Below are 54,607 nucleotides of genomic sequence, written 5' to 3'. Positions count from 1 at the left end.
CGAGATGCGGATAGAGCGTGTAGTCGACCGCCGACACCGCGCCGCCATTCACATAGTCGCCGGCGATCTGCGGTTCCCAGAACGCCACCTCGGTCTTCACGGCATTGACGGCGTCGGCGAGCTTCGCCGCATCGGCTTTCTCCGGAGGTGCGAAGACCGCGCCGAAGAGTTCGCCCACCTTGCTGCCCACATCGTCGTCGGCCTCGCGGATCATGCGGCGCTGCGTGGCGCGCTCGCGCAGGTCTTTCGAGAATAACGGCGCCTGCGGCCAGCGCTCCTCGACATATTCCATGATGGCGGCCGATTCGCGGACCGTAAAGCCATCATCCACCAGGGTTGGCACGCGCTGGCGCGGATTGAGCGCGGTGTAGTCCGGAGTCTTCAGGTCGCCTTCGCTGAAGGACAGCACCTTCAGGTCATACGGCACGCCCTTGTGTTCCAGCGCGAGCCAGACGCGCCAGGCATAGGCCGAGCCGGAGCCGTAATAGAGCGTGACGGACATGATGGTGTTTCCCCCCCTGCGTTTCGAAGGTTGAAAAAGGGCGGCCGGGGCCTGCGGTCAAGCCGGCCGGTGAAAATTTACACGATATTTCACACGATCATTACAACCCCTGCCGTCTACACCTCCTGCCGGCCGGGCAGTCGCCGGCCGAATCAAGAGCAGGAGCCAGACCATCATGAATATCTCCATCGTCCAGACCGAGCGTTATGCCCGCTGCATCGAGAATTCCAGGAAAGTGAACTGGGATATCGACAAGGATGTGCTCCAGGGACGCAGTTTCGATTATTCCCGCAAGTTTCTGCCCGACGGCCTCTCGCTGATTGCGGAATTCGGCTTCCTGTCGGATGACGAGAAGCGCCTGCTCAGCCAGGTGCAGGGCCGCACCTACGCCTATTTGTTCGGCATGATCGAGCGCTGCATCAACGCCAAGATTCTCGACATCAGCCGCGGCTACGCCTTGGGCGACCAGGTGGCGCTGGAAGCGCTGGTGCGCTTCAGCGCGGAAGAACTGAAACACCAGGAACTGTTCCGCCGCATCGAGCAGATGATCGCGAAAGATATGCCCGAAGGCTATATCCGCACCGCGGACGGCAATGCGGTGGCAGAGGTGGTGCTGTCGAAATCGAACTGGGCCGTGCTGGCGTTGACCTGCCATATCGAGCTTTTCACCCTGGTGCATTATCGCGAGAGCATCGAACCGGACACCGGCCTGTCGCCGCTGTTCAAGGACATTTTCCTGCATCACTGGCGCGAGGAATCGCAGCATGCGGTGCTGGACGAGCTGGAATGGATTCGCGAGGACGCCCGCATTCCGGCTGCCGAGAAGGATGTCGCGGTCGACGACCTCATCGCCCTGGTCGGTGCCGTCGACGGCATCCTGCAGGGGCAGGCGAAGGCCGATGCCGCCTATTTCCGCAACATCAACAAGCGGACACTCGGTGAGGCCGATGCAGTCACGCTGCAGGCGGGACTGCTGAAGGCCTATCGCTGGACCTACATCCTGTCCGGCGTGCAGGTGCCGCGGTTCCAGGAATTGCTCGGCAGCATGATCACCGAGGCGCAGTTCCAGCGCATCCAGGCCGCGCTCGCACCGATCATGTAGTCGCGCACTGCCCGCCGGCAGCCGCGCCAGCGGGCAGCCCGCCTTTGAGGACCAGGACGATGACTGACAATGTGATGCCGGCGGGCTTCCCGATCGGCTGCGGCGATACCGGTGACGGCCGGCCGCTCGTGCTGCTGCATTGCTCCGGCGCTGACCGGCAGGTCTGGACCAGAGTGATGGATGCCTGGTCGGGCATGGACAATATGCCGCCGCGGCGGATCCTGCGGCCGGAATTTTTCGGTTGCGGCAGGACAGCGCGCTGGCCGTATTCATCGGGCTTCATGCTCGACGATGTCGTCGACCTGGTATGCCAGGCCGTCGGCGCCCTTGATGAACCCTTCGATCTGGTCGGCCATTCCTTCGGCGGCGCCGCAGCGCTGCACCTTGCGCTTCGGATGCCGGAGCGGTTGCGCAGCCTGACCGTGATCGAACCGACCTGCTTCTACCTGCTCAAGAATGCCGGCACGACCGAGGCGCGGCTGCTCGGTGAGATCACCGAAGTGGCGCAGACGATCCTGTCGGGCGCCGCCATCGGCACCGCCGAGTCGCGCCGGCTCGGCATGGCGGCTTTTGTCGATTACTGGAATGGCGCCGGCAAATGGCGCGGCCTGCCGCCGGAGATGCAGCAGACGATGGCGCAGCAGGTCGACGTCATCGCCAATGACTTCTCGGCGCTGTATGCCGAACCGACGCGTCTGTCCGACGTCAGGAATCTGCAGATTCCGACCCTGATCGTGAACGGCCTGCAGTCGCCGGCGCCGGTGCAGCATATCGCCACCCTGCTGGAACGCAGCCTGCCCCGGGCCGAGCGCTGCAGCCTGCCCGATGCGGGGCATATGATTCCGCTCAGCCATGCGAAACAGCTGGCCGGCCTGATCGCCAGCTGGCAGTGCCACCATGATGCGGCGAACACCCCGGTCGCGGTGGCCCCCCGCCGCGTCACTGCGGGAGACTGATGTCATGACCGCAGCTGCCGCCGGTACTGTCCGCCCGTCGACCGTCGTCCACGCCTGCATCGTTGCGGCGTCGCTGGTCGCGTTCCTGTCCTTCGGCACGCGTACCAGTCTGGGGATTTTCCTCGAACCGGTGCTGCAGGCGCGCGGCTGGGACCGCGAAACCTTCGGCCTGGCGCTGGCGATCCAGAATCTGGTCTGGGGCCTGTCGCAGCCCTTCTTCAGCGCCTGGGCCGACAGCAAGGGCAATGTGCGCGTGCTGTGCAGCGGCGCGCTGTTTTACGTGATCGGCCTGACCGGCATGGCCTGGGCCGATACGCCGCTTGCTTTTTACGTTTTCGGCGGCGTTTTCAACGGGCTCGGCGTGGCCGGCGCATCCTGGACGATCTGCGTCGGCGCCGTCACGCGCATCGTACCGCCGGCGATGCAGAGCTGGATCGCCGGACTGGCGATCACGGCATCGTCGCTGGGCCAGATCGTGCTGGCGACGCTGAGCCAGGCCTTCATCATGGCGTTCGACTGGCAGACGGCCTTGCTGATCCTGGCCGGCGGCACCGTCCTCATCGTGCCCGCGGCCATGGTGCTGCTGACGGTGCGCAAGGAGGCCATCGCGGCACCGCGCAGCAGCGTGTCGGAAACGCTGACGCTGGCCGCACACAGCCGCAGCTTCTGGCTGATCGTGTTCGGCTTCACCATCTGCGGCCTGCATGCCGGCTTCGGCTTCACGCATATTCCCGGCTATATCGTCAGTATCGGCCTGCCGGCGGAAGTGGGCGCCATGGCGATGGGCGCGCTCGGCATCACCAACCTGTTTGCCTCCTATACGGCCGGCGCGCTCGGCCAGACCCGCAGCAAGCGCAAGCTGCTGATCTGGATCTACGGTCTGCGCGCCGCCACCATGCTGGCCTTCGTGCTGCTGACACTCGACCAGCCGCTGGTGCTGGCACTGATGGCGGTCCTCGGCATTTTCTGGATGTCGTCGATTCCGCCGACGGCCGGTCTGCTGGGCCAGATTTTCGGGCCGTATTATATCGGCACGCTGCTCGGCGTGGTGTCCTGCGGCCACCAGTTCGGCTCTTTCGTCGGTGCCTGGCTCGGCGGCTTCATCTACGACCGCACCGGCTCCTATGACCTGATGTGGTGGCTTTGCGCCGCGCTTGGCTTTGTCGCGATGCTGGTCAATCTTCCGGTGAAGGAGCGGCCGCAAGAGCAGCTGGCGAAGCCGGCGGCGACCTAGTCGGCGAGGAAAGCCTCGATTTCGGCCCTGAGGATGGCCCAGGCCGGTTCGGATTCCAGGATGATATGATTGCGGCTGGGCAGGGAGACGAATTGCGCATTCGGAATACCGGCGGCGAGCTGCCGACCGAGTTCCATCGAGACCATGGCATCGTCGCGGCTGTGCAACACCAGTGTCGGACACCGGACCTCGGCGAGGTAGTCGGTGACGTCGTAGAGGCCGAACTCGTCCATGATCCTCGCCGCGTTCTCCGGCGATGCCGAAACCCGCTGCAGATCGTTGAACCAGACGCACTGCTCCGGCGTCGCATCGGGAAACATCATCGAGGTGAAGACCTGCCGGAAGGCCGGATTGTCGACGCCCCAGCCCTGCCGGGTCAGCGCGACCAGCGCCTCGCGCGTTTCGCGTTCCGGCTTCGTGCGGCGATGAAAACCCAGCGTCGATCCACCCATCAGGATCATGCGCCGCACCCGGTCGGGGTGGCGCGCCGCCAGTGCGACGGCGATGGCGCAGCCGCCGGAAAGTCCGAACAGGTCATAGGGCCGGTCGTCCAGCGCACCGATCACCGCCTCGGCGTCGAGAATGGCCTCCCCGAAGCCGAAACGTTCGCAGGACCAGTCGGACAGGCCGCCGCCGCGCCGGTCGTAGCGCACCAGCTGCCGTCCATGCGCCAGCGTATCGATCAGATGCTGCCAGACCGGGCTTTGCTGGTCGTGCTCCAGATGGCTCAGCCAGTTCGCGGTTTTCAGCAGGCGCGGGCCGCTGCCGGCGACGGCGTAGGCGATGCGCACGCCGTCGCCGGTGATGCAGAACTGCACCTTCTGCCCTGCGGCCGCCGACGTGCCGGACGCGGCCGGCGGGCGCGGCGCCGTCCGGCGATCGGCCCAGCGGCGGATCAGCCTGTGCGGCGGGGCCAGGCCCGCAGCCTCGAACTGGCGGCGGGCGGTTTCGACATGCGCCTCGGCTTCCGGCTGGCGCCCGAGCGCCAGCAGCAGGTCGAGCAGGGCGAGATGGGCGGTCTCCTCGTCCGGCTCCAGAACCACGCGGCGGCGCGCATAGGCCAGCGCCTGGTCGCCGACGCCGAGCCGGTCGCAAAGCGTGGCGAGGATCGCCGCCTGGATGCGGCGCAGGTTTTCGCGTTCGGCCATGCACCAGAGCCGGAATTCGTAGCAGTCCGGCAGGTTGAGGCCGGCAAGGAAATCGCCCTGCGCCAGATCGGCGGCGGCCAGAAGATCGGTCGTCGAAGTGGCCGTCGGAGTGACGGTGCCGATTTTCTGCAGGGCCCAGATATCGCAGTCCGCCCGGTCGGGTATCAATGCGACGGTATCCCGGTCGGCGGAGAGGCGACTCACCCCGTCCGGTTCCAATACCTTGCGCAGCCGGCTCAGGCACCAGCGCAGTCCCTCGCGGCCGTCCTCGGTTTCGTTCCACAGCAGGCCGACCAGATGCTCGCGCCGCTGCGGCCTGCGCGTGACCGCCAGATAGGCCAGCAGGGCGCGCGCCTTCTTCGATGGCGGCAGTTCGAGCGCGCTGCCGTCAAGCCGTGCCGACAGCAAGCCGGCCAACGTCAGCGTCAGTTTGCTGTTCGGCTGGGGCTGCACAGCTTTCGGTTTCGGCATTGTCAGGTCTTCGATGGCGCGGTCAGGGCCCAGCGGGGCGCTTCAGCACCATCTGGGTACCATAGAAGCTCATCACCGTCTCGCCCTTCTGGTTCTCGATCCAGTATTTCATTCTCACGATGCCGCGATCCGGCTTCGACGCGCTCTCGCGCTTGTCCTCGATGCTGGCGCGACCGTAGAGCGTGTCGCCCGGCCGCACCGGCAGGAACCAGCGGATTTCGTCGAGTCCCGGCGATCCCATGCTGCCCTTGCCGAGCAGGCCGGCATCCAGCAGCATGCGGAAGCCCAGCAGCGCGGTCTGCCAGCCCGAGGCGATCAGGCCTTTATACGGCGACTGCTCGGCGGCCAGTTTGTCGATGTGAAACGGCTGCGGATCGTAGGTGAAGGCAAAGGCGAGGATCTCGGGCTCCGAGATCGTGCGGCCATCGGCCTTGATGATCTCGCCGAGGGTGTAATCCTCAAACCAGCGCTCGCTTTTGCTCATCGTCATACTGCCATGTTGCGGAAGAAATCCTGCACATCGGCGACGAAAGCCTCCGGCTGTTCCATCGCCACGAAATGTCCGCCGCGTTCGAGGTCAACGCGATGCGTCACGTTGTAGCCGCGCTCGAGCCAGCCTTTCGGCGGCGGCGGCACCAGGTCCCAGGGCGGCAGCAGGAAGCCGGTGGGGCTGCGCACGAATTCGCCGGGCTTGAGCGCCATGTCGCCGGCTCTGACCGCGGCATAATACATCCAGGTCGAGGTCGCGGCGGTATCGGTGAGCCAGTAGAGCGCCACATTGGCGATCAGGTGGTCGAGATCGAAGGGCGGCGCCTGTTCGGCCGGGGCGCGCGGGAAGCCGTGGAATTTCTCGACGAACCAGGCGGCGAGGCCGGCCGGGCTGTCACTCAGGGCGAATCCCAGTGTGGAAGGCTTCGTGCTCTGGATGGCGAAGTAGCCGGCCTCGCTGGCCTGGAGCTTCCTGGTGCGGGCGATCCATTCCTTTTCCGCCGCGGTGACCGGGGCTGAGTCTTTGTCCAGCGGCGGACGCAGCGGCACCATGTTGAGATGCAGCGCCGTGGCCTGCTCCGGGTAATCGGCGCCGAGCCAGCTCGACACGATCGAGCCCCAGTCGCCGGCCTGCACCAGGAAGCGGCTGAAGCCCAGCACCTCCACCATCAGGTCGCGCCACAGCTTGGCGATGGCGCGCGGCGCGATGGGTTTCTCCAGCGGCATCGAGAAGCCATAGCCCGGCAGGGTGGGGCAGATCACGGTGAAGGCGTCTTCCACCTTGCCGCCGAAGCGTTCGGGATGCGCCAGCTTCTCGATCACATCGATGAATTCCAGCACCGAGCCGGGCCAGCCATGGGTCAGCAGCAGCGGGCGCGGTGCGTCTCCTGAACCCGGCTCGATCAGGAAATGAATGGTCTGCAGCCTGCCGGTATCGGGCCGCTTGAGCTGCACGCGATACTGCAGGAAGGCATTCAGCCGCGCTTCCCACTGGCGCCAGTCGAACTGCGTCTGCCAGTGCCTGATGAAGCGGCGCATATACGCGCCGTTGCTGCCGTATTGCCAGGCGGCATCGGCGGGCTCGGCGGGGAACCGCGTGCGTGCCAGCCGCTGTTTGAGGTCGGCCAGCGCCGCCTCGGGGATCGCGATGGTGAATTTTTCCGCCGCTGGCGCGAGGCGCAGCATGGTCAGCTGCGCTTCAGGGTGGCGGTCAGCATGCCGGCGCCGATCAGCATGGCGCCACCCGCGCGGTTCATGGTCTTCAGCACGCGCGGACTGGCCATGCGGTTGCGTGCCTGGCCCATCATGGCGATCCAGCAGCCCTGGATGCTGGCCGCCAGCACATTCATGGTCAGGGTCAGCACCGCCACCTGCGGCCAGAGTGGCCGGGTCGGGTCGATGAACTGCGGCAGGAAGGCGGCGAAGAACAGGATGCCCTTCGGATTCAGCAGCGTGACGATGAAGGTCTGCAGGATGGCATCGCGGGCGGTGGACGCGCCGGCGCTGACGGGTGTCAAGCCCATCGGTGGCGCACGCCACAGCTTGATGCCGAGCCAGAGCAGATAGGCGGCGCCGATCCACTTCATGGCGGTGAAGGCTTCGGCCGAGGTGGCGAGCAGGGCGCTGAAGCCCAGCATGGACAGCGTGATGGCGCAGATATCGCCGAGCGTGACGCCGATCAGGCTGAGCGCGCCGCGGCGTGGCCCGCCGGCCATGGTGTGGCCCAGCACCATCAGCGTGGTGGGCCCGGGGATCAGGATCATCACGGTCGCGGCGGCGGCGAAGGCGAGCCAGAGTTCGGGGCTGACGGGCATGCGGTTTCCTCCTGCTTCTGGGATCAGCCAGCCATAACGGCGCCGGGATTGGCAAGGCTTCCCGTGGGTTAGCCGGAATGGGAATTAAGAGGAACGTTTTTGTTGCAATTATAGGAATAATAACATATTATATATTCATATTTTGTTCTTTCTGATATTCCGATGGAGATTTCCCGATGGCCGCGCCGCTCGACGAGATGGATTTCAGCACCCTGTTCGGCCCCAATCCGGCGCCGGAGCCGGACTCCGATCCCTTCGGCCGCATCGGCGCCGGCGATCCGGCCTGGGAAGCGGCGCGCGGTGCCTGGATGAACGGTGCCCCGCTGAACAGCCTGTTCGGCGAACGGCTGTTCGATCTCAACGGCACGGTCGGTACCGGGCAGGCGAACCAGCGCGGCGACGTTTTCAAGACCCAGGCGCTGCTGCATCGCGAGGGTGTGCTCGATGCCGAGGCCACCGGCGGCCCGACCGGCTACTGGGGCAACCGCGACGACGCGGCCCTGCGCCGCCTGCAGACGGACAATGGCCTCACCGTCGATGGCTGGGCCGGTCCGGGCGGCGAGACATTCAGCTGGCTGCAGAATCTCTATCGCCCGCCGCAGGGTGTTCATGTGTCGGATGGTGAAATGAAAAGCCGTGCAACCACGGCGACGGTCACACGCGATCTGGCTGCACAGCTCGGCCTCGATCCGGATGGGATCGATATGGAAAATCCGGCCGTGCTGCCGGCCCTCGGCGCGGTGAATTTCATCCGCTATACGACGGGGCGCGACCGCGCGGCATCGCTGCAGAAAATACAGGATCTGCGCGAGAGCGATCCGAAGCTGGCCGGTCGCCTGCACGCGCTGGCCGCCGAAATCGCAACCCAGCCGCAATGGCATTACGACAAGATGACGCCCGAGGAGTTGCAGCAGGCGCGCAGGGCGCTGGAAGACGGCAATGACGATCTGACGGATGGGCGGCGGGCGTTACGGCGCGTCCTGCCCAAGATGATGCGCCAGATTTCCCGCCGCTATGTGGGGCCGGCACAGAAGATCATCGAATGGGACGAGACGCGACGTATCGACAATGAACTGGAGCGGCGGCGCGATCCGCGCGATCGCTAGGGCGCTGGATCGGAGGTTTTCCGGCGGCGCAGACGATTGGTGATGGCGCCCCAGGCCAGGACCAGCAGACTGAGCAGCTGGCCACCATCCACCATGCCGACATCAATCATGCGGCTCAGCAGACCGCCGAGGCGTTCGCGTGAATTCAGGCGACGGTAAAAAATGCCATAGCGCTTCAGCCGCCGCAGCTTGCCGCCGACATTTTCCTGCCGGGCAATGTCGGCGTTCTCCACCGTGTCATAGGCAATATCGCGCAGGTCTGTCGGCATGGTGCGTAACAAATGGCTCCGCTGTGGGTGTCGTGCCGATATTAGCATGACGTTGGCAGACCACGACGGAATTACGAGTGATGACGGCTGTATGCAGGATATCTGTATGCAGCGCGCCACAAAAACCGGCCGACATGGCAATACCGTTTACGGTCCGCTGCTAAGCAAGTTAGATTTTCCCAAGGTCGAAGGGAATGGGTGGATCGAAAGATACGGGGGAGCCGATGAGAGCCGTTTTGATTGCTGTTGCTGTTCTGTTGTCAGCCGCCGGCGCGGCCCAGGCACAAATGCAGTGGACCGATTTTCCGCCATCGCAGAGCCGGCTGAACTTCGACCCGCCTGGCCTGTCGGCCCAGCCGAGCCGGGCTTTCGAAGGCGTCAATACCGCCAGCACCAAGCGCAATGTCCGGCACTTCGGCTACATGTTCAACAAGATCGGCGGCGATGCCGCCTTTGCGCATATCTATGTTTTTTCCATCGCCGCAGAGGCGACCTATTTTACCGATGCGCCGAATTTCGACGGGTTGCTGCCGGCTTTCTATGTCGAGTTCAAGGGTCAGACGGTCACCTGGACCGACCCGCAAAGACTGAAGGCGCCGTCGCCGGTCGGGCTGACGGAGTACCGGCGCTTCTCGGCGCTGGGCAAATCCTGCTTCGCCTTCGGCGGACTGTATGGCAGCGCGTCGTCCCTGCCATTCAACTCCGCCGCAGCCAGTACCAGCGGCACTGATCAGATCATGGGCTATTACTGCGCGGCCAAGGGCTACACCCTGTCGGACGCCGATGCGCGGCTGGCGCTGTCACGGCTTTCCTTTGATGGACTTGGCAAGGCGCAGGGACCGGGCGTGCACCGCTTCGGTTCCTGAGCGGCGGCGTCAGGGTCAGGCTGCCAATCCTTCGATGCTGAGCGCTGCATAGGTTGCCAGCCAGTGCTCGCCGCCATACTCCCCGCTTTCGAGGAAAGGCAGGCTGGCGGCTTCATGCGCGGCCGCCGATTGCAGCAGCCCGGACTGGTCGCCCGGCAGGCCGTCGGCGATGCCGCGCAGGCACCAGGCGCGCGAAAGATTGAGGCCATCGAGATGCACGCCCTTGGCATCGGAGCGGTCGGCGACGATGGCGGGTTTGAAAACGGTTGTGGCATTGGGCAGGAAGCGGTTCCACCAGGCGGCAAAGTCGGTTTGCGGCATCAGCTCGGCGATCAGCAGCGCCTCGACCAGGCCGCCGGAGAGGAAATCGTCGCCATTGGGTTCGTAATGCGCCGGATAATCGACATCGGCGCGGAACACCCGTTCGGCATAGGCGGCAATCGCCGGGGTCAGCGTCGGTTCGTCGGTGATGCGCGCATAGTGCAGCGCCAGCAGCAGGCCAAACGCGGTATTGAAATGGGTGCCGACGCGGATCGGGTAGGTGAGCTTGTCCATATAGGCGGGAAAGCGCGCGACGATGCGCTGCTCCAGCGGTTGCAGCGCGGCGCGCCACTGCCGGGCCTGCGGGTGATCCCACAGCGCGAGTTCGGCGCTGAGCGCCAGCAGCCAGCCCCAGCCGTAAGGCCGCTGCCAGGTGCCGCGGCCCGGCGCATCGAGATAGGCGGCCTCGCCTGCGCCGGCCGCGGCTGTGAAGAAACGCGCATAGAGCGCGAGTGCCTGCGGCGCGGCGGCGAGATCGGGATGCCGGCGCAGGCAGCGCGTCAGCAGCCACCAGCCATGCACGCAGGAATGCCAGTCGTAACTGCCCCAGAAAATCGGATGCAGCCGGTGCGGCGGTTGCATGTCGTCCGGACCATGGACGAAATGCGCCAGGCTGTTGGGATATTCGATGGCGAGATTGCGCAGCGGCAGGGCGGCGAAGCGGTTGGCCTGGGCGAGGGTGAGTGTGGTCATGCCGCGATGATGACACAGGCGGAACGATCAATACAGGTCGTCACCCTCGGGCTTGTCCCGAGGGTCCATCCCAACCCTCCGCGTATCGGAACACGCAGATGGATCCTCGGGACAAGCCCGAGGATGACGGTTGAGGGCATTCAATACTGGTTGCCTTCGCACATTCGCTGTTCGTAATCCCAGCGTCCACCAGCATCAAGGCAGCGATCAACGCGGAAGAAGTCGCCGAACAATCCGAATGCAAGTTCACATACGGCGAGTATAGCTACAAGCGACACCCAGAATGCCGCTTTTCGTGCCATTCACTTGCCGTGGCAGTATTTGTATTTCTTGCCCGAACCGCAGGGGCAGGGCGCATTGCGCGGGGTTGCCTTCCAGGTCGACTCGTCGCTGGGGTCGACCGTGGCGCCGCGGGCCTGCGCCACCGGGCGGGCCGGCAGGCCGGCCTCGTCGGCATCGCCGCCTTCCAGCGCTTCGCCGCGGCTTTCATGCCAGGCTTGGCTTTGGGGTGCCGAGGGGCGCGAGAACAGCTCGGCCGGCGGTTCCTCGGCACGCACCTCGACGCGCGACAGGATGGATGTCACCTGCTCGCGCACGCGGTTCAGCATCTGCTCGAACAGCGAGAAGGCCTCGCGCTTGTATTCGTTGAGCGGATCCTTCTGCGCATAGGCGCGCAGCCCGATGGCCTGGCGCAGGTAGTCCAGGTGATGCAGGTGTTCCTTCCAGGTCTGGTCGAGCACCTGCAGCAGCAGGCTGCGCTCCACCATGCGCATCACGTCGGGGCCGAAATTGGCGGCCTTCTCGGCCATGCGGCGCTCGATGGCATCCAGCAGGCGTTCGCGGATCTGCTGGTCGGCGATGCCTTCTTCCCTGGCCCAGTCGGCGATCGGCAGATCGAGGCCGAACACACGCATCACTTCGGCCTGCAGGCCTTCCGAATCCCACTGTTCGGCATAGGCGCGTTCGGGGATATGGCGGGTGACCAGATCGTTGGCGATTTCCTCGCGCATGTCGCGCACGGTATCGGCGACATGATCCGCGCCCATGATCTCGATGCGCTGCTCGTAAATGACCTTGCGCTGGTCATTCATCACGTCGTCGTATTTCAGCAGGTTCTTGCGGATTTCGTAATTCCGCGCCTCGACTTTCTGCTGCGCTTTTTCCAGCGCCTTGTTGATCCAGGGGTGGATGATCGCCTCGCCTTCTTTCAGGCCGAGCCGCTGCAGCATGCTGTCCATGCGCTCGGAGCCGAAGATGCGCAGCAGGTCGTCTTCCAGCGAGAGGAAGAATTTCGACGCGCCGGGATCGCCCTGGCGGCCGGATCGGCCGCGCAGCTGGTTGTCGATACGGCGGCTTTCATGGCGCTCGGTGCCGATCACGTACAGACCGCCGGCGGCGCGCACCTTGTCCTTCTCGACCGCCACTTCGGCGCGGATCTGCGCCTCCATCTTGGCCTTCAGCTCGCCTTCCATACCCTGGGTTTCCTGCAGGATGCGCATGTCGGCATTGCCGCCGAGCTGAATATCCGTGCCGCGGCCAGCCATGTTGGTGGCAATCGTCACCGCGCCGAGACGGCCGGCCTGGGCGACGATGAAGGCTTCCTGGTCATGGTGGCGCGCATTCAGCACATGATGCGGGATGTTCTTCTGCTTCAGGAAGTCGGACAGCAGTTCCGACTTCTCGATCGACACGGTGCCGACCAGCAGCGGCTGGCCCTTTTCGCGGCATTCGCCGATCAGGGTGACGATGGCTTCGTATTTCTCGCGCGCCGAACGATACACCTCGTCGTCGCCATCGAGGCGGGCTACGGCTACGTTGGTCGGGATTTCGACCACTTCCAGGCGATAGATGTCGGCGAATTCTGCGGCTTCCGTCGAGGCCGTGCCGGTCATGCCGGCCAGCTTGGGATACATGCGGAAGTAATTCTGGAAGGTGATCGAGGCCAGAGTCTGGTTCTCGGTCTGGACGGCGACACCTTCCTTGGCTTCCAGCGCCTGGTGCAGGCCGTCGGAATAGCGGCGGCCTTCCATCATGCGGCCGGTGAACTCGTCGATGATGATGACCTTGTCGTCCTTCACGATGTAATCGACATCGCGGGTGAACAGCACATGGGCGCGCAGCGCCTGGTTGGCATGGTGCACGGCGGCGATGTTCTCGACATCGTACAGCGATTCGGATTTCAGCAGGCCGGCATCGCGCAGAATCTCTTCGATATGCCCGGTGCCGTTTTCGGTGAAGTTGACGGTGCGCTGCTTCTCGTCCTTCTCGAAATCCTCGGGCACCAGCTGCGGGATCAGCGCATTGACCTTCACATAGAGGTCGGTGGTGTCTTCCGAGGGGCCGGAAATGATCAGCGGCGTGCGCGCTTCGTCGATCAGGATGCTGTCGACCTCGTCGACGATGGCGAAGCTGAACGGACGCTGCACCATGTCCTCGCGACGGAACTTCATGTTGTCGCGCAGGTAGTCGAAACCGTATTCGTTGTTGGTGCCGTAGGTGACGTCGCAGGCATAGGCGGCGCGGCGCTCACTGTCGTCCAGGCCATGCACGATGACGCCGACGCTTAAGCCCAGGAAGCGATAGACCCGGCCCATCCATTCGGCGTCGCGGCTGGCGAGGTAGTCGTTGACGGTGACGACATGCACGCCCTTGCCGGGCAGGGCATTGAGATAGACGGCGAGCGTGGCGACCAGCGTCTTGCCTTCGCCGGTCTTCATCTCGGCGATGCGGCCGTCATGCAGCACCATGCCGCCGATCAGCTGCACGTCGTAATGGCGCTGGCCCAGCACGCGCTTGGCGGCCTCGCGCACCACGGCAAAGGCTTCGGGCAGCAGGTCGTCCAGATCGGTGCCCGGTTTGCCATCCTGGCCGGCCAGGCGCTGACGGAATTCGGCGGTCTTGGCCCGCAATTCGTCGTCGCTCAGAGGGGCCATCGTGGCTTCCAGGTCGTTAATCGCCTGGACGGACTTGAGGTAGCTTTTGACGGCGCGGTCGTTGGCCGAACCGAACAGCTTCTTGGCGATCGCGCCGAACATCTATGCCGTACCCCTGGGAAATGCGCTAAATCCACGTCGCGCAACGAGAACCGGCGCAACGGAAACCGGGGCATTAGATATGCATTGCCCCCCTCCATGTCAACGAAGGGGCCCTGCGTCATAACCCCACCAGGGACGGAGCCAATCCGCCGATTGGCCCGCATTGACCCGCGCCAATTCAAGGGGTTACATCGCGCTTTCACAGAAAGGCCCGTCCGTGTCCGCTGCCCCTCTGCCACCCCAGTCCCTTCCCGATCCCGTGACCCTGGCCCAGGACCTGATCCGTTGTCCGAGCGTGACCCCGGCCGACCAGGGGGCGCTGGGCGTATTGGAGGCGGCGCTGGTCCCGCTGGGCTTTCGCTGCGAGCGGCTCAAATTCTCAGCAAGCGGCACCCCGGATGTGGAAAACCTCTATGCCCGCTGGGGCGAGGGTGAGGTTAACTTCTGCTTCGCCGGCCATACCGATGTGGTGCCCGTGGGCGACCATGCTGCCTGGACCGCCGACCCCTTCGGCGCCGAAATCCGCGACGGCCAGCTCTATGGCCGTGGCGCTACCGACATGAAATCGGCGATTGCCGCCTTTGCCGCCGCCGCCGGCCGTTTCATCGCCGCGCGCCAGGGCCAGATTCCCGGTGGCATCAGCCTGCTGATCACCGGCGACGAGGAAGGTCCGGCGATCAATGGCACCACGCGGGTGCTCGACTGGCTTAAGGAGAAGGGCGAAACGCTCAGCGTCTGCGTCGTCGGCGAGCCGACCAACCCGCTGCAGCTCGGCGAGATGATGAAGATCGGCCGGCGCGGCTCGCTGACCGCGCGGCTCACCGTGCATGGCGTGCAGGGCCATGTCGGCTATCCGCATCTGGCCGATAATCCGATTCCCAAGCTGCTTGATATCCTTTCGGCGCTGAAGAGCCGTCGGCTCGATACCGGCAACGCGCATTTCGAGCCCTCCAATCTGGAGATCACCAGCATCGATGTTGGCAATCCGGCCAACAACGTGATTCCGGCCAATGCGAAGGCGGTGCTGAACATCCGCTACAACACCGAGCAGAGCTCGGAGGGCCTGAAAAGCTGGATCACCCGCACCTGCGAGGCCATCTGCGGCGGCCAGGGCGAGAACCGCGCGCTGCTCGGCACGCGTTTCGACCTGGTGCTGGAAGACGGCGCCAAGCCTTTCCTCACCGCGCCGGGGCCGTTTGTCGCGGCGATGGCGGAGGCGGTGAAAGCGGGCACCGGGCGGATGCCTGAATTGAGCACGACCGGTGGCACCTCGGATGCGCGTTTCATCCAGGCCTATTGCCCGGTGGTGGAATTCGGCCTGGTCGGCCAGACCATGCACAAGGTCGACGAACGCGCCGGTGTCGAGGATATCCGCGCGCTCTCCAAAGTCTATGAAGGCATGCTGCAGCGGTTCTTCGATGGCCTTGCCGCATAAGGCCGAAATCCTCTCTGCCCTGAAGGGCCTCGGCCTGCTGCTGCGCGGCGATGACCGCGCATTGCTCTGCTACGACCTGTCGCTGGACGGCTTCTGGCGCAGCTTCTGGCTGCCGCTCGCCACGCTGTTTGCCTATGCCGTGCTGATGCAGCCCGATGCCGCCGACCTGGCCTATTGGGGCGAGGACCGGCTCGGCTATGCGCTGGTGCAGGGGGTGAAATTCCTCGCCGCCTGGGCGGTCTATTTCGCCCTTGTCGCCGGGTTAAGCCGCCTGTTCCATCTCGGCGCGCGGTTCGGCATTTTCGTCATCCTCTACAACTGGGCCCAGGGCATCACCACGGCGGCGACGCTGCCGATCCTCGCCGGGGCCAGCGGGGACCTGCTGCCGGGCAGCGTGCTGGCCGGCTGGAGCACGGCCCTGCTGCTGGCCTGGCTTTACATCGTCATGCGCATCGCCCGCCTCGGTCTCGGCGCTACCCTGTCGCTGGCGCTGGCCATCGCGGCGCTCGACCTGATCGTCAGCATGGCGGTGCACCGGCTGGTTGATCTGCTGCTTTAGGCGAACACCTTTCCCTGACGATATTTACCATGTTTCGAATCGGCGGTTTTCGGGCGAATCCGCCATCGCGGCTGGACTTGGGCGATGCAGCACGGCAGGGTATGCAGCAGCGAATCATATCGCCCGCGGCCTGGTTTCCACGCAGCGGCAGATAGGGATCAAGGGATGGACCAGAGTTTGCGTCAGAGGCTGATCGGCATGGTGGAGGACTCACGGCGCCTGCGCGCGGTGCTGGCCGCCGACGGCTCGCTGTTCCAGGGGTATAACGAGCAGCTGCGCAACCTGCATAACAGTCACGCCAAGGCGCTCGCCGATATCGTCGATGCGCAGGGCTGGCCCGGCAAGTCGAAGGCCGGCGAAGACGGCGCCGCGGCGGCCTGGATGATCGTGCAGCAGGCGATCGGCCTGCCGCGTTTCATGCGTGCCTGCCTCGAGGTGCTGGAGGCGGCGGCGGCGAAGGGCGATGTGCCGCGCTGGCAGGTGGCGCTGCTGACCGACCGCATCTGCTGGCTCGAAGGCCGGCCGCAGGTCTATGGCACGCAGTTCGACTGGGACGACAAGGGCGAGCTGAGCCCGGTGCCGATTGCCGACGAAGCCACGGTGGAAGCGCGCCGCGCGCTCTGCGACCTGATCCCGCTCGCCGAAGGCATCCGGCAGCGCCGCGCCGAAGCGCAGCAGAATGGCGAAACGCCGCCGCCGCCCGCCGAAGCCGCCTCGCGGCGCAGGGATTTCGACGACTGGGCGAAAGCCATTGGCTGGCGCAGCTGACGCTCCGCGGGGCGATCGGCTGGCGCAGCTGACGCTGCTTCAGTAATCCACCTGCATCAGGCACAGGCCTTCGGGCGGCGCGGTCGGTCCCGCCGCGCGGCGGTCGGCCTTTGCCAGCGCCGCACTCACATCATCCGCCGTCCAGCGGCCTTCGCCGACCAGTTTCAGCGTGCCGGTCAGGATGCGCACCTGGTTGTGCAGGAAGCTGCGCGAACTGGTCGTGACATGAATCTCGTCATCGGCGCGCATGACGCGCAGGGCGTCCAGCGTGCGCAGCGACGACTTGGCCTGGCATTCGGTGGAGCGGAAGCTGTTGAAGTCGTGATGGCCGAGCAGGCGCTGCGCCGCCGCATGCATGGCCTCGGCGTCCAGCGGCACCGGCACGTGCCAGACGCTGCCGGCCTCGATGGCCGGCGGCGGCCGGCGGTTGAGGATGCGATAGAGATAGTGCCGCCGCGTCGCCGACAGCCGGGCGCTGAAATCGGCGTCGACAATGGCGGCGTCCAGCACGGCGATGCGGTTTTCGCGCAGGTAGAAATTCAGCCCGTCGCGGATGCGGTCGGGCGTGAAGTCGCGGTCGAGATCGAAATGCACCACCTGGCCGCGCGCATGCACGCCGGCATCGGTGCGGCCGGCGACGATGGTATCCACCGTCAGGCCGCCGCTGATTGCCTGCACAGCCTCCTCGAAGGTCTGCTGCACCGAGCGCACGTCCTTCTGGCGCTGCCAGCCGGCGAAGCCGCTGCCGTCATATTCCAGTGTCAGGCGATAGCGCGGCATGACCTAAGCGTCATCCTCGGGCTTGTCCCGAGGATCCATCCCAACCGTCCGCGTATCGGCCGATAGATATTCCTGGACAGATGGACCCTCGGAATAAATCCGAGGGTGACGGTCTTTGTTGAATAACCTAACCAAGCCGTGTCCCCAGGAGAGATGTACCTTGGGGCAGCGGCAGGCCGCGCAGGAAATCGGCGATGGCGACCGGCGATTTGCTCGGCCGCTGCAGCTTCAGCAGGCGCAATGCGCCTGTGCCGCAGGCGACCGTGCCGGCATCGTCGATCATCGTGCCGGGCATACCGGTGGCACTTACAGGCTCGCAGGCCAGCAGCTTGATGCGCTCGCCGTTCAGCTCGAACACCGTGCCGACGCCGGGATTGAGTGCGCGTACCAGGCGGTCGATCTCGACGGCGGATTTCGTCCAGTCGATGCGGCCGTCATCCCTGCTCAGCTTGGCGGCATAGGTGACGCCTTCAGTCGCCTGCGGCTGCGGCGCGATCTTTCCGTCGGCGAAATCGTGCACGGCCCGCAGCATCAGCGGCGCGCCGATGCGGGCCAGCTCATCGTGCAATTCGCTCACCGTCATGCGCGGGCCGATCTTCACCGTCTCGCGCAGCAGTACCGGGCCGGTATCGAGGCCGATATCCATCTGCATGGCGCAGACACCGGTCTCGGCATCGCCGGCCATGAGCGCGCGCTGGATCGGCGCGGCGCCGCGCCAGCGCGGCAGCAGCGAGGCATGCAGATTGAAGCAGCCGAATTTCGGTGCATCGAGAATGGGTTTCGGCAGCAGCAGGCCATAGGCCACCACGATGACGGCATCGGCTTTCAATGCGGCGAAGTCAGCCTGGGCCTCCGGGGTTTTCAGGCTGACCGGATGGCGCACCGGCAGGCCGTGGCCTTCGGCGAAAGCCTGGACCGGCGAGGGGGTGAGCTTCTGGCCGCGGCCGGCCGGGCGCGGCGGCTGGCTGTAGACGGCGACGATCTCGTCGCCGGCCTGCAGAAAGGCATCCAGCACCGGCACGGCGAAATCCGGCGTGCCCATGAAGATCAGACGCAGCTTGGTCATGGCGAAGTCCGGCCGGCTCAGCCGGCGGTGGCGAGGCGCTTCTGCTTCAGCAGCTTGCGCAGGATCATGTTGCGCTTCAGCGCGGAGATATGATCGACGAACAGGATGCCGTCGAGATGATCCATCTCATGCTGCAGGCAGACTGCGAGCAGGCCTTCGGCATGCAGCTCCTGCTGCCGGCCATCGCGGTCGAGATAGCTGACCTTCACTTCGGCCGGACGCTCGACTTCGGCATACTGCTCCGGCAGCGACAGGCAGCCCTCTTCATAGAGCTGGTCGTCGTCCGAGACCCAGGTGATTTCCGGGTTGATGATGAAGAGCGGGTTTTTCTCCTCGCCCTCGCGTGAAATGTCGATCACCAGCATGCGCTGGGCGATGCCGACCTGGATGGCGGCCAGGCCGATGCCGGGCGCGGCATACATGGTCTCCAGCATGTCGTCGAGCTGCTGGCGCACTTCGTCCGTCACCTGCTCGACCGGGGTCGAGACAGCTTCCAGCCGGGGGTCCGGAGCAACAATGATCGGCAACTGGGCCATAACCGCGTTTTCCGCCAATTCCAAAGGATAATCCGGGCGTCACATAGGCTGCGGGCTGGCGATCCGTCAAGCCCGCTGTTATTTAACGTCCATGCCCATGGATATAATGCCGATTCTTGGAATCGCCAGTATCGCCGGCCTGGCCATCGTGCTGATTCTGCTGGTTTTACTGCTGCGGAAGGCCGGCGGAGGGGCCGGCGAGGCCGCCCTGCTGGCCGAATTGCGCGACCAGCTGGATGCCGCCCGCGACGAGGCAGCCTCCGCCCAGGCCGCCCGGCTGGAGGCCGAACGCCAGGCGGCGGGCCTGCGCAGCGAGCTGGCGGTGAAAAGCCAGGCCTTCGAGAAACTGGCCGAAACCGCCACGATGGCCGCCCGCGCCGCGGCGCTGGAATCGGCGTCCCAGCTGTCCAACAAGCTGCTGGCCGACCACAAGCGCGAGGCCGAGGCGCATAAGGAAGAGTCGCAGAAAAAGGTGCAGCAGGTCACCGAAGGCCTGACCAAGCAGATGACCGAGGTGGCGCAGATCGTCGCCGGCACGGTGGCACAGCAGCAGCAGGACAACCGCCGCGTCGATGCCATCCACCGCATGCTGTCGCATCCCGGCGGCGCCGGCCGGCTGGCCGAGATCGGGCTGGAAAACACATTCAAGGCCTTCGGCCTGCAGCCGGGCATCGATTACATCCTGCAGTATCATGCCGCCGGCGACGGCGAGCGCGGCAGCCTGCGCCCCGATGCCATCGTTTTCCTGCCCGGCGATGCCGTGCTGGTGATCGATTCGAAAGCCTCGAAAGTGCTGCTCGATCACGCCGAGGCCGAAGGCGAAGGTGCCGAGGCCGCGGCACTGGCCCAGCTCGCCCAGCGCATGGGCCAGCACCTGCGCGCGCTGACCGCCAAGGATTACGGCAATGCGGTGCTGGCGACCTGGAACGACAACAGGCGCAGCGGCAACCTGAAGCGCAGCATCATCGCCATGACGCTGCCCAATGACGCGGCGGTCGAGAAGCTGCGCCAGGCGGCGCCGGATTTCGAGCAGCGCGCGATCGCCGCCAATGTGATGGTGACCGGTCCCTCGGCGCTGTTTGCGCTGATCGCCTTCTCACGCATGCAGATCGACAGCGGCAAGCAGGCCGAGAATCTCGACAAGATCATCGATGCGGTGAATGCGCTGGTCGATTCCACCGCCACCGCGCTCAGCCTGGCCGAAAAGGTCGGCCGCGGCCTGCAACAGGCGACGGAACAGTTCGAAAGCTTCAGCCGTTCGGTCAACGCCCGGCTGCTGCCGCGCATGCGCAAGCTGGCGCAGCTCGGCATCCGGCCCTCGAAGACGGCGCCGGCGGCATTGCCCAGTTTCGAGGTCAATGTGCATCGCACCGATGACGTGATCGAGGCCGATGTGGAGGAAGTCGCCGCGCCGCGCCTGCCGGGACTGACCGAGACATGAACGAGACGCCCGGCAGCAATGGCAACGGCCAGAACGGCAACGGTCAGAAGGTCAGCGAGATCGTCGCCGGGCTCTGCGACGGCTGGGCAGACGACCGGATCAGCCTGGACGAACTGCTGCGCGCTTTCGGGCTGCGCAGCTTCGGTTTCCTGGTGCTGGTTTTCGCGCTGCCCAACGGCATCCCGGCGCCGATCGCGCCCGGCCTGTCGGCCATTCTCGGCCTGCCGCTGCTGCTGCTGTCGGCGCAGATGCTGCTCGGCTTCAGCACGCCGTGGTTTCCGGCCGGCTGGCGGGCACGCAGTTTCAGCCGCGGCGACGTGGCCAAGCTGCTGCGACCGACCCTGCGCTACATCATCTGGATGGAGCGCTTCATCAAGCCGCGCCTGACGCATCTTTCCGGCCGCGCGGCCAGCCGGCTGATCGGCGCGCTGATCCTGTGGAATGCGCTGCTGCTGTCGCTGCCGATCCCGTTCGGCAACCTGATCCCGGCCTGGGCGATCATCCTGGCCGCGCTCGGCCAGGTCGAGCGCGACGGCGCGCTGATCATCGCCGCCATCGCCACCAGCGTGGTGGCCACCGGCTGGGTCTGGTTCCTGCTCGATGTCGGGCTGGCGATCCTCGACCGGATTTTTTCATGACCGCAGAGGACGTGATCGCGCTGCTCGGCCTGCAGCCGCATCCCGAAGGCGGACATTACGTTGAGACCTTCCGCGATGCCGCCACGGATGCGCAGGGCCGCAGCCGCTCGACGGCGATCTATTTCCTGCTGATGCAAGGGGAGAAATCCCATTGGCATAAAGTGGATGCCGTGGAGATCTGGCACTGGCATGCCGGCGCGCCGCTGCGGCTCCGCATCGCCGAAACAGCAGGCGCCGCCGTGCAGCAGATCATGCTTGGCAGCGATCTGGCGAACGGCGAACGGCCGCAGGGCATCGTGCCGACCGGCTGGTGGCAGGCGGCGGAGAGTCTTGGTGCGTGGACTCTGGTTGGATGTACAGTCGCGCCGGGTTTCGACTTCGCCGGCTTCGAACTGGCGCCAAAGGGCTGGGCGCCTTAGTCACTCCAACATCGTCACTCTCGGATTTATTCCGAGGGTCCATCTGCCCAAGGCCAATATACACATGGCCGATGCGCGGAGGGTTGGGATGGATCCTCGGCCAAGAAGAGCTTCTGGGCCCGAGGATGACGTTCATTTTGAGAAGTATCTGCCCGGCGTCGTCCTCAGTGAGCGCCTGAACATCGCCGTGAAGGCCGCGGGCGAGGCATAGCCGAGATCGCGCGCCACCACTGCCACCGGCTTGCCGCTGCTCAACTGCGCCAGCGCCTCGGCCAGCCGCGCCTGCTGGCGCCAGGCCTGGAAGCCCAGGCCGGTTTCACGCTGGAACAGCCGCGCCAGGCTGCGGCTCGACATCCCCGCGTCGTGCGCCAGCGTCTCGATATCCAGTTCGGCGCGCAGGTTCTCCTGCATGCGTCGGCAGATGGTTTGCAGCCGCGCATCCTGTGGTAGCGGCAGATGCAGCGGGACCACGGCCACGCCGCGCAGCTCGTGCAGCAGCAGCTGCGCAATCGCTTCGCCGCGGCTGCCGGCGGCGTAATCCACCGGCTCCTCCATGGCGGCGAGGATCAGCGCACGCAGCAGGTCGGAAACCTCGATCACCCGGCAGGCCGGCGGCAGGCTGGCTGCGGTGTCGGCCGCGATATACAGCGTGCGCATCGCCACCGCGCCGCTCATGCGGATTTCGTGTGCGACGCCGGGCGGAATCCACAGCGCGCGCTGCGGCGGCACCACCCATGTTCCCTGAGTCGTACTCACCCGCATCACGCCGGTGGTGGCATAGATCACCTGGCCACGCTCATGGCTGTGCGGCGCGATATGATGGCCATGCGGGAAGTCCTTCGGCATCGCCGCCACCGGCCGGGCGACGCGCTGGTAATCCTCGGCATTGGTGCTGCGCTTGACGGCCATTATGTCTGATTCTCGATAGAAACAGGCAGGACGATGCTTATCAGACAGGGTTATTCTTCCCGGATCAAGGGGAGTTTCCGTCCATGCCGCTGGCCCGCCGGGTGATCAGTTACGTCAATATCGCCCATCTGTTCGACCATATGTTCATGCTGATCTTCCCCACCGCCGTGCTGGCGATGGAGGCGGATTTCGGCCGCAGTTACGGCGAGCTGCTGGCGCTGTCCATCGGCGGCTTCATCGCCTTCGGTGCCGGCTCGATCCCGTCCGGCTGGCTCGGCGACACATGGAGCCGGCGCAGCATGCTCGGCGTATTTTTCATCGGCATCGGCGCGGCGGCAATTTTCGCCGGCAGCACCACATCGCTGTGGATGCTGGCGGTGGCACTGACGCTGATCGGCCTGTTCGCCTCGATCTATCATCCGGTCGGCACCGCGATGCTCACAGCCCATGCGGAATCGCTCAGTGCGGAAAAGCTCGGCCGCGAACTCGGCACCAATGGCGTCTGGGGCAATGTCGGCGTCGCCTGCGCCGCGCTGATCACCGGCGCGATTGCGCAGTTCCTCGGCTGGCGTTTCGCCTTCATCATTCCGGGTCTGGTCTCCATTGGCTGCGGCATCGCCTATCTGCTCATGGTGCCTGACCATGCCAGCCCGCCGCGCAAGGGCAAGCCGCAGGTGAAGGTGCCGCGTGCCATTGCCATCCGCGCTTTCGCCGTGCTGGCCGTGGTGGGTGTCAGCGGCGGCGTGGTGTTCAATGCGGCGACGATTGCGCTGCCCAAGCTGTTCAGCGAACGCATGCACGACCTGATCGGCACGCCGGTCGGCATCAGCCTGCTGGTCTTCGTGGTCTATCTTGCCGGTGCGATGGCGCAGCTGATCATCGGCCGGCTGGTCGACCGCTACACGCTGAAGCAGATCTTCGTGGCCGTGTCCTTCCTGCAGGCGCCCTGCCTGCTGCTCGCCGGCTTCACCGACAGCTGGTGGCTGATCCTGCCCTGCCTCGGCGTCATGTTCGCCGTCTTCGGCCAGGTGACGATCAACGACACCATGGTGGCGCGCTATACCTCGGATGAATGGCGGGCGCGGGCGTTTTCGCTGCGCTACCTGCTGTCGTTCGGCGCCAGTGCCATGGCGGTGCCGCTGATCGCGCTGGTCTACGACCGCGGCGGCGGTTTCGACACGCTGTTCGGCGTGCTGGCCGTGCTGGGCCTCAGCATCTTCCTCTCGGCGCTGGTCTTCCCGGGCGGTTCGCCCACCGAAGCGGCGCGCGAGGCGGATGTATCAGCGACGTCCGCCATGAGATCTGAGGTCGGCCGTGCCTAGCACGGCACCGCCGACGATCAGCGCGCAGGCGGCGATCACCGGCAGGGTCAGCGCGCCCTGGCCGAACAGGATCAGCAGCAGTGTCGAGAGCAGCGGCGCCGCATAGGCCATGGTGCCGAGCGCGCGCACGTCGCCGCGCTTCATGCCGTGATCCCAGCAGAAGAAGGCCAGGCCGACCGGGCCCAGCCCCAGCGCGATGACGGCGGCCCATTCCGGCAGATCCGCCGGCCAGGCCGTGGTCTCGAACATGAAATGCCCGATCCAGGACAATACGGCCGTGGCGGCGCAGAAGGCGCCGACCGCATCGGTCGGCACGGTGGCGAAGCGACGGCTCAGCACCGAATAGCCCGACCAGGTGAAGGCACAGGCGAAGGCGGCGGCATAGCCGGCGGCAAAGCGCCAGTCGAAACCCAGTTCGCCCTTGCCGGCGATCAGGATCACCGTGCCGACCAGGCCGCAGGCGGCACCGGCGAGATGGAACCAGCGCAGCCGCTCGCCCGGCAGCAAAGCCGAGAACAGCACGATCAGCAAAGGCCAGAGATAGTTGATCAGGCTGGCCTCCAGCGGTGGCGCCAGTTTCAGCGCCAGGAAATACAGCGCGTGATAGCCGAACAGGCCGCAGACGCCGAGCGCCCAGGCCGCCGGTGCCAGGCGGAAATGCTTCAGCACACCGTCGCCGCGCAGAAGCCACATCGCGATCGCGGCCAGCGCCGAGAGCGAAAAGGTCATGGCGGTGAGCTGCAGCGCCGGCACGCTCGGCGTCAGCGTGGTGAACAGGGCGAGCGACGCCCAGAGCAGGATGGCGATGGTGCCGATCAGGGTGGCGCGCAGTTTGCTTTGCGCGGCGGTGGAGACGGTCATGGGTAAAATCCGAACGGAAAGAAAGAGACGCGGCAATGCCCCATGCAGCCATGGGGGCATCGCGCAGGTGCGAATCGTATGGAAGCCGCCGCCGGGACGGCGATTGTGAGCGAAAAGCCCCGATCAGATCAAGGGCGGTCAGATCAAGCCGCTGTCGCCGCGTCGAGCCGGTAATAGAGCGGCGAGGCCTCGTCTTCCAACAGGCGCAGCGTGCCGCGGATCGCCAGCGGCCGCTCGTCATAGGCCACCGGCCGGGCCGCCTTCACGGCAACGATGCGGCGCAGATCGCCCAGCATGCAGGTGGCGCAATGGAACTGCATGGCGCCCAGCATGAACTCCTGATGCGTCTTGGCTTCGCGGAACGGCATCATGAAACCGGCCAGCACCACCTGCTGGCCATCGAGCCGGCGCAGGGCGGTAGGGAAGCGGCTGATCGTGCCGTCGCGGAACAGACTCTCGCCGGCCGCGGCCAGCCGGTCCCAGTCCAGCGCGCCCTTCACTGCCGGGGCCGGCACGCGCAGATGGTCGGCCACTGTGGCCGGCGCGGTTTCCAGCGACAGGGCGAGCGCAGGGCTGGTGCAGGCAAAACCCGCAGCGGCAGACAGGCTGGCGGCGGTGAGGAACTGGCGGCGGCGCATGGCGAGCCTCATGGCTGGGATAATCTTTGTTATAATGTATCGCTTTTGCGCGCGATTTCAAGAATCCATCCTGACGAATCGGCTCGGGTTTTGCATATTACAGGGAGAGGGTTTCGACCCTGCCAGCGGAGGCGACCATTTGCGGTAGGCCGGCTGGTGGCCCCATCCCCCATCCTGGCGCTGATTCCCGAGAGAATCGGCCGGGAGTCCGGGGCCCGAGCGACAGGACACCGTGTCCCATGCTGACGACCAAGCAGAAGACCCTGCGTAAATTCTGGTACGCCACCGTCAAACTTGCCGATTTAAACAGCGGCCCGAAATCCTTCCGCCTGATGGGCGAGGACCTGGTGCTGTTCCTTGATGCCGAGGGACAGCCGGCCGCCCTGGCCGACCGCTGCTGCCACCGCACGGCGAAGCTGTCGAAAGGCTGGTGCGAGAACGGCAACATCGTCTGCGGCTATCACGGCTGGACCTACGACCGCAGCGGCCAGTGCATCAAGATTCCGCAATACCCCGATAACGCCGCCGTGTCGGGCACGCTGAAGACGCCCAGCTACCGCTGCCAGCCGCGTTATGGCTATGCCTGGGTGGCGCTCGATGAGCCGCTGGCCGAGATTTTCGACATCCCGGAAGACAGCGATCCGGGTTTCCGCCGCATCGACCAGTTTTACGAGCAGTGGAATTGCGCGCCGCTGCGCATGCTGGAGAATTCTTTCGACAACGCGCATTTCTCCTTCGTGCATAAATCCACCTTCGGCCAGCTCGACCAGCCGAAACCGGAGAAGTACGAGATGCGAGAGACCGATTACGGCTTTTATGCCGAATCGATCGTGCCGATTGCCAATCCGCCGATTGCCCATCGCGTCACCGGCACCACGGCGCCCACCACCACGCGGCATATGCGCAATCACTGGTACATGCCATTCTGCCGCCGGCTCGATATGGAATATCCCGGCGGGTTGCGGCACATCATCTTCAACTGCGCCACGCCGATGGAAGACGGCAAGATCCAGCTGGTGCAGTGGCTTTACCGCAACGACACGGAAGAACAGTGCAGCACGCAGGAGCTGATCGACTGGGATGCGGTGATCACGGCGGAGGACAAAGAGATCCTGGAGGCCACCGATGCCGATGCCTGCATCGACATCAGCCGCCGCATCGAGGCGCATATGCCGTCCGACAAGGGCGGGTTGATCATGCGCAGGCGCCTGCTTGAACTGTTCCGCCAGCATGGCGAGGGCGAGGTTTACGCGGGTATGCCGGTGCCCCTGCAAAGCGCGGCGGAGTAGGGCACCTCTTCATTCATGTCACCCTGGGGCTTGTCCCCAGGGTCCATCTGCACCATCCGCGCCTCGGGACGCGCCAATGGACCCTCGGAATGAATCCGAGGGTGACGGATTGATTTTGGCCAATGTTGGCTGAGGTCTACATTCTTTCGCTGTGTCTATGAAAAACGCCTGCCGCCTGCGGCACTGGCAGGCTATAACGCTGGCAATGAGTCGCGTCGCTGAGAACATAAAACGCTGGCGCCAGGATGGTTGGCCGCTGGTCGCCGCCCTGTCTTTCGCCCAACTGGTGTCCTGGGGCACCATCTTCTACGGCTTCCCGCTCTTCGTCGTGTCGATGGAGACGGAGCTGGGCTGGAGCCGTGGCCTGCTGAACGGCGCGCTCTCGCTCGGCCTGCTGACGGCCGGTTTCGCCGCCTATCCGGTCGGCCGCATCATCGATCGCCATGGCGGCCGGATGGTGATGAGTCTCGGCTCCGCGCTGGCGGTGCTGCTGTTCACCGCCTGGGCTTATGTCGGTCATCCCGTGGCCTTCTACGCGATCTGGTTTGGCCTTGGCCTGGCTCAGGCCGGCACGCTGTACACGCCGGTCTTTGCCGTGCTGACGCGGATGTTCCCCGACAGTTTCAAAATCCGCATCACCATGCTGACGCTGACCGGTGGTTTCGCCAGCACGGTGTTCACGCCGCTGATCGCCTGGGCCATCGCAGCGCTCGGCTGGCGCGACGCGCTGCTGCTGATGGCTGCGTGCAATCTGGTGTTCTGCCTGCCGGTGCATGTCCTGCTGCTGCGCGACCGTGAGAATCCGATGCTGCCGCAGGGGAAAGCGGCCGATACCGGCAATGCCATACCCGGCCGCCCCATGCACAAGGCGTTGCGCAATCCGGTATTCTGGGGCCTGGCGGTCTGCTTCACCTTTTATCTGCTGGCGCATGCCATGCTGATTTTCCATTTCCTGCCGATGCTGAATGAATTCGGCATTACGCTTGCCGTTGCCGTTGCCGTCATCACGGTGATCGGCCCGGCCCAGGTGGGCGGGCGAATCCTGCTGCTGTTCGGCCGCAAGATCGAAACCGTCACCACCGGCTATATCGTCATGGCGCTGTTCGTGACCGCCATGCTGCTGCTGGCCGCATTCCCGACCGTGGTACCGGTGCTGTTTGTCATGGCCGCCGTCTATGGCGGCGCCAACGGCATGATGACTATCCTGCGCGGCACATCGGTGCCCGATCTGCTCGGCCATGAAGGTTTTGGTGCCATCAGCGGCGCACTGGTGCTGCCGGCCAGCATCGCCGCCGCCATCGCGCCATCGCTGGCCGCGCTGATCTGGGAACTGACCGGCGGTTACGCCGCGGTTATATGGACCATGCTGGCGGCTATGCTGGTATCCGCCGCCGGCTTTGTTTTTGCCGTGAAAGTGCGAAAATAATCACTCCGGCACTGCATTGCGGCTATGCGATTTCTGCAGCTTGACGGAATCCGGTTTCCGGCAGAGCATCCGCGCCGCATTCGCGCATGAATGCCTGCGACAGGCAACCGCCTCTCCCTCTCCCCCGTTGTGACATCATGACCATGCACTGGCTGAGCCTGGACAGGCTCAAGCGCCTGTTTCTGGGCGCACCGCTCGATCCGCTCTCTCCCAAGGTGCGCCAGCATATCGCACTGGCGGCTTTCCTGGCCTGGGTCGGCCTCGGTGCCGACGGGCTGTCCTCGGCCAACTACGGACCGGAAGAAGCCTTCCTGGCGCTCGGCGAGCATACGCATCTGGCGCTCTATCTCGCCGTTGCCACCGCGCTGACCGTTTTCATCATCGCTTTCGCCTACAATCAGGTGATCGAACTTTTTCCCAATGGCGGCGGTGGTTACAAGGTCGCCACCGAACTGATCGGCAGCCATGCCGGCCTGCTGTCGGGGTCGGCGCTGATCATCGATTATGTGCTCACCATTGCCATCTCGGTGGCGAGCGGCGTCGATGCGCTGTTCAGCCTGGTGCCGCCGCACTGGCAGATGTGGAAGCTGCCGGTCGAATTCTTTGTCGTGGCCCTGCTCACCGGCCTGAACCTGCGCGGCATGAAGGAACCGATCGCGCTGCTGGTGCCGCTGTTCCTCGGCTTCCTGCTCACCCATGTGGTGCTGATCGCGGTCGGCATTGGCCTGCATGCCGGCAGCCTGCCGGCCCTGATTCCCGATACCATCGCCGATACGCGCAGCTTCTCGGCCGAGATCGGCATGATCGGCGTGATCGCCCTGCTGCTGAAGGCCTTCGCCATGGGCGGCGGCACCTATACCGGCATCGAAGCGGTATCGAACAATGTCGGCATGCTGCGCGAGCCGCGCGTGCGTACCGGCCGCTGGACCATGCTGTATATGGCGCTGTCGCTGGCGATTACGGCTGCCGGTCTGATCGTGCTCTATCTGCTCTGGGGCGTGACCAAGCAGGACGGCCGTACGCTGAATGCCACGGTGTTCGAATCCGTTCTGGCCGAGCTGTTCGGCAGCGGCCATCTGGTGCCGGTGCTGCTCGCCGTCACGCTGGCCTTTGCCGCGGCCCTGCTGTTCGTCGCCGCCAATACCGGCTTCCTCGGCGGCCCGGCGGTGCTGGCCAATATGGCGGTCGACCGCTGGATGCCGCATCAGTTCAGCCAGCTGTCGGATCGCCTGGTGACGCAGGACGGCATCGTGGTGATGGGCCTGGCGGCGGTTGGCGCACTGTGGATCACCGGTGGCGAGGTGCATCTCCTCGTGGTGCTCTATTCGATCAACGTGTTTTTGACTTTCTCGCTCTGCCTCGCCGGCCTGTGCCGCTACTGGCTCACGCACCGCGAGGGCAAGCGCTGGTTGTTCGGCCTGGCGCAGTCGCTGCTCGGCTTCATCGTCACCTTCGGCATCCTGCTGGTGACGCTGGTGGAGAAGTTCGCCGACGGCGCCTGGTTCACCGTGCTGGCCACCGGTTTCGTCTTCCTGGTCGGCCTGGCGATCAAGCGTCATTACGACGGTATCAACCGGCAGCTGGCCGAGGCCGATGTCCTGTTCGGCAACGGCCAGAGTGCGGCACCGCGGCAGGATCTGGTGCCCGATCCCAAGGCGCGTACCGCGGCGCTGTTCTTAGGGAGTCGCGACGGCGTGGCGATGCATACCCTGCTGGCGGCGCTCACGCTGTTTCCAAACCAGTTCAGGAACGTGATTTTCATCACCGTGGGCGAGATCGATATCGAACAGTTCCATGGCCAGGAAAAGCTCGCGCGCATGCGGGCCGAGATCGAGGCGCGGCTGGAGCGTTTTGCCAGCTGGTGCGCGCGGCGCGGCATCGCCAGCGATGCCTATGTTGCCTATGGCACGGAAACCGTCGACCAGCTCGACAGGCTGGCCGGCGAGGTGCTGAAGAAATATCCCAACACGGTGTTCTTCGCTTCGAAACTGCTGTTCCACCACGACAACGTCTTCATCCGCCTGCTGCACAACACCACGGCATTGTCGCTGCAGCGCCTGCTGCATCTGCGCGGCGTGCCGATGGTGATCCTGCCGATGAAGGTTTGAGTGGCGCGACGTGAACAGCAAAACGCCCGCCGGACGTGCCGGCGGGCGGTGATAAGTCGGTACTCGCTTCTGCTTCTACTGAACTTCAGCGCTTCGCCTTCTTCTTCGGCGCAGTCTTCTTTTTCGGGGCCGGCGGCTTCGCAGCTTTCTTCGGCGCGGTTTTCGTCTTTGCCGTCGCTTTCTTTGCTGCGGCTTTCTTCGGCATGGGCAGCAGGCGGGCGACGAAATTGGGCAGGGCAAACGCGCCGAAATGGATTTCCGGGTTGTAGTAGTTCAGCGCCGGCAGGCGCGCCTTGTCGAAACGGGCGAAGACCTTGCGCGGATCGACATCGGTGATGTCGCGGTCAGACGCCCAGGTCATCGACATGAAGCCGCAGACATAGGTCGGCACCACGGCCAGATAGGTGCCGGACTGCACCCAGATCTTCTGGAACAGTTTCACGGCTTCGGTCAGTTCCGGGCCCTGCATATGCGGCACGCCGTTCTGCGCGACGAGAATGCCATTCGGCTTCATGACGCGGCGGCAGTTGCGGTAGAAGCCTTCGCTGAACAGCACGGTGGCCGGGCCGACCGGATCCGGGCGATCCACGATCACCAGGTCGTAACGCTCTTTCGTCTCGGCCACATAGGCGGCGCCGTCGCCGACGATCAGGTTGGTGCGCTTGTCCGAGAATGCCTTGCCGCAGATTTTCGGCAGATACTTCTTGGCGACCTCGATCACGTCGCCGTCGATCTCGACCATGGTGACGCGCCTGATCGCCGTGTGCTTCAGCACTTCTTCCAGGATGCCGCCGTCGCCGCCGCCGATGATCAGTACCGACTGCACAGCGCCATGGGCCAGGATCGGCAGATGGGTCAGCATCTCGTGGTAGACGAATTCATCGCCCTCGGTGCACTGCACCACGCCATCCAGCGCGAGCACGCGGCCGAAGCGGCCGCTCTCGAACACGCCGATCTGCTGGTATTTCGATTTGCCCTCGAAGAGGACCTTCCTGACTTCGTGACTCTGGCGGAAGCCCTTGTAGAGGGTTTCGTTGAACCAGGTGGTCACAGGACCAGGCCCCGTTTCAGTTCGGTGCACTGGATGTTGTCGGGCAGGAAGGCGCGGCGCAGCACCGGGATTGCCTTCTGCGGCTGGCAGTCGCCGCAGACGAAGACGTCGAGCGCTGCATAGCCCTTTTCTGGCCAGGTGTGGATCGACATATGGCTCTCGGCCAGCACGGCCACGCCGGAGATGCCACCATTGGGCTCGAAATGATGCAGGTCGATATTGAGCAGAGTCGCGCCGATCTCGGACACGGCCTCGGTCAGCGTCTGCTTCACCAGCGCCAGGTTATCCAGGTGCTTGCCGCCCCACAGATCGATGATCAGATGCATGCCGGCATAGCGCATGCCATCCTTGCAGATGAAATGCTCTTCGGCCGCGGCCTCGTCGGTCGGCACGGCATGCAGGGCGGGCTTCAGGTTGTTCTTGCTCATACTGTCTCTCCACCACGGGGATTGCTGTCCGCAATCCTGAGAAAAATGTGCACCCCCGGTAACAGTAAGGGGGTATCCGATTGGCAGAGAGACTGTTGGGAAAGCCCCGTGGTTCCGGTTGGCTCCGGTAAGGGGCCAACGGCCAGTTCGCAACTTTCCAAACAGTCTCTGGGAGGGGGGTATGGGGCCATTTCCCCCCCGATGCAAGCGGAATCGACCCCCGGATCGGTTTATCGGGGGATTTTTTTAAGTGGCCGTGCCGCTGTCACAATTCCGCGTTTGTAGCGACCCTACATATAGCTGCCGGTGAGGGTGAAAACGGACCCGTTGAGGCCCAGTTTGAACCGGGCCACGCCGGCGCCGCGCTGGGTGTCGACGCCGCCGAGATCGAAATCGGTGACGCCCTGCGCGCGGAGCGTCAGCACCGCCTGCCACAGCAGCCGGTAATGCGCCTTCACCAGCCGGCCGGCCTCGTTGCTCCAGCCCATCGCATAGGTGGCGGCATTGCCATGCCGCAGCACCAGGATGCCGGCAATCGGCCGCACGCGGCCCAGATGGGTGCCGGCATGGGCCCAGACCAGCAGCGCATCCTCGCCGGCCAGTCCGTTTTTGGGTGCTGTTTTCACCGCGTCGGTGAAGGCGGCATAGAAGCGCGCATCGGGGCCGAGGAAGCCGGCCTCCAGCCGGTGGCGCGCATGCTCGCCCAGCAGCGCGGCGAAGGCCTCCGCATTCCAGCTGCCGGCGGCGACGCTGGCGGTTTCCATCAGCAGGGCGGATTTTTCGGCGGTCTTGAGCGTGTTGCGCCATTTGCCGTCGAGCTGGCTGCGCAGGCGCTCGGGCGCCGGCCGCAGGTCGTAACGGATCGAGGAATAACCGGTCATCATCGGTCGCATGCCGAGCTCGGCCATCGCTGCTTCGGACTCCACGCCGCCATTCAGTTCCGGCAGCCACCACAGCAGGCAGCGCCGGCGCCACGGATAAGCGGCGCGGATCAGCGCCAGTGCCGCATCGCGCTCCGCGCGCGCCAGTCCGGGCACGAAAAGCGGTCCGCGCACCAGCCGCACGAAGCGGCCGAATGGAGGAATGCGGCGCACGAAGACCTGCGCCAGTCCGGCCAGACTGTCATCCGCGCGGCGGATCAGCCAGCGTTCCGGCAGCACCTTGCCCTGCGTGACCGCAGCCGTGGCCGCGCCATAGCACCAGCTCTGTTCCAGCGCGCTGAGCCGCAGGGCGGTCTGCGCCGCGGCCCAGTCGGCCGGCTGTGTGCAGGCTTCGAGATGCAGGGATGCCGTGGTCATGCTGCCGTCTGGTATGCCGGGGCGGCAGCACCGAGGCAAGCGCCGATGCCGCTATCCACCGGTCTTCAGCAATCGATCTTCAGCCGCCCTGGGGCGCGTCGGCGAAAATCTGGCAGGCCATCACCATGTCGATGCTGTCGCCGTCGCTCGCCATCGGCAGCCAGATGGTTTCGTAGTCGTACCAGCGGTCATCCATCAGCTGGCGATTGCGCACCAGCAGGGGCTCGGGCCGCGCCAGCAGGGCCTGCAGGCGGTCGATCAGCAGCTGCCGGTATTCCGGTGCCGGCAGCTCGTCGAGCCACATGCCGGTCGGGTCGAAGCCGAGCCGCTGCGCCTGATAGGTGCCGGCCAGGCGAATGCGGAAACGCTGCGGGTCATGCTGCACCTCGATCAGCGCGATATTGCCCAGCGCGCCGCGCATTGCCAGCGGGTCGATATCGGCGCGGCCGGGAAAGCGCCGGCCGTGCCGCTGGTCGAGCCAGTAGCGATAGACCGCCGCGCTGCCGGCTGCGCGGAAATCCTCCGGTTCGGGATTCCAGATCAGTTCGGCCGGCGGATGGGCGGCGGCGGTTTTGGAAAGCGGATCGGGCATGACCAGACAGATGAGAAATCACAGAGCGCAAGCGGGAATATGGGGAGAGGCTGCATGTCCTGCAAGCCTCGCCCGGAATCCAGACAGTCAGGCCACCGGCAGGCCGACATGGCTGGACGGCCGCCTGGCGAAAATCTGGCAGGCCATCAGCATGTCGACATGCTCATGATCGCTGGCGAGTGGCAGCCAGATGGCTTCGTAATCATACCAGCGCTCATCGTAGAACTGTTTGTTGTGCACCAGCAGCGGCACCGGATCGCGCGCCAGCATCTCGAGCCGGCCGAGCAGCAGCGCGCGGTATTGCAGCAGCGGCAGTTCGTCGAGCCAGCGGCCGGTATGGTCGAAGCCGTCGCGCGCCACGATGGCTGATCCGATCAGGCGGTAGCGAAAGCGAAAGCCGCCGGCATGCGGCACATCGCGATGCACCTCGAAAATCGTGATGCCGCCCAGCGCATATTTCATCTCGATCGGATCGAGATCCTGGCGTGCCGGAAAGCGGTGTGTGCCGCGCCGGCTCCGCCAGTAATCATAGAGCTGCCCGATGGCCGGTTCCCGGCAGTCGGCAGCCGTGAAGTCGCGCCGCAGCAGGCTGGCAGTCGAAAAGGTGGAGCGGCCGGGCGACGGATCGGTCATGGCTGCCAGCTTCGCGGGGCTGGCGCAGGCTGTAAAGCGGCCGGCTTAGCGTTCAGGGGCTATCGAGCCGGTCCTGCTTTCGGATAAACAGACGCATGGCCCGTCCTGAACGCATCCACGGCATGGTGATCCCGGCGCCACGGTTTACCCGCTGGGCCCTGGTCTATTTCCTCAAATACGCCCTGTTGCCCGGCCTGCTGATCCTGCTGGCGCTCGATGTCGTGCTGTATTTCGTGTTCCGCGACTGGCTGGGAGCCTGCTACGGCATTCTGTGTCTGCTGCCGTAACGAAAAACGCCCGGCCGCAAGGCCAGGCGTTTTCGACGGTCCTCAGGAAGGACCCGGCACTGGTAAGGATTTGGTGGAGCCAAGCGGGATCGAACCGCTGACCTCCTGCATGCCATGCAGGCGCTCTCCCAGCTGAGCTATGGCCCCATAAAATCACGGACTTAAGGGCGTTCTTGCGATTGCCCGGGGTCCGTCGGCGGGGGCGGACCATAAGCCGCCCTCCGCTGCTTTGCAAGTGCTTCGTGGCCCCGAAAGGGGCCACGATTTCTTAGCGTTCTTCGGTCTCGTCGGTTGGGGTCTCGACGTCGATTTCCTCGGCGACATCGTCTTCCTCGAACTCGTCGGCATCCTCGAGGATGTCGTCGCCCAGACCGGTATCCTCAACCTCATCGTCGATGGCATCCGGGACCGGCGGCTTGGGAACGACTTTCTTCGGTTCTTCCACCTTGGCCGGGCGGCGCGACGATTTCACGGCCGCTTCAGGATTGAACTCGGTACCGCATTTCGGGCACAGGATCGGCGACTTGCCGAGATCGTAGAATGCAGCGCCACAACTCAGGCAGCGGCGCTTGGTGCCCCATTCGGCTTTAGCCATTGAGCAAATCTCCATGTATCGGCGCCGGGAAACGGGGGCCCGGACGCGGCAGCCGGCCGGCTGGCCGGAGCGGCGCGATTGTGTTAAAGAAGCGCGCCCTGTCAACCCGTTAACGGCGGGTATTTTTCACTGTCGCCGTTTGCCGCCCGGACCATTTCCCGCATGACCGCCAGTTCCGACCAGAAAGCCCGCCCGCTCCGGTCCCGGCCGGGCACCAAAGGCCTTGCCGGCACCGCTAAAGTGCCGGGCGACAAGTCAATTTCCCACCGGGCCCTGATTTTCGGGGCGCTCAGCGTGGGCGAAACCCGGGTCAGCGGCCTGCTGGAGGGCGAGGACGTGCTGCGCACCGCCGCCGCCATGCGCGCCATGGGCGCCGAGGTGGAACGGCTGGGAGACGGCAACTGGACGGTCTGGGGCGTCGGCGTGGGGGGGCTGAGCGAACCGGCCGACGTGCTCGATATGGGCAATGCCGGCACCGGCGCCCGCCTGGTCATGGGCCTGGTCGCCAGCCACGATTTCGCCGCCACCTTCACCGGCGATGCCTCGCTGCGCCGCCGCCCGATGGGCCGCGTGGTCGAGCCGCTGCAGCGCATCGGCGCGCGCTTCGTCGGCCGCAGCGGCGGGCGTCTTCCCCTCACTGTCGTGGGGACTGCACACCCACTGCCGATCGAATACGAACTGCCGGTGGCTTCGGCGCAGGTCAAGACCGCCGTGCTGCTCGCCGGCCTGAACGCGCCGGGCATCACCACGGTGATCGAGCCCGAGCCGACCCGCGACCATACCGAACACATGCTGCGCCATTTCGGCGCCACCGTGGATGTGCAGCCGACCAAAAGCGGCGGCCGTATCATCCGCCTGACCGGCCAGCCGGAATTCAAACCCGCCACGATTGCCGTGCCGGGCGATCCGTCCTCGGCAGCGTTTCCGATGGTGGCGGCGCTGATCGTGCCGGGATCTGAGATTACTTTGCAAAATGTCGGCCTCAATCCGCTGCGCACCGGCGTGTTCACCACGCTGCAGGAGATGGGTGCCGATTTCAGCTTCACGAATAAGCGCAGCGAAGGCGGCGAGCCGGTGGCCGATATCACCATCCGCCATTCCGCGCTCAAGGGCATCACGGTGCCGCCGGAACGCGCCCCCAGCATGATCGACGAATATCCGATCCTGTTCGTGGCCGCCGCCTGCGCCGAGGGCGACACCATCGTGCGCGGCGCCAGGGAACTGCGGGTGAAGGAAAGCGACCGGCTGGCGGTGATGGCGCGCGGGCTGAAAGCCTGCGGCGTTGAACTGGAGGAATTCGAGGACGGCATCCTGATTCGCGGCCAGGGCAGGCCGCCGCAGGGCATTGTCCCGGGCGGCGCCAGCATCGAGACCGAACTGGATCACCGCATCGCCATGTCCTTCCTCGTGCTCGGACTGGCGGCAAAAGACGGCGTCGGCATCGACGATGCCCGCGTGATGGAGACCAGCTTTCCCGGTTTCGCCGACCTGATGCGCCGGCTCGGCGGCGACCTGCAAATAACGGAATAACGATAGGAAATCCCTATCGGTCGACACGATTGCGGTGTTGATCCGGCCGCCTGGCGGGCGGATGATTGCCGGCCCGTTCTTTGACCAGCGTCGTTTACAGATGAATATTGCTGCGCCCACGCCCCGCCAGCATCGTGGCGGCCGTTCCGGCCGTGCCTTGCCGCGCGGCCGCCAGGCCTCCGATGCCGATCATGCCGCGCTGCGCGCCATTACTGCACCCGATCCGGCCCGGCGCGATCTGCTGATCGAATATCTGCATGCGGTCAACGATGCGAAAGGCCATCTGCCGGCAGCTTTGCTGGTGGCGCTGGCCGAAGCCATGCGCCTGCCGCTGGCAGAAGTGTTCGAGACCGCCACCTTCTATGCGCATTTCCGCATCGTCGAGGGCGATGAGCCAGCCATGGTGACGCTGCGCATCTGCGACTCCTTGAGCTGCTGCATGGCCGGCGCCGATGCACTGGCCGCGCAGCTTGAAGCGCTTGGCCCGGATATGCGCATCGAGCGTGCGCCCTGCATGGGCCAGTGCGACCGCGCCCCCTGCGTCACCTATGGCAGGAACGTGCTGGCACCTGCCACGCTGGAGCATGTGCAGGTGGCGCATGCAGAGCGCGCCGTGCAGCCGGTGCTGCCACCATATAAAGGCCTCGCGGCCTATCGCACCCAGGGCGGTTATGCCGTGCTTTCGAGGCTGCGCAGCGGCGCGCTGACGCGCGAGGCGCTGCTGACCGAGCTTGAGACGGCCAATCTGCGTGGCATGGGCGGCGCCGGATTCCCCACGGCGCGGAAGTGGCGCGCGCTGCTGGCGCAGCCTGGGCCGCGCCTGCTGGCGGTGAACGGTGACGAAGGCGAACCCGGCACGCTGAAGGACCGCTGGTTTCTTGAGGCCGATCCGCATGGCTTCCTCGAAGGCCTGCTGATCGCCGCGCATGTGATCGAGGCGGACGCGGCCTATATCTATCTGCGCGACGAGTATCCCGCCTTGCATGTCGTGGTGGCCGATGAACTGCAGGCCCTGCGCGAAGCCGGGCTGCTTGGTGATCTGCGCATCGAACTGCGGCGTGGCGCCGGCGCCTATATCTGCGGCGAGGAATCGGCGATGCTGGAAAGCATCGAGGGCAAGCGCGGCCTGCCGCGCCAGAAGCCGCCCTATCCCTTCCAGGTCGGCCTGTTCGGCAGGCCGACCCTGATCAACAATGTCGAGACGCTCTACTGGGTGGCGGCGATTGCCGACAAGGGCGCCGCCTGGTGGAACAGCCACGGCCGCAACGGCAGCAGCGGCCTGCGCAGCTATTCGGTCTCGGGCCGCGTGCGCAATCCCGGCGTCAAGCTGGCCCCGGCCGGACTGACGATCACCGAACTGATCGAGGATTACAGCGGTGGCATGTTGCCGGGCCATCAATTCATGGCCTATCTGCCCGGCGGCGCCTCGGGCGGCATTTTGCCCGCCAGCATGAACGACATTCCGCTCGATTTCGGCACCCTGGAAAAATACGGCTGCTTCATCGGCTCGGCCGCTGTCATCGTGCTGTCGGACCAGGACGACGTGAAGGATGCCGCACTCAACCTGATGAAGTTCTTCCGCCATGAATCCTGCGGCCAGTGCACGCCCTGCCGCGTCGGCACCGAAAAGGCCGCCACGCTGATGGCACAGCCGAAATGGGATGAGCCGCTGCTGCGCGATCTGGCGCAGGTGATGCGCGATGCCTCGATCTGCGGTCTCGGCCAGGCGGCGCCCAATCCGCTGCTCAGCGTGCTGGAGCGGTTCAGATGATCCGCTTCCATCTCGACGGAAAACCGGTCGAGGCTCAGCCGGGCGAGACCATCTGGCAGGTGGCGAAGCGTCTTGGCACCGATATCCCGCATCTGTGCTACACGCCGCAGCCGGGCTACCGCGCCGACGGCAACTGCCGTGCCTGCATGGTGGAGATCGAGGGCGAGCGCGTGCTGGCGCCGAGCTGCAAGCGCGCGCCGACCGAGGGCATGAAAGTGGTCTCCGCCAGCGAGCGGGCCGCCACGGCGCGCAAGCTGGTGCTGGAGCTGTTGGTTGCCGATCAGCCGAAACGCACCGACACGCATGATCCGGACTCGAAATTCTGGCACTGGGCCGAGGCGCTGAATGTCACCGCAAGCCGCTTCCCGGCGCGCGATCATCAGCCGGCATCGGACCGCAGCCATGGCGCCATGGCGGTCAATCTGGATGCCTGCATCCAGTGCAATCTCTGTGTGCGGGCCTGCCGCGAGGTGCAAGGCAACGACGTGATCGGCATGGCGTTTCGCAGCCATCACAGCGAGATCGTGTTCGATTTCAATGACCCGATGGGCAACAGCACCTGCGTGGCCTGCGGTGAATGCGTGCAGGCCTGCCCGACCGGCGCGCTGCTGCCGGCCACTCTGGTGGATGAACATAACCATGCTGTCGAGAAGGCCACTACGGCGGTCGACAGCCTGTGCCCCTTCTGCGGGGTCGGCTGCCAGCTCACCTATCACGTCAAGGATGACAGGATCCAGTATGTCACCGGCAAGGATGGCCCGGCCAATCGCGGCCGGCTTTGCGTCAAGGGCCGCTTCGGCTTCGACTACATCAACCATCCGCATCGTCTGACCCGGCCGCTGATCCGCAAGGATGGCGTGCCCAAGCAGGGCGAGGATATCGTCGATCCGGCCAACCCGTATACGCATTTCCGCGAAGCGAGCTGGGACGAGGCGCTGGAACGCGCGGCCGCCGGCCTGGTGAAAGTGCGCGACAGCGTGGGTCCGCAGGCGATGGCCGGCTTCGGCTCGGCCAAGGGTTCGAACGAGGAAGCCTATCTGTTCCAGAAGCTGGTGCGCATGGGCTTCGGCACCAACAATGTCGATCACTGCACCCGGCTGTGCCACGCCTCTTCGGTGGCGGCTTTAATGGAAGGCGTCGGCTCGGCCGCCGTCACCGCGCCGTTCGCGGCCGCCATGGATGCCGAGGTCATCATCGTGATCGGCGCCAATCCCGCCATCAATCATCCGGTGGCGGCGACCTTCATCAAGAATGCCGTGCGGCAGAATGGCGCGCGCCTGATCGTGATGGATCCGCGCGGCCAGGCGTTGACCAGATTCGCCACCCACCATCTGCGCTTCAAGCCGGGCTCCGATGTGGCGCTGCTCAATGCACTGCTTAACGTCATCATCACCGAAGGCCTGACCGATCCGGCCTATATCCAGCGTTTCGTCGACGGCTTCCCCGACCTGGAACTGGCCGTGAAGGACGCGACACCGGAAGCGATGTCCCCGCTCTGCGGCATCGCACCCGATGTGCTGCGTGACGTGGCACGGATGTATGCCACCTCGAAAGCCTCGCTGATCTTCTGGGGCATGGGCGTGTCGCAGCATGTGCATGGCACTGATAATGCCCGCTGCCTGATCGCATTGGGCCTGATCACCGGCCAGGTCGGCAGGCCCGGCACCGGCCTGCATCCCCTGCGCGGCCAGAATAATGTTCAGGGGGCTTCGGATGCGGGCCTCATCCCCATGGTGCTGCCGGACTACCAGTCGGTGGAAGACGTGGCGAAGCGCGCGGCTTTCGAGGCGGTCTGGGGTCCGGGCCCGGTGAGTGCGCATATCGCGCCGAAACGCGGCCTCACGGTGGTCGAGATCATGACGGCCATCCTGCAGGGCGAGATCCGTGCCATGTATATCATGGGTGAGAATCCGGCCATGTCGGACCCCGACGCCACGCATGCGCGCGAGGCGCTGGCCAAACTCGATCATCTGGTGGTGCAGGATATCTTCCTCACCGAGACCGCTTTCCATGCCGATGTGATCCTGCCGGCTTCGGCCTTCGCCGAAAAGGACGGCAGCTTCACCAACACCGACCGCCGCGTGCAGATCGGCCGGGCCGCTTTACATCCGCCTGGCGAGGCACGACAGGACTGGCAGCTGGTGCAGGCGATCGCGCAGCGCATGGGGTTGAACTGGCTTTACGCGCATCCGAAGGATGTCTATGCCGAGATGGCCTCCCTGATGCCCTCGCTTGCCGGCATCACCTGGGACCGGCTGGAAAGCGAAGGTGCCGTCACCTATCCGCACGGGCAGGAGATCATTTTCGGTGACGGTTTCCCCACGGCGTCGGGCCGCGCCCGCATCGTGACGACGAAGGTGTCGCCGCCGGCCGAACTGCCCGACGCGCAGTATCCGATGGTGTTGTCCACTGGCCGCCTGCTGGAACACTGGCATACCGGTGCGATGACGCGCCGCGCCAGCCAGCTCGATGCGCTGGAACCCGAGGCGATTGCCATGCTGCATCCGCGCGATGCCGGCAGGCTCGGCGTGGCCGCCGGCCAGCATATCCGCGTCTCCACCCGGCGCGGCGCCATTGAGTTGAAATGCCGCATCGACCGCGACGTGGCCGAGGGCATGGTATTCATCCCCTTTGCCTTCTTCGAGGCAGCGGCCAACCTGCTGACCAACCCGCAGCTCGATCCCTTCGGCAAGATTCCGGAATTCAAGTTCTGTGCGGCGAGGGTTGAAGCCGTGCGCGCAACCGAGGCGGCCGAGTAGGCGACAGCCGCCAGTCTTTGATTAAGACCGCGCCGGCTTGAGGATCATCCCGAGTGCGACGGCAACCAGCGCCAATGCGGCGAATTCCGGCCAGCGCGGCTGCTCGCCCAGCATCAGCATGGAGGAAAACACGCCCACGACCGGGATCATCAGCGTCGAAAGCCCGCTGATGCCGGCCGGCAGCACGCGCACCAGCACATTCCAGGCCCAATAACAGAAGACGAAGCAGACCGTGGCGTTGTAGAGCGCCGCCATCCACGGCCAGAAGGAATAGATATACCAGCGGTCGAATTCCAGCAGCGGCGCCAGAACGAAGATCGGGATGCCGCCCAGCACCATCTGCCAGCCGACGAAGGGCACCGCCGTCATCGGCACCAGCCACAGCTTGGTCAGCATGGTGCCGATCGCCCAGCATACCGCGGCCGCCAGCACCAGCAGCACGCCGAGCGGTGCCGCCGCCATCGCTTCCCATTCACCGCCCACCAGCACGATCAGGCCGGTGAGGCCGATGCCCAGGCCCGCCAGCTTCCAGCCGGTCAGCCGCTCATGCAGCAGCAGCACGCTCATCGGGATCAGCCACAGCGGCATGGTGAAGGCGAGAATGGTGGTGCGCCCAGCCGGCAGCATCGACAGGCCGTAGAGCACGAAGACATTCCAGCCGGTGATGTTGAACAGGCTGATCCACACCAGATGCCAGACATGGCCGCGCGGAATGCCAAGCGGCATACGTTTCAGCAGCGCGATGGCGAACAGGCCGATGGCGCCGCCTCCCAGGCACAGCGCACGGAAGGTGAAGACCGGCATTTCCGCGAGAGCGATCTTCATGATCGGCCAGTTGATGCCCCAGAAGAAGGTCAGCAGCGCCAGCAGGCCAAGCGAATAGGCGGAAATGCCGCTGGCAGCTGCAACCGCCGGGGCGGGCGCATCGATCGATTTATCGGTCATGGCGAGGGGGCGCTTCCGTTTGTATGCTGACAAACCTAGCGCGCGGCTTGAGCCAAGGCCAGCGGACTAAAGAATTTCCAGCACCTTTTCCGGCGGACGCCCGAGCACGGCCTTGCCCTTACGCACGAAAATCGGCCGTTCGAGCGCTTCGGGGTGGGCGGCCAGACCGGCGATCAGGACGCCCTCGCTGGCGTCGGGGTCGATGCCGGCCGCCACGGCTTCCTTTGCGCGCAGCACGTCTTTTGCCTTCAGGCCAAGCTGGCCGAGCAGGCGCTGCAGGGTGACCGCATCGGGCGGGGTTTTCAGGTATTCGACAATCTGCGGCTCCAGTCCGCTGGCCTTGAGGATGGCCAGCGCCTGGCGCGATTTGGAGCAGCGCGGATTGTGATAGAGGATGCCGTCGGCCATGAAAGTCACCGTTGTGTCGCCGTATTTTCGCCAAGAATGGCGTATTAACCGGTACTTAGCGCGACACTACAAGAGTTGCAATTTTATGACCGATGGCTAAATAGATGGACATGGCCGGTTCCTGGACGCTCGACGATATTCCGTGGGATGCCTTCAACCCCGCCCGGGTCGATCCCGAGCTGCTGCGTGCCGTGAAGGCCGCTGCCCTGGTTGAGCATAACGCCGACGATTACGTCACTTATCTCTGCAACGTTTTCGCCGACGATGCCGAATTCTGCGCCGTGGTGCGGCAATGGGGCATTGAGGAGCGGCAGCATGGCGCCGCGCTGGCACGCTGGGCCCGGCTGGCCGATCCGGTCTTCGACCCGGATCTGGCGATGCGGCGTTTCACCGAAGGTTATCGCCTGCCGCTGGAGGCGACGGCCTCGGTGCGCGGCAGTCGCAATGGCGAACTGGTGGCCCGCTGCGTGGTCGAATGCGGCACGTCCAGCTTTTACAGTGCGATCCGCGACGCCACCGACGAACCGGTGCTGAAAATCGTGGCCGGCAAGATCGCCGCCGATGAATTCCGCCATTACAAACTGTTTTACGATCATCTGCAGCGCTATCAGAAGACCCGTCCGATGGGTCGCCTGCGCCGGCTTGCCATCGCGCTGGGCCGCATGCAGGAGGCCAGTGACGATGAGCTGGCGATGGCCTACTGGTGCGGCAACGGCTGCGAAGGCAGCTACGATCGCGAACAGCAGAGCGCGGCCTACGAGTTGCGCGCCAGCAAGGTCTACCGCTTCGGTCATATCCAGCGCGGCCTGAGCATGGCGCTGAAGGCCTGCGGCCTCGATCCCCAGGGCGTGTTCAGCCGCGGCTTCGCCGCGCTGGTCTGGCGCATGCTGCAGTGGCGCCAGAAACGCCTGGCCCTGGCGGCGGTTTAGCCGTTTGTCCTGACCGCGAGTCGACATTATTTCGTTTCGACATTGCCAGCGCCGCCCATGAGCCTAGAATGATGCGGCATGATTGAAACGGTCGCTCCGTCGACACCGCCACCGCAGGGCCCGATTCCGGAATCGGAGCTCGATCCCCGTCTCCAGAACCTGCTGCAATACTGGCGTGACAAATGTCGCGTCGGGCGGTTACCGTCGCGAGCCGATATCGATCCGCTCGACCTGCGCAGCCTGCTCGGCAATATCAATCTGATCGATGTGGTGCCGCAGCCTGATGGACAGCAGCGGTTCCGCTATCGGCTGTTCGGGACCGAGTTCATCTTCTATCATGGCGGCGACCTGACCGGGCGCTGGGTCGACGAGATCGGCAATGCGGTCTATCGCCAGCAGCTGGTCGGCCTTTACAATCATGTCGTCGCCACTGCCGCAACCCCGATGCTGTCTTATGATTATATGCTGGACAGCCGGCGGCATCGCTTCCAGGCGGTGATCCTGCCGCTCGCCAGCGACGGCCGGGGCATCGACATGATCCTCAGCAGCGGCCTACCCGTCGCGATATACTAAGCGCCGGCGACCGGTTGCAGGCCGTTGCGACGTCAAAGCCTGTTGCCGATTTCGGCGATCAGGCTAGGCTTGTATCCATGGGGCGAAGCGCTCAATCAGGAATACGGCACATAACGCCGGTCGCCGAATCCGATCTGGATGCCAGGCTGGTCGGCCTTGCCGGATATTGGGCAAACAAGCGGCGCGGACGCCGCTACCCGGCGCGCGCCGATTTCGATCCGCTCGAACTGAAAGCCCTGCTCGGATACCTGCTGATGGTGGACGTGGTGCGCGATACCGAGGGCGGCATGCGGTTCCGCTATCGGTTGTTCGGTACCGAATTCGTCTTTTATCACGGCGGCGACCTGACCGGACATTGGCTGGAGGATATCGCCAATGTCGGTTTCCGCGACGAATTGCTGGCGCTGTATCGCGGTGTCGTGACCGATGGCCAGATGCGCACGCTGTCCTACGACTATCTGGTCGGCGATCAGCGCCGCCGCTTCCAGGCTGTTCTGCTGCCGTTATCCACGGATGGCGAAACGGTGAATATCGTTCTGGGCTGCGGCGTGCCGGTGGAGACCCCACCGGGCTGACTGCGTCACCGGACCTGCCGCCTCACTGGGCGTGGTCATCCAGCCAGTCGGCGACCAGAGCGATCACTTCGTCTTCCTTCGGTTCGCCGAAGATGATGTGGCTCAGATCGGGAATCTCGCGAAACACGGCGCGGCCGGGATACTGCCGCGCCACCGCGCGGCAGGTGGCTGCCGGCGTCACCTTGTCGTCGCTGCCGCCGATCACCAGCAGCGGTACCTGGATGCGATGGGCCGCAACATGGCTGGCGGCATGCCAGTCGAGCCACCACAGCAGGGTCTCGAACAGCACGCGGCCCGATTCCGGCACCATGCGGGCGAAGATGTCGCGCTGCAGCGCCGGCGGGATGCGATCCATCGAGTAATGCGCCGCAATCTCGAAATCGGGTGATAGGCCTTTGCGCGTGAGACTGCCGGCCTTCAGCAGTCCGGCAACGGTTTCCAGCTCCCATTTGCTGTGCGGCAGCGTGCCCCATGGCGCCACCGGCGCCAGCAGCACGGCGGCGCAGGCCAGATTCTGTGCCGCCAGCTGCTGCGCCAGCAGGCCGCCGAGCGAGTGGCCGATCAGCACCGGCGCCGGATGCGAAGCCAGCGACGAAGACCGGGTGATGCGATGGATCTCGGCGGCCATGGCATTGCGATAGTCGGCCAGGCCCTGGCGCGCCAGATCGGGATGCGGCGGCGCGGCGGCGAATTCGCTGCCATGGAAGGGCAGGTCGGGCGCATGCGTGCGCCAGCCGCGCCGGTTCAGTTCGCCGCGCAGCCGCTCGAATACCCAGCCACCGACAAAGGCTCCATGCAGCAGCAGGATGTCGCCTTTGTTCATTGATGCTTTCCCGGCTTCAGGTGCGGACGCGGTCGGCGAATTCGGCGACGATCAGCTCATAGATCGGCCGTTTGAACGGCACGATCATCTCTGGCAGCTGCCGGAACGGCAGCCAGCGCCACTGGTTGAATTCCGGATGCGCGGTCTGGATGTTGATGTCGCTGTCACGGCCCTTGAAACGTGCCAGATACCATTTCTGACGCTGGCCGCGGTATTTGCCCTTCCACACCTTGTCGGCCAGGTCGCGCGGCAGATCATAGCTGAGCCAGCCGCGGCTTTCCGCGATCACCTCGGCCAGAGTCGCCGGCACGCCGATTTCTTCCTCCATCTCGCGCAGGGCGGCCTGCAGCGGGTCTTCGCCGGGATCGATGCCGCCCTGCGGCATCTGCCAGGCTTCGGCGGTCTGGTCGATGCGCTGACCGACGAAAACCATGTCATCGGCATTAAGTAGAGCAACGCCCACGCCATCGCGATAGGGCCGCGCGTCGCTGTCGGCTGCACTCGTCATGATGAACCCTTTACTCCGGCGTCTGGCGATTGGCGATGGCAGAGACCGGCGCCAGCGCAATCCCCTTGGCTTCCAGCCCGCTGCTCCAGGCGAGCAGCCGGTCGAGCGTGACGGGATAGGGCAGGGCACCACCGATGGCGATGCCGCTGCTGCGCGCCGTGCGTTCCAGCTCTTCCAGCCGCGCATCGATCAGTTGCGCAGTCGGCTGGGCGTCGATCTGGCGGTTGACGAAGGCATAGACGCCGCCGGCCTCGCGCACGATACGCGCCGCCACGCTGCGCGGTGCCGTGCGCGCATCGACGAACATCAGGCCGCGCTGCTTCAGCCTGGTGGCGATGATGCGCATGTGCTCGGGCGATGAGGTGTATTTGCCGCCCATCAGGTTGCTGAAGCCGATATAGCCGGGCGCGCGTGCCAGCACCCAGTCGAGCCGCCGCGTATTCTCCTGCTCGCTCAGCGATGTCAGCAGGGTATAGGGGCCGGGATCGCTGGCCGGATAATCGAATGGTTCCATCGGCAGTCCGAGCAGCACCTCATGCCCTGCGGTGCGCGCCATATCCACCTGAACGGCCAGATCGGGCGCATAGGGGCTGAAGGCAAAGCTGATCGCCGGCGGCAGCCGTTCGGCGGCCAGCATGGTGAGCTGCGCGTTCAGGCCCATGTCATGCAGCACGATAGCCAGTCGCGGCCGTGTCGCCGGTTCGTCAAAGGGGCGCGCATAGGCGCTCCAGGGCTGCCGTCCGTCGGCGCCGATCTTGGGGATCAGGCCGCGCGGGGTCGGTTCCGCCAGGGTCGGGTCTGGCGCCACCAGCAGGCCGCTGGGCAACCGGCCGACGACAGGCGGCGGCGCTGCGGTGCTGGCCTTCTGGTCCTGTGCCAGCCGCGCTTCGGGCGGCAATACCAGGCGACCGACGCCGATCACGACTTCCGAGCCAGGCAGGAAGGCGAGCTTCTCGCCGGTGGTGACCAGCCAGCCGCCGCCGGCGGCGAGTGCAAACAGCACGATTGTCCAGGCGGCCATCAGCAGCCGGCGGTTCACCGTGCGCAGGTCGCCGCGCAGGAAGGGTGGCCACAGGATCAGGCCGATGATGCGGAAAAAGGTCGTGATCCGGTGCTTCATACCGCGGCGGCGCGGCGGCTCCGGCGGCATCTGGTCTTCGCCGGTGATGGTCTGGATCAGGTCGGCATCTTCATCGACAGCAAGCATGCCGTCTCCGGCCAACATGTCGTCGCTGCCGCCATTCATTTCGCCGGCGGCGGGTTTCTTTTTCCTGCCGCCGAACAGGCGCTTGAGCAGGCCTGGCTTCGATCCTGCCTCCATCGCCCGGTCATCCGGATCGGCATGCAGTTTGGCTGCCATCGCGTTGTCTCAGCGTTCTGCTGATCCGTCGCCCAGTCGAATCATTTGCGCGCGGTCGGCTTGGGCGGCGCGCGCAGCACTTCCAGCGCGGCCTGCAGCACCAGATCGGGACCGTCCTGGCCCGGCGTCGGCACCTGGTGCGGCGGCGTCACCTGGGTCGGTTCCTGCTTGTCGGCCTTGTCTTCCTCGGTCTGGCGCGTGTCGGTCATCTGCCGGCGCTCTTTCAGCGCCGCAGCGATCTGGCGGTCGCGCTCGTTCCAGGCTTCCACATCGGCCGAGATGCCGACCTTGTCGATCGAACGGCCAGACGGCGTGAAATAGCCCGCCGTGGTCAGCTTCATGCCGCCGAATTCGCCGAGCGGGATCATGGTCTGCACCAGGCCTTTGCCGAAAGTGGTGTTGCCCACCAGAACGGCGCGATGATGATCCTGCAGGGCGCCGGCAACGATTTCGGATGCGGAGGCCGAGCCGCCGTTGATCAGCACCGCCATCGGCTTGCCGTCGGCGAGGTCGCCGCGTTTGGCATTGTAGCGCTGGCCTTCATCGGCCGTGGCGCGCAGCGCACGGGTCGACACGATCTCGCCCTGGTTCAGGAAGCTGTCGGACACCGAGATGGCCTGATCGAGCAGGCCGCCCGGATTATCGCGCAGGTCGATGATATAGCCCTTCAGCTCGGGGCCGATCTCGGCCTTCAGCTTGTCGATGGCGGCGGCCATGTCCTGCGTGGTGTGCTCGTTGAAGGACGAGATGCGCAGGTAGGCGAACTCGCCCTCGCGACGGGCGCGCACCACCCGGGTCTTGATCACCGCGCGGGTGATCTTGATGTCGAAGTTCTTGGCCGCGTCGGCGGCACCGCGCCGCACGGTCAGCACGATATTGGTGTTAGGCGCACCGCGCATCTTTTCGATCGATTCCTGCAGCGACTTGCCCATCACCGGATCGCCGTCCAGATGGGTGATCAGATCGCCGGGCAGCACGCCGGCCTTTTGCGCCGGCGTGTCGTCGATTGGCGACACTACCTTGATCAGGCCGTTCTCCTGGGTCACTTCGATCCCCAGGCCACCGAATTCGCCGCGGGTCTGCACGCGCGCTTCCTGGAAGCTGCGCGGCGGCATGTAGACCGAGTAGGGGTCCAGCGACGAGAGCATGCCGTTGATGGCATGCTCCATCAGCTCCTCGTCCTTGGTCTCCTTGTAATAGTCGTTGCGCACCCGTTCGAAGATCTCGCCGAACAGGTTGAGCTGACGATAGGTCTCGTTGGCCTGCAGGCCGCCGACCTTGCTTGGCGCGGCAAACAGCGCCACCGATCCCATCAGTGCGAAAGCACAGACACCGCCGAGGAGGAAATTGCGCATCAGCCGCTCACCTTTCTGTCGCCCGAGGCCAGCCAGGGTAACGGGTTGACCGTTTCGCCTTTGCGCCTCAGTTCGAGATATAGGACGGGTTTTTCGCCTGGGGAGTTGGCCAACAGGCCGACCGGTTCGCCGGCAAGCACCCATTGACCGACAGAGCGGTCGATCCGTCCAAATCCCGCCAATAGGCTATGGTACCCACCGCCATGGGCGATAATCAAGAGTTGCCCGTAGCCACGGAAGGGCCCGGCGAACATCACTTTGCCGTCAGCAGGCGCAATCACCTGCCCGCCGGCGCGCGCCTCGATGCGGATTCCGCGCAACGGCACGCCGTTTTCATCCGATTGCCCGAAGCGCCCCACGATCCGCCCGCGCGCCGGCAGGGCGGCACTACCCTCCAGGGCAGCATAAGCTTCCGGCGGATCCGGGGTGCCGCCGCCTTTGGGTGGAATTTTGGCCCGCGCCTCGGCGGCCCGCCGCTCGCTTTCGCGTCGCTCCTGCTCCAGCAGGCGGTCCACCAGGGCGCGCAGATCCTTGGCCTGGGTGGCCAGCTGGCCGCTGGTTTCGCGGGCGGAATCGCGCTCTTCCGCCGTTTGTGCGGCAGCAGCCGTGGTTTCGGCCTGCAGGAATTCGAGGTCGCGGCGCTCATGGTCAAGCTGGGCAATCGCCTTGCCCAGGCGCTCCTGTTCGGCGGCGACGCCCTGGCGCAGCCGGGCCAGACGGGTCAGTTCGTCGCGCAGGGCAGTGGCACGGTTCTCGATCTCGGGCACCAGGGCGGCCATCAGCTGGCTGGCCCGCACCATGTCGAGGGCCGAACCGGGCGCCAGCACCATGGCTTCCGGCGGCTGGCGGCTCAGTTGCGCCAGGCTGGCCAGGGTCTGCGCCAGCTCGCCGCGCCGGGCCTCCAGCGCCTCGCGGGCGGCGGCCTCGTCGGCCAGCAGGCCGGCCAGCTTGTCCTCGCTCTGCGAGACCAGATCTTCCTGCGCCTGCAGCTTTCTGGCTGCAGCGACCAGTTTCTTTTGCAGATCGCGCTGCTTTTGCGCCAGTTTGGCAGCTTCGCGGCCCAGTTCGCGCTCGCGCTCGCGGCTTTCCTGCAGGCGCTTTTGCACATCCTGCAATTCCTGCTGGGGTGCGGCCGGCTGCGCAATGCTGTTCACCGGCCCCAGCAGCGCTCCAAGGAGCGCCGCTGCAGCGAGCGGAAGGATCAGTTTACGCAAGGCGGCGGGCAGCGGTCTGGGTTGTGCCGGCAACGGCCAGGATGTGGCCGGTCATTTCGGCCGGCTGCCTGAGCCCGAGGAAATGCAGCAGCGTCGGCGCGATGTCGCAGAGCCGGCCGTCCTTCAGACCATAGGCATCCGTGCGCGGGCCGACCAGCAGCAGCGGCACCGGATTGGTGGTGTGCTGGGTATGGGCCTGGCCGCTGACGCGGTCGCGCATTTCTTCCAGGTTGCCGTGGTCGGCGGTGATCAGCATCACGCCATCCATCTCGGTCACGGCCTTTTCCAGTTTGCCGATGCAGGCATCGATCGTCTCGGCCGCCTTGATCGCGGCGGGCATCGAGCCGGTATGGCCCACCATGTCGGGATTGGCGTAGTTGACGATGACCAGATCGTACTGGCCCGACGTGATCGCGGCGGTCAGCTTGTCGGTCAGTTCCGGCGCCGACATCTCCGGCTGCAGGTCATAGGTCTTCACCTTCGGCGAAGGAACGAGAATGCGGTCCTCGCCGGCGAACGGCTGCTCCTCGCCGCCATTCATGAAGAAGGTGACATGGGCGTATTTCTCGGTCTCGGCGATGCGCAGCTGGGTTTTGCCGGCATTGGCCAGCACTTCACCCAGCACATTGGGATAGCGCACCGGCGCGTAAGCCGTGGCGAGGAAAGGATTTAGCGCGGTGGAATATTCGGTCAGGCCCACGGCGCCGGCAAACGTCACCACGCGGCCGCGATTGAAGCCGTCGAAATGCGGATCGAGCAGGGCGGTGAGAATCTCGCGCGCCCGGTCGGCGCGGAAATTTGCCATCAGCAGGCCGTCGCCGTCCTGCATGCCGGTGAAGCCATCCATGGCGGTCGGCGCGATGAACTCGTCGCTCTCGTCGGCGGCATAGCCCTGTTCGACGGCGGCCTCGGCGCTGGCGGCGGTCTTGCCCTTGCCGTCGACAAGCGCCTCATAGGCCTGGCTCACGCGCTCCCAGCGCTTGTCGCGATCCATGGCGAAGAAGCGGCCCGACACGGTGGCGAAGGACACGTTGGTCGCATCGCCGATCTGCTGGCGGAAGATTTTCAGGAAATTCAGCGCGCTTTTCGGCGCCGTGTCGCGACCATCGGCGAACATGTGGATGCTCACCTTGATGCCGGCAGCGGAAAAGATTTTCGCCACGGCCGCCATATGGTCCTGATGTGAATGCACGCCGCCATCCGACAGCAGACCGAGCAGGTGCAGCGCGCCGCCGCTCTGCTTCAGTTTGGCGATCAGGCCGGTGAGGGCCGGGTTATCCTGCAGCGTGCCGTCGGCCACCGCGTTGTCGATGCGGCCCAGATCTGGCACGGCGATGCGCCCGGCGCCGATATTCATATGGCCGACTTCGGAATTGCCCATCTGGCCATCCGGCAGCCCGACATCGCGGCCCGAGGTGCCCACCCTGGCAAAGGGGCGGGTTTCCAGCAGGCGGCGATAGTTCGGCAGCCGCGCCTGGGCCAGCGCATTGTCGGTCGGATCGTCGCGCAGGCCCCAGCCGTCCAGGATGCAGAGGACGACGGGCTTGCGGCGGTTTTGGCTCTGGGTCATGGCTTCGACGAAAAGGCTAAGGTTTCTAAGGTTTATACATAGCGCAGACCAGCCCGCCCGTCACGCCGGGCTTTCCCATCACACTGATCGAAAACCCCGATTCCGGCGGTTAATCACGATGATAGGGATGCCCGGTCTGCAGGCTCCAAGCCCGGTAGAGCTGTTCCAGCAGCATGACCCTGGCCAGCAAATGCGGCCAGGTCATGGCAGAGAGCGAGAGCGTCAGTCGCGCTTTTGACACCAGGGCGGGGTCCAGCCCGTCGGCGCCGCCGATCAGGAAGGCGATCTCGGCCTCGCCATGATCGCGCCACTGCGCCAGCAGATCGGCAAAATGGCGGCTGGTCAGGCTTTTGCCGCGCTCGTCCAGTGCCACGACCACGGCACCCTTGGGCAGGGCGGCCAGCAGCAGTGCGGCCTCGCGGCTTTTGCGCTCGGCCGCCGTGCCGCCCTGCTTGCGGTCTTCCACCTCGCGGATGCTGACCGGCCAGGGCAGCCGCTCACGATAGCCTTCCAGCAGGCTCTGGGCGGCATCATGCTTGGCGCGGCCGGCCTTGCCGACGCAGGCAATCGTAATCTTCATCGGGCAATCTTCATGCCGTCAGCCCGGCAGGCCGACAAGGAGTCGTCAGGCTGCCGCAGGTTCGGGGATCGCGGCGCCGCCCCACATTTTTTCCAGATTGTAGAAGCTGCGCACCTCGGGGCGGAAGATATGCACGACGATGTCGCCGGTATCGATCAGCACCCAGTCGCCCACCGCCTTGCCCTCGGCGCGCACCTTGCGGCCGGTTTCCCTGGAAATCTTCTCGACCAGATGCTCGGCGATGGCGCCGACCTGGCGCGAGGAGCGGCCCGAGGCGATCACCAGGTAATCGGCAATCGTGGATTTGCCGGCGAGCTCGATCGAGACCACCTCTTCGGCCTTGTCGTCATCCAGCGACTTGAGGATCATCTGATGCAGCTTGACCACCGCGGCAGGCAGGGTTGCCTTGCGGGCGGCGGCCTTTTCCGCTTTCTGGACTGTCTTTTTCGCGGTTTTCGCTTTGGCTGCCGGGGTTTTGCTCGCGGCCTTGGCGGCCTTGGTTACTGACGTCGTAACCGTCTTGCTCTTTTTTTGCTTCGCAGCAGCCGGTTTCTTGGCAGCGGCGGGAGTCTTGGACTTGGATGCAACCTTGGGCTTGCTGCCGGCGGTTGCAGTAGCGCGCTTGCGCGTCGTGGTGTTTGCGATGGCCGATCCTCCTTTGCAAACTCCGGTATTTGGCCGGTCCGGCCCGGGTGCCGAAGCTCCGACCGAATCGGGTTCAGTCTAACCCGACTCGGCTTTATCGACAATGAAAGTCCGATGACCGTCTGTCGGTTCCCGCCTTACAGGAACCAGAGCCAGGTGATCAGCGCAAACGGCACCAGCAGCAGCGGGAAGCTCCACAGCATGTAGCCGAAAAAGCTCGGCATGCGGACGCCCGACTGTTCGGCGATGGCTTTGACCATGAAATTCGGCGCATTGCCGATATAGGTCAGCGCCCCCATGTAGACCGCGCCCATCGAGATCGCCAGCAGCGTGGTGGCGAGCGGCCCCATCAGCGCGGCGGCATCGCCGCCGGCCATGTGGAAGAACACCAGATAGGTCGGCGCATTGTCGAGAAAGGCCGACAGCAGGCCGGTCAGCCAGAAATACATCTCGTCGCGCGGCGCGCCGTCCGGGCCGGTGGCCAGCGCGATCAGGTCGCGCAACTGGCCGTCGGTGCCGGCGCGCAGGATGGCGATCACCGGCACGATGGTGAGGAAAATGCCGGCAAACAGCTTGGCCACTTCCAGGATCGGTTCCCAGTTGAAGCCGTTGCCGTCGCGCGTCGCCCGGCTGGTGATCAGCAGCGAGACACCGGCGAGTCCCAGCAGGATGACATCGCGCGTCAGATTCTGCGGTTTCACCTCCACGCCGCCGACAGACAGGCTCCAGTCGGGCGTCCAGGTGCCCGACAGCAGCACGGCGCCGATCACGCCGGCCAGCAGGAAGATGTTGACGCCACCCTCGATGCCGATTGCGGTATCCGGCGTCGGATCGCGGGTGATGCCCTCCTTGATGTAGTAGTGGCGGTCGATCACGTAGAACAGCGCCAGCAGGATCATGCCGAGCAGCAGCGTGGGAGCGAACAGCGCCTCCATGGTCCAGAAGAAGCGCACGCCGTTGAGGAAGCCGAGGAACAGCGGCGGATCGCCGAGCGGCGTCAGTGCACCGCCGACATTGGCGACCAGGAAAATGAAAAACACGACGACATGCACATTGTGTTTGCGGTTGTCGTTGGCGCGGATCAGCGGCCGGATCAGCAGCATGGCGGCACCGGTGGTGCCCATCCAGCTGGCCAGCACCGTGCCAGCGGCGAGAAGTCCGGTATTCAGGCTGGGCGAACCATGCAGGTTGCCCATGATGCGCACGCCGCCGGCAATGGTGAACAGCGCCAGCAGAAGGATGGTGAAGGGCAGGTATTCATGCAGTGCCACTTCAAGAACCACATGCGTGGCCGGGCCGATGCCGTCGCGCAGCGCGAACGGCAGCAGGAAGGCGAGGCCCCAGAAGGCGGCGATCTTGCCGTAGTGGTGATGCCAGAAAGACGGCGCCAGCAACGGACACAGCGCAATCGACAGCAGGATGCCGGCAAAGGGCAGGCCCCAGAGCAGGCTGAGGCTGGCGCCGTCGATGGCGGCGGCCTGCGCCGGCGCGGCGAAGCTGCACAGCAGCAGGATGATGGCAAAGGCAGAAGAAAGACTGGCTGGCATCGCGGCGCGCCCCCGGTGTGATTATCGCGTCGTGTGTCTTGCGACGCGATATGGGGATCGCAACCGCCGATGGCAACCCTGCTGCGGTCCTGCCGCGATCAGGACATGAAGAACAGCAGGGTAACAATCACGAAACAGGGCAGCAGGATGCCGCAGCTCCAGGCCATGTAGCCGAAGAAGCTCGGCATCTTCACATTCATCTCCTCGGCAATCGCCTTGACCATGAAATTCGGTGCATTGCCGATATAGGAGTTGGCGCCCATGAACACCGAGCCGGCCGAAATCGCCAGCAGCGTGCCGGCCAGCGGGCCCATCATGGTGGCGGCATCGCCGCTCGCCATGTTGAAGAAGACGAGATAGGTCGGGGGCGTTTGGGGGGCGCGCGGAAAAGGGGCCGGCCCCCCCCAAAAAAAAGCCAGTTTGGGCGGGC

At 65.1% G+C, this 54,607-nt stretch carries 55 protein-coding genes and 1 tRNA gene (1 of these 56 cut by a window edge); 23 read left to right on the top strand and 33 right to left on the bottom strand.

Annotated elements, in window-relative coordinates:
- Positions 1-502: the 5' portion of a glutathione S-transferase family protein gene (locus OJJ21_RS08660; protein WP_297685153.1), read on the bottom strand. 137 nt of this gene lie to the left of the window's left edge; the window shows 502 of its 639 coding nt (coding positions 1-502); the start codon lies at positions 500-502; the stop codon falls past the left edge of the window.
- 175 nt (positions 503-677) lie between these two features.
- On the opposite strand from OJJ21_RS08660, the gene OJJ21_RS08655 reads away from it, so the two are divergent.
- The 3 genes from OJJ21_RS08655 to OJJ21_RS08645 are packed head-to-tail and all read left to right on the top strand — an operon-like array spanning position 678 to position 3,794.
- A complete protein-coding gene (locus OJJ21_RS08655) occupies positions 678-1,604 on the top strand; it encodes a hypothetical protein (protein WP_297685151.1) in 927 nt (308 codons plus the stop codon).
- A 59-nt stretch (positions 1,605-1,663) separates the two neighbouring features.
- Positions 1,664-2,560: an alpha/beta hydrolase gene (locus OJJ21_RS08650; RefSeq protein ID WP_297685149.1), complete on the top strand. Its 897-nt coding sequence runs from the start codon at positions 1,664-1,666 to the stop codon at positions 2,558-2,560.
- A 4-nt stretch (positions 2,561-2,564) separates the two neighbouring features.
- A complete protein-coding gene (locus OJJ21_RS08645; RefSeq protein ID WP_297685147.1) occupies positions 2,565-3,794 on the top strand; it encodes an MFS transporter in 1,230 nt (409 codons plus the stop codon).
- Here the strand turns inward: OJJ21_RS08645 and OJJ21_RS08640 are convergent.
- Genes OJJ21_RS08640 through OJJ21_RS08625 form a run of 4 tightly spaced genes read right to left on the bottom strand, consistent with a single transcriptional unit; the run spans position 3,791 to position 7,716 of the window.
- Positions 3,791-5,413, bottom strand: a complete 1,623-nt coding sequence (locus OJJ21_RS08640) for an alpha/beta hydrolase (RefSeq protein ID WP_297685145.1) — start codon at positions 5,411-5,413, stop codon at positions 3,791-3,793. The two genes, OJJ21_RS08645 and OJJ21_RS08640, sit on opposite strands and share 4 nt — an antisense overlap.
- Before the next feature lie 22 nt (positions 5,414-5,435).
- Complete coding sequence (locus tag OJJ21_RS08635) at positions 5,436-5,897, bottom strand: MaoC family dehydratase (RefSeq protein WP_297685143.1); 462 nt, start codon at positions 5,895-5,897, stop codon at positions 5,436-5,438.
- 2 nt (positions 5,898-5,899) lie between these two features.
- A complete protein-coding gene (locus tag OJJ21_RS08630; protein ID WP_297685141.1) occupies positions 5,900-7,087 on the bottom strand; it encodes an epoxide hydrolase family protein in 1,188 nt (395 codons plus the stop codon).
- A gap of 2 nt (positions 7,088-7,089) precedes the next feature.
- On the bottom strand, positions 7,090-7,716 hold the full coding sequence (locus OJJ21_RS08625) for a LysE family translocator (RefSeq protein ID WP_297685139.1): 627 nt from the start codon (positions 7,714-7,716) through the stop codon (positions 7,090-7,092).
- Between the two features lie 176 nt (positions 7,717-7,892).
- On the opposite strand from OJJ21_RS08625, the gene OJJ21_RS08620 reads away from it, so the two are divergent.
- Positions 7,893-8,822 (top strand): peptidoglycan-binding domain-containing protein, encoded by a 930-nt coding sequence (locus OJJ21_RS08620; protein ID WP_297685137.1) that lies wholly within the window; start codon positions 7,893-7,895, stop codon positions 8,820-8,822.
- Here OJJ21_RS08620 and OJJ21_RS08615 read toward each other — a convergent pair.
- Positions 8,819-9,091, bottom strand: a complete 273-nt coding sequence (locus OJJ21_RS08615; RefSeq protein ID WP_297685135.1) for a hypothetical protein — start codon at positions 9,089-9,091, stop codon at positions 8,819-8,821. The two genes, OJJ21_RS08620 and OJJ21_RS08615, sit on opposite strands and share 4 nt — an antisense overlap.
- Before the next feature lie 287 nt (positions 9,092-9,378).
- Between OJJ21_RS08615 and OJJ21_RS08610 the strand changes: the two genes are divergently transcribed.
- Entirely contained in the window at positions 9,379-9,957 is a 579-nt protein-coding gene (locus OJJ21_RS08610) for a hypothetical protein (RefSeq protein ID WP_297685133.1), read from the top strand.
- 15 nt (positions 9,958-9,972) lie between these two features.
- Here OJJ21_RS08610 and OJJ21_RS08605 read toward each other — a convergent pair whose 3' ends face one another.
- Both OJJ21_RS08605 and secA read right to left on the bottom strand, forming a co-directional pair.
- On the bottom strand, positions 9,973-10,971 hold the full coding sequence (locus OJJ21_RS08605; protein ID WP_297685131.1) for a DUF2891 domain-containing protein: 999 nt from the start codon (positions 10,969-10,971) through the stop codon (positions 9,973-9,975).
- A 302-nt stretch (positions 10,972-11,273) separates the two neighbouring features.
- Positions 11,274-14,006, bottom strand: coding sequence for a preprotein translocase subunit SecA (gene secA, locus OJJ21_RS08600; RefSeq protein WP_297685129.1), 2,733 nt, complete (start codon positions 14,004-14,006; stop codon positions 11,274-11,276).
- 217 nt (positions 14,007-14,223) lie between these two features.
- On the opposite strand from secA, the gene dapE reads away from it, so the two are divergent.
- From dapE to OJJ21_RS08585, 3 genes are all read left to right on the top strand, one after another.
- The gene (gene dapE / locus OJJ21_RS08595; protein ID WP_297685127.1) at positions 14,224-15,441 is read left to right on the top strand and encodes a succinyl-diaminopimelate desuccinylase; all 1,218 of its coding nucleotides are present in this window, start codon (positions 14,224-14,226) and stop codon (positions 15,439-15,441) included.
- A complete protein-coding gene (locus tag OJJ21_RS08590; protein WP_297685125.1) occupies positions 15,425-16,000 on the top strand; it encodes a hypothetical protein in 576 nt (191 codons plus the stop codon). The genes dapE and OJJ21_RS08590 overlap by 17 nt, the downstream gene beginning before the upstream one ends.
- A 165-nt stretch (positions 16,001-16,165) precedes the next feature.
- Positions 16,166-16,768, top strand: a complete 603-nt coding sequence (locus OJJ21_RS08585; protein ID WP_297685123.1) for a DUF6624 domain-containing protein — start codon at positions 16,166-16,168, stop codon at positions 16,766-16,768.
- Between the two features lie 39 nt (positions 16,769-16,807).
- Here OJJ21_RS08585 and truA read toward each other — a convergent pair whose 3' ends face one another.
- From truA to def, 3 genes are all read right to left on the bottom strand, one after another.
- Positions 16,808-17,548, bottom strand: a complete 741-nt coding sequence (gene truA, locus OJJ21_RS08580) for a tRNA pseudouridine(38-40) synthase TruA (RefSeq protein WP_297685121.1) — start codon at positions 17,546-17,548, stop codon at positions 16,808-16,810.
- A gap of 127 nt (positions 17,549-17,675) precedes the next feature.
- Positions 17,676-18,605: a methionyl-tRNA formyltransferase gene (gene fmt / locus OJJ21_RS08575; RefSeq protein ID WP_366092684.1), complete on the bottom strand. Its 930-nt coding sequence runs from the start codon at positions 18,603-18,605 to the stop codon at positions 17,676-17,678.
- Positions 18,606-18,631: 26 nt separating this feature from the next.
- A complete protein-coding gene (gene def / locus OJJ21_RS08570; RefSeq protein ID WP_297685117.1) occupies positions 18,632-19,150 on the bottom strand; it encodes a peptide deformylase in 519 nt (172 codons plus the stop codon).
- A 106-nt stretch (positions 19,151-19,256) separates the two neighbouring features.
- Here def and rmuC point away from each other — a divergent pair, with 106 nt between their 5' ends.
- Genes rmuC through OJJ21_RS08555 form a run of 3 tightly spaced genes read left to right on the top strand, consistent with a single transcriptional unit; the run spans position 19,257 to position 21,648 of the window.
- Positions 19,257-20,591, top strand: coding sequence for a DNA recombination protein RmuC (gene rmuC / locus OJJ21_RS08565; protein WP_297685115.1), 1,335 nt, complete (start codon positions 19,257-19,259; stop codon positions 20,589-20,591).
- A complete protein-coding gene (locus OJJ21_RS08560) occupies positions 20,588-21,229 on the top strand; it encodes an exopolysaccharide biosynthesis protein (protein WP_297685113.1) in 642 nt (213 codons plus the stop codon). The genes rmuC and OJJ21_RS08560 overlap by 4 nt, the downstream gene beginning before the upstream one ends.
- Positions 21,226-21,648: a cupin domain-containing protein gene (locus tag OJJ21_RS08555; RefSeq protein WP_297685111.1), complete on the top strand. Its 423-nt coding sequence runs from the start codon at positions 21,226-21,228 to the stop codon at positions 21,646-21,648. Before OJJ21_RS08560 ends, OJJ21_RS08555 begins: the two co-directional genes overlap by 4 nt.
- A gap of 132 nt (positions 21,649-21,780) precedes the next feature.
- Here the strand turns inward: OJJ21_RS08555 and OJJ21_RS08550 are convergent, their stop codons facing one another.
- Positions 21,781-22,557 (bottom strand): helix-turn-helix transcriptional regulator, encoded by a 777-nt coding sequence (locus tag OJJ21_RS08550; protein ID WP_297685109.1) that lies wholly within the window; start codon positions 22,555-22,557, stop codon positions 21,781-21,783.
- An 83-nt stretch (positions 22,558-22,640) separates the two neighbouring features.
- Here OJJ21_RS08550 and OJJ21_RS08545 point away from each other — a divergent pair, with 83 nt between their 5' ends.
- Complete coding sequence (locus OJJ21_RS08545; RefSeq protein ID WP_297685107.1) at positions 22,641-23,879, top strand: MFS transporter; 1,239 nt, start codon at positions 22,641-22,643, stop codon at positions 23,877-23,879.
- On the opposite strand, the gene OJJ21_RS08540 is transcribed toward OJJ21_RS08545, so the two are convergent.
- On the bottom strand, positions 23,838-24,740 hold the full coding sequence (locus tag OJJ21_RS08540) for an EamA family transporter (RefSeq protein WP_297685105.1): 903 nt from the start codon (positions 24,738-24,740) through the stop codon (positions 23,838-23,840). The genes OJJ21_RS08545 and OJJ21_RS08540 overlap by 42 nt on opposite strands.
- Before the next feature lie 143 nt (positions 24,741-24,883).
- Positions 24,884-25,378, bottom strand: coding sequence for a hypothetical protein (locus OJJ21_RS08535; RefSeq protein ID WP_297685103.1), 495 nt, complete (start codon positions 25,376-25,378; stop codon positions 24,884-24,886).
- Between the two features lie 239 nt (positions 25,379-25,617).
- Here OJJ21_RS08535 and OJJ21_RS08530 point away from each other — a divergent pair, with 239 nt between their 5' ends.
- The 3 genes from OJJ21_RS08530 to OJJ21_RS08520 all read left to right on the top strand — a co-directional run bounded on the left by OJJ21_RS08530 (position 25,618) and on the right by OJJ21_RS08520 (position 30,201).
- Entirely contained in the window at positions 25,618-26,667 is a 1,050-nt protein-coding gene (locus OJJ21_RS08530; protein WP_297685101.1) for a Rieske 2Fe-2S domain-containing protein, read from the top strand.
- Between the two features lie 205 nt (positions 26,668-26,872).
- Entirely contained in the window at positions 26,873-28,093 is a 1,221-nt protein-coding gene (locus tag OJJ21_RS08525) for an MFS transporter (protein ID WP_297685099.1), read from the top strand.
- Between the two features lie 137 nt (positions 28,094-28,230).
- Positions 28,231-30,201: an APC family permease gene (locus tag OJJ21_RS08520; RefSeq protein WP_297685097.1), complete on the top strand. Its 1,971-nt coding sequence runs from the start codon at positions 28,231-28,233 to the stop codon at positions 30,199-30,201.
- 85 nt (positions 30,202-30,286) lie between these two features.
- Here OJJ21_RS08520 and speE read toward each other — a convergent pair whose 3' ends face one another.
- The 5 genes from speE to OJJ21_RS08495 all read right to left on the bottom strand — a co-directional run bounded on the left by speE (position 30,287) and on the right by OJJ21_RS08495 (position 34,203).
- On the bottom strand, positions 30,287-31,252 hold the full coding sequence (speE, locus tag OJJ21_RS08515) for a polyamine aminopropyltransferase (protein ID WP_297685095.1): 966 nt from the start codon (positions 31,250-31,252) through the stop codon (positions 30,287-30,289).
- Entirely contained in the window at positions 31,249-31,680 is a 432-nt protein-coding gene (gene speD, locus OJJ21_RS08510; RefSeq protein ID WP_297685093.1) for an adenosylmethionine decarboxylase, read from the bottom strand. Before speD ends, speE begins: the two co-directional genes overlap by 4 nt.
- 290 nt (positions 31,681-31,970) lie before the next feature.
- On the bottom strand, positions 31,971-32,978 hold the full coding sequence (locus OJJ21_RS08505; RefSeq protein ID WP_297685091.1) for a peptidoglycan bridge formation glycyltransferase FemA/FemB family protein: 1,008 nt from the start codon (positions 32,976-32,978) through the stop codon (positions 31,971-31,973).
- Positions 32,979-33,057: 79 nt separating this feature from the next.
- Positions 33,058-33,570 (bottom strand): PAS domain-containing protein, encoded by a 513-nt coding sequence (locus OJJ21_RS08500; protein ID WP_297685089.1) that lies wholly within the window; start codon positions 33,568-33,570, stop codon positions 33,058-33,060.
- Positions 33,571-33,657: 87 nt separating this feature from the next.
- Positions 33,658-34,203, bottom strand: a complete 546-nt coding sequence (locus OJJ21_RS08495) for a PAS domain-containing protein (RefSeq protein WP_297685087.1) — start codon at positions 34,201-34,203, stop codon at positions 33,658-33,660.
- Between the two features lie 95 nt (positions 34,204-34,298).
- Here OJJ21_RS08495 and OJJ21_RS08490 point away from each other — a divergent pair, with 95 nt between their 5' ends.
- Positions 34,299-34,490: a hypothetical protein gene (locus OJJ21_RS08490; protein ID WP_297685084.1), complete on the top strand. Its 192-nt coding sequence runs from the start codon at positions 34,299-34,301 to the stop codon at positions 34,488-34,490.
- A 71-nt stretch (positions 34,491-34,561) separates the two neighbouring features.
- Here the strand turns inward: OJJ21_RS08490 and OJJ21_RS08485 are convergent.
- Positions 34,562-34,637, bottom strand: a tRNA-Ala gene (locus OJJ21_RS08485).
- A 121-nt stretch (positions 34,638-34,758) separates the two neighbouring features.
- Positions 34,759-35,085, bottom strand: coding sequence for a TIGR02300 family protein (locus OJJ21_RS08480; protein WP_297685082.1), 327 nt, complete (start codon positions 35,083-35,085; stop codon positions 34,759-34,761).
- 162 nt (positions 35,086-35,247) lie between these two features.
- Between OJJ21_RS08480 and aroA the strand changes: the two genes are divergently transcribed.
- The 3 genes from aroA (at position 35,248) to fdhF (ending at position 41,145) form a co-directional block, all read left to right on the top strand.
- Positions 35,248-36,615 (top strand): 3-phosphoshikimate 1-carboxyvinyltransferase, encoded by a 1,368-nt coding sequence (gene aroA, locus OJJ21_RS08475; RefSeq protein ID WP_297685080.1) that lies wholly within the window; start codon positions 35,248-35,250, stop codon positions 36,613-36,615.
- A 100-nt stretch (positions 36,616-36,715) separates the two neighbouring features.
- A complete protein-coding gene (locus tag OJJ21_RS08470; RefSeq protein WP_297685078.1) occupies positions 36,716-38,386 on the top strand; it encodes an NADH-ubiquinone oxidoreductase-F iron-sulfur binding region domain-containing protein in 1,671 nt (556 codons plus the stop codon).
- Complete coding sequence (gene fdhF, locus OJJ21_RS08465; RefSeq protein WP_297685076.1) at positions 38,383-41,145, top strand: formate dehydrogenase subunit alpha; 2,763 nt, start codon at positions 38,383-38,385, stop codon at positions 41,143-41,145. Before OJJ21_RS08470 ends, fdhF begins: the two co-directional genes overlap by 4 nt.
- A gap of 21 nt (positions 41,146-41,166) precedes the next feature.
- Here the strand turns inward: fdhF and OJJ21_RS08460 are convergent, their stop codons facing one another.
- Entirely contained in the window at positions 41,167-42,090 is a 924-nt protein-coding gene (locus OJJ21_RS08460) for a DMT family transporter (RefSeq protein WP_297685074.1), read from the bottom strand.
- Between the two features lie 66 nt (positions 42,091-42,156).
- Positions 42,157-42,498, bottom strand: a complete 342-nt coding sequence (gene arsC, locus OJJ21_RS08455) for an arsenate reductase (glutaredoxin) (protein WP_297685072.1) — start codon at positions 42,496-42,498, stop codon at positions 42,157-42,159.
- Between the two features lie 110 nt (positions 42,499-42,608).
- Between arsC and OJJ21_RS08450 the strand changes: the two genes are divergently transcribed.
- The 3 genes from OJJ21_RS08450 (at position 42,609) to OJJ21_RS08440 (ending at position 44,575) form a co-directional block, all read left to right on the top strand.
- Complete coding sequence (locus OJJ21_RS08450; RefSeq protein WP_297685070.1) at positions 42,609-43,427, top strand: ferritin-like domain-containing protein; 819 nt, start codon at positions 42,609-42,611, stop codon at positions 43,425-43,427.
- Positions 43,428-43,505: 78 nt separating this feature from the next.
- Positions 43,506-44,000, top strand: coding sequence for a PAS domain-containing protein (locus tag OJJ21_RS08445; RefSeq protein ID WP_297685068.1), 495 nt, complete (start codon positions 43,506-43,508; stop codon positions 43,998-44,000).
- Between the two features lie 77 nt (positions 44,001-44,077).
- Positions 44,078-44,575 carry a PAS domain-containing protein gene (locus OJJ21_RS08440; RefSeq protein WP_297685066.1) on the top strand — a complete coding sequence of 166 codons (498 nt, stop codon included), beginning with the start codon at positions 44,078-44,080 and terminating at the stop codon, positions 44,573-44,575.
- A gap of 22 nt (positions 44,576-44,597) precedes the next feature.
- Here OJJ21_RS08440 and OJJ21_RS08435 read toward each other — a convergent pair whose 3' ends face one another.
- The 8 genes from OJJ21_RS08435 to rsfS form a co-directional block, all read right to left on the bottom strand.
- The gene (locus OJJ21_RS08435) at positions 44,598-45,398 is read right to left on the bottom strand and encodes an alpha/beta fold hydrolase (RefSeq protein ID WP_297685064.1); all 801 of its coding nucleotides are present in this window, start codon (positions 45,396-45,398) and stop codon (positions 44,598-44,600) included.
- Between the two features lie 16 nt (positions 45,399-45,414).
- Positions 45,415-45,906, bottom strand: coding sequence for an RNA pyrophosphohydrolase (locus OJJ21_RS08430; RefSeq protein ID WP_297685062.1), 492 nt, complete (start codon positions 45,904-45,906; stop codon positions 45,415-45,417).
- Between the two features lie 10 nt (positions 45,907-45,916).
- A complete protein-coding gene (locus OJJ21_RS08425) occupies positions 45,917-47,266 on the bottom strand; it encodes a divergent polysaccharide deacetylase family protein (RefSeq protein WP_297685060.1) in 1,350 nt (449 codons plus the stop codon).
- 41 nt (positions 47,267-47,307) lie between these two features.
- Positions 47,308-48,621 (bottom strand): S41 family peptidase, encoded by a 1,314-nt coding sequence (locus OJJ21_RS08420; protein WP_297685058.1) that lies wholly within the window; start codon positions 48,619-48,621, stop codon positions 47,308-47,310.
- Positions 48,621-49,835 carry a peptidoglycan DD-metalloendopeptidase family protein gene (locus OJJ21_RS08415; RefSeq protein WP_297685055.1) on the bottom strand — a complete coding sequence of 405 codons (1,215 nt, stop codon included), beginning with the start codon at positions 49,833-49,835 and terminating at the stop codon, positions 48,621-48,623. Before OJJ21_RS08415 ends, OJJ21_RS08420 begins: the two co-directional genes overlap by 1 nt.
- The gene (gene gpmI / locus OJJ21_RS08410; protein WP_297685053.1) at positions 49,828-51,405 is read right to left on the bottom strand and encodes a 2,3-bisphosphoglycerate-independent phosphoglycerate mutase; all 1,578 of its coding nucleotides are present in this window, start codon (positions 51,403-51,405) and stop codon (positions 49,828-49,830) included. Before gpmI ends, OJJ21_RS08415 begins: the two co-directional genes overlap by 8 nt.
- A gap of 109 nt (positions 51,406-51,514) precedes the next feature.
- Positions 51,515-51,985, bottom strand: a complete 471-nt coding sequence (locus tag OJJ21_RS08405; protein WP_297685051.1) for a 23S rRNA (pseudouridine(1915)-N(3))-methyltransferase RlmH — start codon at positions 51,983-51,985, stop codon at positions 51,515-51,517.
- Positions 51,986-52,030: 45 nt separating this feature from the next.
- Positions 52,031-52,372, bottom strand: a complete 342-nt coding sequence (rsfS, locus tag OJJ21_RS08400) for a ribosome silencing factor (protein WP_297685049.1) — start codon at positions 52,370-52,372, stop codon at positions 52,031-52,033.
- Between rsfS and OJJ21_RS08395 the strand changes: the two genes are divergently transcribed.
- The gene (locus OJJ21_RS08395) at positions 52,365-52,712 is read left to right on the top strand and encodes a hypothetical protein (RefSeq protein ID WP_297685047.1); all 348 of its coding nucleotides are present in this window, start codon (positions 52,365-52,367) and stop codon (positions 52,710-52,712) included. The genes rsfS and OJJ21_RS08395 overlap by 8 nt on opposite strands.
- Positions 52,713-52,767: 55 nt before the next feature.
- On the opposite strand, the gene OJJ21_RS08390 is transcribed toward OJJ21_RS08395, so the two are convergent.
- A complete protein-coding gene (locus OJJ21_RS08390; RefSeq protein WP_297685045.1) occupies positions 52,768-54,177 on the bottom strand; it encodes a sodium:proton antiporter in 1,410 nt (469 codons plus the stop codon).
- 98 nt (positions 54,178-54,275) lie between these two features.
- Positions 54,276-54,607: sodium:proton antiporter (locus OJJ21_RS08385; protein WP_297685043.1), on the bottom strand; the 332-nt coding region annotated here is incomplete at its 5' end.

Source organism: Ferrovibrio sp., assembly GCF_025869515.1.
GTDB lineage: Bacteria > Pseudomonadota > Alphaproteobacteria > Ferrovibrionales > Ferrovibrionaceae > Ferrovibrio.
The sequence above is the reverse complement of the archived record's forward strand: the minus strand, read 5'-3'. Positions and strand labels throughout refer to the sequence as shown.

What these genes read in the sequence shown, in the direction of transcription:
- gpmI (WP_297685053.1), bottom strand. Translation starts at nt 51,405, where the DNA reads ATGACCCAGAGCCAAAACCGCCGCAAGCCCGTCGTCCTCTGCATCCTG.
- OJJ21_RS08640 (WP_297685145.1), bottom strand. Translation starts at nt 5,413, where the DNA reads ATGCCGAAACCGAAAGCTGTGCAGCCCCAGCCGAACAGCAAACTGACG.
- truA (WP_297685121.1), bottom strand. Translation starts at nt 17,548, where the DNA reads ATGCCGCGCTATCGCCTGACACTGGAATATGACGGCAGCGGCTTCGCC.
- OJJ21_RS08550 (WP_297685109.1), bottom strand. Translation starts at nt 22,557, where the DNA reads ATGGCCGTCAAGCGCAGCACCAATGCCGAGGATTACCAGCGCGTCGCC.
- OJJ21_RS08495 (WP_297685087.1), bottom strand. Translation starts at nt 34,203, where the DNA reads ATGACCGATCCGTCGCCCGGCCGCTCCACCTTTTCGACTGCCAGCCTG.
- OJJ21_RS08490 (WP_297685084.1), top strand. Translation starts at nt 34,299, where the DNA reads ATGGCCCGTCCTGAACGCATCCACGGCATGGTGATCCCGGCGCCACGG.
- OJJ21_RS08645 (WP_297685147.1), top strand. Translation starts at nt 2,565, where the DNA reads ATGACCGCAGCTGCCGCCGGTACTGTCCGCCCGTCGACCGTCGTCCAC.
- OJJ21_RS08435 (WP_297685064.1), bottom strand. Translation starts at nt 45,398, where the DNA reads ATGAACAAAGGCGACATCCTGCTGCTGCATGGAGCCTTTGTCGGTGGC.
- OJJ21_RS08425 (WP_297685060.1), bottom strand. Translation starts at nt 47,266, where the DNA reads ATGGCAGCCAAACTGCATGCCGATCCGGATGACCGGGCGATGGAGGCA.
- OJJ21_RS08390 (WP_297685045.1), bottom strand. Translation starts at nt 54,177, where the DNA reads ATGCCAGCCAGTCTTTCTTCTGCCTTTGCCATCATCCTGCTGCTGTGC.
- OJJ21_RS08545 (WP_297685107.1), top strand. Translation starts at nt 22,641, where the DNA reads ATGCCGCTGGCCCGCCGGGTGATCAGTTACGTCAATATCGCCCATCTG.
- OJJ21_RS08625 (WP_297685139.1), bottom strand. Translation starts at nt 7,716, where the DNA reads ATGCCCGTCAGCCCCGAACTCTGGCTCGCCTTCGCCGCCGCCGCGACC.
- def (WP_297685117.1), bottom strand. Translation starts at nt 19,150, where the DNA reads ATGGCCCAGTTGCCGATCATTGTTGCTCCGGACCCCCGGCTGGAAGCT.
- OJJ21_RS08620 (WP_297685137.1), top strand. Translation starts at nt 7,893, where the DNA reads ATGGCCGCGCCGCTCGACGAGATGGATTTCAGCACCCTGTTCGGCCCC.
- OJJ21_RS08535 (WP_297685103.1), bottom strand. Translation starts at nt 25,378, where the DNA reads ATGCGCCGCCGCCAGTTCCTCACCGCCGCCAGCCTGTCTGCCGCTGCG.
- OJJ21_RS08605 (WP_297685131.1), bottom strand. Translation starts at nt 10,971, where the DNA reads ATGACCACACTCACCCTCGCCCAGGCCAACCGCTTCGCCGCCCTGCCG.
- OJJ21_RS08630 (WP_297685141.1), bottom strand. Translation starts at nt 7,087, where the DNA reads ATGCTGCGCCTCGCGCCAGCGGCGGAAAAATTCACCATCGCGATCCCC.
- OJJ21_RS08420 (WP_297685058.1), bottom strand. Translation starts at nt 48,621, where the DNA reads ATGCGCAATTTCCTCCTCGGCGGTGTCTGTGCTTTCGCACTGATGGGA.
- OJJ21_RS08560 (WP_297685113.1), top strand. Translation starts at nt 20,588, where the DNA reads ATGAACGAGACGCCCGGCAGCAATGGCAACGGCCAGAACGGCAACGGT.
- rmuC (WP_297685115.1), top strand. Translation starts at nt 19,257, where the DNA reads ATGCCGATTCTTGGAATCGCCAGTATCGCCGGCCTGGCCATCGTGCTG.
- OJJ21_RS08480 (WP_297685082.1), bottom strand. Translation starts at nt 35,085, where the DNA reads ATGGCTAAAGCCGAATGGGGCACCAAGCGCCGCTGCCTGAGTTGTGGC.
- OJJ21_RS08470 (WP_297685078.1), top strand. Translation starts at nt 36,716, where the DNA reads ATGAATATTGCTGCGCCCACGCCCCGCCAGCATCGTGGCGGCCGTTCC.
- OJJ21_RS08530 (WP_297685101.1), top strand. Translation starts at nt 25,618, where the DNA reads ATGCTGACGACCAAGCAGAAGACCCTGCGTAAATTCTGGTACGCCACC.
- OJJ21_RS08445 (WP_297685068.1), top strand. Translation starts at nt 43,506, where the DNA reads ATGATTGAAACGGTCGCTCCGTCGACACCGCCACCGCAGGGCCCGATT.
- OJJ21_RS08590 (WP_297685125.1), top strand. Translation starts at nt 15,425, where the DNA reads ATGGCCTTGCCGCATAAGGCCGAAATCCTCTCTGCCCTGAAGGGCCTC.
- OJJ21_RS08500 (WP_297685089.1), bottom strand. Translation starts at nt 33,570, where the DNA reads ATGCCCGATCCGCTTTCCAAAACCGCCGCCGCCCATCCGCCGGCCGAA.
- OJJ21_RS08655 (WP_297685151.1), top strand. Translation starts at nt 678, where the DNA reads ATGAATATCTCCATCGTCCAGACCGAGCGTTATGCCCGCTGCATCGAG.
- OJJ21_RS08460 (WP_297685074.1), bottom strand. Translation starts at nt 42,090, where the DNA reads ATGACCGATAAATCGATCGATGCGCCCGCCCCGGCGGTTGCAGCTGCC.
- OJJ21_RS08520 (WP_297685097.1), top strand. Translation starts at nt 28,231, where the DNA reads ATGACCATGCACTGGCTGAGCCTGGACAGGCTCAAGCGCCTGTTTCTG.
- OJJ21_RS08440 (WP_297685066.1), top strand. Translation starts at nt 44,078, where the DNA reads ATGGGGCGAAGCGCTCAATCAGGAATACGGCACATAACGCCGGTCGCC.
- OJJ21_RS08405 (WP_297685051.1), bottom strand. Translation starts at nt 51,985, where the DNA reads ATGAAGATTACGATTGCCTGCGTCGGCAAGGCCGGCCGCGCCAAGCAT.
- secA (WP_297685129.1), bottom strand. Translation starts at nt 14,006, where the DNA reads ATGTTCGGCGCGATCGCCAAGAAGCTGTTCGGTTCGGCCAACGACCGC.
- fdhF (WP_297685076.1), top strand. Translation starts at nt 38,383, where the DNA reads ATGATCCGCTTCCATCTCGACGGAAAACCGGTCGAGGCTCAGCCGGGC.
- OJJ21_RS08615 (WP_297685135.1), bottom strand. Translation starts at nt 9,091, where the DNA reads ATGCCGACAGACCTGCGCGATATTGCCTATGACACGGTGGAGAACGCC.
- aroA (WP_297685080.1), top strand. Translation starts at nt 35,248, where the DNA reads ATGACCGCCAGTTCCGACCAGAAAGCCCGCCCGCTCCGGTCCCGGCCG.
- OJJ21_RS08635 (WP_297685143.1), bottom strand. Translation starts at nt 5,897, where the DNA reads ATGAGCAAAAGCGAGCGCTGGTTTGAGGATTACACCCTCGGCGAGATC.
- OJJ21_RS08450 (WP_297685070.1), top strand. Translation starts at nt 42,609, where the DNA reads ATGGCCGGTTCCTGGACGCTCGACGATATTCCGTGGGATGCCTTCAAC.
- OJJ21_RS08555 (WP_297685111.1), top strand. Translation starts at nt 21,226, where the DNA reads ATGACCGCAGAGGACGTGATCGCGCTGCTCGGCCTGCAGCCGCATCCC.
- OJJ21_RS08540 (WP_297685105.1), bottom strand. Translation starts at nt 24,740, where the DNA reads ATGACCGTCTCCACCGCCGCGCAAAGCAAACTGCGCGCCACCCTGATC.
- OJJ21_RS08610 (WP_297685133.1), top strand. Translation starts at nt 9,379, where the DNA reads ATGCAGTGGACCGATTTTCCGCCATCGCAGAGCCGGCTGAACTTCGAC.
- speD (WP_297685093.1), bottom strand. Translation starts at nt 31,680, where the DNA reads ATGAGCAAGAACAACCTGAAGCCCGCCCTGCATGCCGTGCCGACCGAC.
- OJJ21_RS08585 (WP_297685123.1), top strand. Translation starts at nt 16,166, where the DNA reads ATGGACCAGAGTTTGCGTCAGAGGCTGATCGGCATGGTGGAGGACTCA.
- OJJ21_RS08505 (WP_297685091.1), bottom strand. Translation starts at nt 32,978, where the DNA reads ATGACCACGGCATCCCTGCATCTCGAAGCCTGCACACAGCCGGCCGAC.
- arsC (WP_297685072.1), bottom strand. Translation starts at nt 42,498, where the DNA reads ATGGCCGACGGCATCCTCTATCACAATCCGCGCTGCTCCAAATCGCGC.
- OJJ21_RS08430 (WP_297685062.1), bottom strand. Translation starts at nt 45,906, where the DNA reads ATGACGAGTGCAGCCGACAGCGACGCGCGGCCCTATCGCGATGGCGTG.
- OJJ21_RS08525 (WP_297685099.1), top strand. Translation starts at nt 26,873, where the DNA reads ATGAGTCGCGTCGCTGAGAACATAAAACGCTGGCGCCAGGATGGTTGG.
- OJJ21_RS08650 (WP_297685149.1), top strand. Translation starts at nt 1,664, where the DNA reads ATGACTGACAATGTGATGCCGGCGGGCTTCCCGATCGGCTGCGGCGAT.